The 57,671-nt window shown below is 49.2% G+C and carries 46 protein-coding genes (1 of these 46 running past the window's edge); 33 read left to right on the top strand and 13 right to left on the bottom strand.

The window, feature by feature from the left end:
• The 3 genes in view from Q3O60_RS13315 to Q3O60_RS13305 are tightly spaced (at most 54 nt apart) and all read right to left on the bottom strand, a layout consistent with a single transcriptional unit that may run on beyond the window.
• Positions 1-86: the start of a TrkH family potassium uptake protein gene (locus Q3O60_RS13315; RefSeq protein WP_305894435.1), read on the bottom strand. Its footprint begins 1,366 nt before the window's first position; 86 of the gene's 1,452 nt are visible here — the first part of the coding sequence; its start codon is at positions 84-86; the stop codon falls past the left edge of the window.
• Positions 87-135: 49 nt separating this feature from the next.
• Entirely contained in the window at positions 136-1,458 is a 1,323-nt protein-coding gene (gene pepQ, locus Q3O60_RS13310) for a Xaa-Pro dipeptidase (protein ID WP_305894434.1), read from the bottom strand.
• A gap of 54 nt (positions 1,459-1,512) precedes the next feature.
• On the bottom strand, positions 1,513-3,468 hold the full coding sequence (locus Q3O60_RS13305) for a transglycosylase SLT domain-containing protein (protein ID WP_305894433.1): 1,956 nt from the start codon (positions 3,466-3,468) through the stop codon (positions 1,513-1,515).
• Between the two features lie 196 nt (positions 3,469-3,664).
• On the opposite strand from Q3O60_RS13305, the gene fadB reads away from it, so the two are divergent.
• The 7 genes from fadB (at position 3,665) to Q3O60_RS13270 (ending at position 12,097) form a co-directional block, all read left to right on the top strand.
• A complete protein-coding gene (gene fadB / locus Q3O60_RS13300; protein WP_305894432.1) occupies positions 3,665-5,818 on the top strand; it encodes a fatty acid oxidation complex subunit alpha FadB in 2,154 nt (717 codons plus the stop codon).
• 17 nt (positions 5,819-5,835) lie between these two features.
• Complete coding sequence (gene fadA, locus Q3O60_RS13295) at positions 5,836-6,999, top strand: acetyl-CoA C-acyltransferase FadA (RefSeq protein WP_305894431.1); 1,164 nt, start codon at positions 5,836-5,838, stop codon at positions 6,997-6,999.
• Positions 7,000-7,283: 284 nt separating this feature from the next.
• Positions 7,284-7,529 carry a sulfurtransferase TusA gene (tusA, locus tag Q3O60_RS13290; RefSeq protein WP_305894430.1) on the top strand — a complete coding sequence of 82 codons (246 nt, stop codon included), beginning with the start codon at positions 7,284-7,286 and terminating at the stop codon, positions 7,527-7,529.
• Positions 7,530-7,713: 184 nt separating this feature from the next.
• Positions 7,714-9,291 carry an amidohydrolase family protein gene (locus tag Q3O60_RS13285; protein ID WP_305894429.1) on the top strand — a complete coding sequence of 526 codons (1,578 nt, stop codon included), beginning with the start codon at positions 7,714-7,716 and terminating at the stop codon, positions 9,289-9,291.
• Positions 9,292-9,352: 61 nt separating this feature from the next.
• On the top strand, positions 9,353-10,405 hold the full coding sequence (locus Q3O60_RS13280; RefSeq protein ID WP_305894428.1) for a GGDEF domain-containing protein: 1,053 nt from the start codon (positions 9,353-9,355) through the stop codon (positions 10,403-10,405).
• Positions 10,406-10,532: 127 nt separating this feature from the next.
• Entirely contained in the window at positions 10,533-10,916 is a 384-nt protein-coding gene (locus Q3O60_RS13275) for a BlaI/MecI/CopY family transcriptional regulator (RefSeq protein WP_305894427.1), read from the top strand.
• Positions 10,916-12,097 (top strand): M56 family metallopeptidase, encoded by a 1,182-nt coding sequence (locus Q3O60_RS13270; RefSeq protein WP_305894426.1) that lies wholly within the window; start codon positions 10,916-10,918, stop codon positions 12,095-12,097. The genes Q3O60_RS13275 and Q3O60_RS13270 overlap by 1 nt, the downstream gene beginning before the upstream one ends.
• Before the next feature lie 77 nt (positions 12,098-12,174).
• Here the strand turns inward: Q3O60_RS13270 and glyS are convergent, their stop codons facing one another.
• The 6 genes from glyS to dnaA form a co-directional block, all read right to left on the bottom strand.
• Positions 12,175-14,232 (bottom strand): glycine--tRNA ligase subunit beta, encoded by a 2,058-nt coding sequence (gene glyS, locus Q3O60_RS13265; RefSeq protein ID WP_305894425.1) that lies wholly within the window; start codon positions 14,230-14,232, stop codon positions 12,175-12,177.
• Entirely contained in the window at positions 14,229-15,152 is a 924-nt protein-coding gene (gene glyQ, locus Q3O60_RS13260; RefSeq protein ID WP_305894424.1) for a glycine--tRNA ligase subunit alpha, read from the bottom strand. The genes glyS and glyQ overlap by 4 nt, the downstream gene beginning before the upstream one ends.
• 107 nt (positions 15,153-15,259) lie before the next feature.
• Entirely contained in the window at positions 15,260-17,674 is a 2,415-nt protein-coding gene (gene gyrB / locus Q3O60_RS13255; protein WP_305894423.1) for a DNA topoisomerase (ATP-hydrolyzing) subunit B, read from the bottom strand.
• Positions 17,661-18,761, bottom strand: a complete 1,101-nt coding sequence (gene recF, locus Q3O60_RS13250; RefSeq protein WP_305894422.1) for a DNA replication/repair protein RecF — start codon at positions 18,759-18,761, stop codon at positions 17,661-17,663. The genes gyrB and recF overlap by 14 nt, the downstream gene beginning before the upstream one ends.
• A gap of 9 nt (positions 18,762-18,770) precedes the next feature.
• A complete protein-coding gene (dnaN, locus tag Q3O60_RS13245; protein WP_305894421.1) occupies positions 18,771-19,874 on the bottom strand; it encodes a DNA polymerase III subunit beta in 1,104 nt (367 codons plus the stop codon).
• Between the two features lie 12 nt (positions 19,875-19,886).
• Positions 19,887-21,257, bottom strand: a complete 1,371-nt coding sequence (dnaA, locus tag Q3O60_RS13240) for a chromosomal replication initiator protein DnaA (protein ID WP_305894420.1) — start codon at positions 21,255-21,257, stop codon at positions 19,887-19,889.
• Between the two features lie 462 nt (positions 21,258-21,719).
• On the opposite strand from dnaA, the gene rpmH reads away from it, so the two are divergent.
• The 5 genes from rpmH to mnmE all read left to right on the top strand — a co-directional run bounded on the left by rpmH (position 21,720) and on the right by mnmE (position 25,582).
• Entirely contained in the window at positions 21,720-21,857 is a 138-nt protein-coding gene (gene rpmH, locus Q3O60_RS13235) for a 50S ribosomal protein L34 (RefSeq protein WP_091342706.1), read from the top strand.
• Positions 21,858-21,877: 20 nt separating this feature from the next.
• Positions 21,878-22,234 carry a ribonuclease P protein component gene (gene rnpA / locus Q3O60_RS13230; RefSeq protein WP_305894419.1) on the top strand — a complete coding sequence of 119 codons (357 nt, stop codon included), beginning with the start codon at positions 21,878-21,880 and terminating at the stop codon, positions 22,232-22,234.
• Positions 22,201-22,452 carry a membrane protein insertion efficiency factor YidD gene (gene yidD / locus Q3O60_RS13225; RefSeq protein ID WP_305894418.1) on the top strand — a complete coding sequence of 84 codons (252 nt, stop codon included), beginning with the start codon at positions 22,201-22,203 and terminating at the stop codon, positions 22,450-22,452. The genes rnpA and yidD overlap by 34 nt, the downstream gene beginning before the upstream one ends.
• Positions 22,453-22,455: 3 nt before the next feature.
• Positions 22,456-24,117, top strand: a complete 1,662-nt coding sequence (gene yidC / locus Q3O60_RS13220) for a membrane protein insertase YidC (RefSeq protein ID WP_305894417.1) — start codon at positions 22,456-22,458, stop codon at positions 24,115-24,117.
• Between the two features lie 100 nt (positions 24,118-24,217).
• Positions 24,218-25,582, top strand: a complete 1,365-nt coding sequence (gene mnmE / locus Q3O60_RS13215; protein ID WP_305894416.1) for a tRNA uridine-5-carboxymethylaminomethyl(34) synthesis GTPase MnmE — start codon at positions 24,218-24,220, stop codon at positions 25,580-25,582.
• A gap of 52 nt (positions 25,583-25,634) precedes the next feature.
• Here the strand turns inward: mnmE and Q3O60_RS13210 are convergent, their stop codons facing one another.
• Positions 25,635-26,852 carry a hypothetical protein gene (locus Q3O60_RS13210; RefSeq protein ID WP_305894415.1) on the bottom strand — a complete coding sequence of 406 codons (1,218 nt, stop codon included), beginning with the start codon at positions 26,850-26,852 and terminating at the stop codon, positions 25,635-25,637.
• A 139-nt stretch (positions 26,853-26,991) separates the two neighbouring features.
• Between Q3O60_RS13210 and Q3O60_RS13205 the strand changes: the two genes are divergently transcribed.
• On the top strand, positions 26,992-28,305 hold the full coding sequence (locus Q3O60_RS13205; RefSeq protein ID WP_305894414.1) for a DASH family cryptochrome: 1,314 nt from the start codon (positions 26,992-26,994) through the stop codon (positions 28,303-28,305).
• A 105-nt stretch (positions 28,306-28,410) separates the two neighbouring features.
• Positions 28,411-31,602: a DEAD/DEAH box helicase gene (locus Q3O60_RS13200; RefSeq protein ID WP_305894413.1), complete on the top strand. Its 3,192-nt coding sequence runs from the start codon at positions 28,411-28,413 to the stop codon at positions 31,600-31,602.
• A gap of 52 nt (positions 31,603-31,654) precedes the next feature.
• On the opposite strand, the gene Q3O60_RS13195 is transcribed toward Q3O60_RS13200, so the two are convergent.
• Positions 31,655-33,427 carry a DEAD/DEAH box helicase gene (locus Q3O60_RS13195; protein ID WP_305894412.1) on the bottom strand — a complete coding sequence of 591 codons (1,773 nt, stop codon included), beginning with the start codon at positions 33,425-33,427 and terminating at the stop codon, positions 31,655-31,657.
• A 169-nt stretch (positions 33,428-33,596) separates the two neighbouring features.
• Here Q3O60_RS13195 and mioC point away from each other — a divergent pair, with 169 nt between their 5' ends.
• The 15 genes from mioC to glmU all read left to right on the top strand — a co-directional run bounded on the left by mioC (position 33,597) and on the right by glmU (position 47,230).
• Positions 33,597-34,040: an FMN-binding protein MioC gene (gene mioC / locus Q3O60_RS13190; RefSeq protein WP_305894411.1), complete on the top strand. Its 444-nt coding sequence runs from the start codon at positions 33,597-33,599 to the stop codon at positions 34,038-34,040.
• A gap of 416 nt (positions 34,041-34,456) precedes the next feature.
• Complete coding sequence (mnmG, locus tag Q3O60_RS13185) at positions 34,457-36,346, top strand: tRNA uridine-5-carboxymethylaminomethyl(34) synthesis enzyme MnmG (RefSeq protein ID WP_305894452.1); 1,890 nt, start codon at positions 34,457-34,459, stop codon at positions 36,344-36,346.
• Entirely contained in the window at positions 36,346-36,972 is a 627-nt protein-coding gene (gene rsmG / locus Q3O60_RS13180; RefSeq protein WP_305894410.1) for a 16S rRNA (guanine(527)-N(7))-methyltransferase RsmG, read from the top strand. Before mnmG ends, rsmG begins: the two co-directional genes overlap by 1 nt.
• 23 nt (positions 36,973-36,995) lie before the next feature.
• On the top strand, positions 36,996-37,802 hold the full coding sequence (locus Q3O60_RS13175; RefSeq protein ID WP_305894409.1) for a ParA family protein: 807 nt from the start codon (positions 36,996-36,998) through the stop codon (positions 37,800-37,802).
• A gap of 14 nt (positions 37,803-37,816) precedes the next feature.
• On the top strand, positions 37,817-38,698 hold the full coding sequence (locus tag Q3O60_RS13170) for a ParB/RepB/Spo0J family partition protein (protein ID WP_305894408.1): 882 nt from the start codon (positions 37,817-37,819) through the stop codon (positions 38,696-38,698).
• Between the two features lie 126 nt (positions 38,699-38,824).
• Positions 38,825-39,202 carry an ATP synthase subunit I gene (locus tag Q3O60_RS13165; protein WP_305894407.1) on the top strand — a complete coding sequence of 126 codons (378 nt, stop codon included), beginning with the start codon at positions 38,825-38,827 and terminating at the stop codon, positions 39,200-39,202.
• 15 nt (positions 39,203-39,217) lie between these two features.
• Positions 39,218-40,060 carry a F0F1 ATP synthase subunit A gene (atpB, locus tag Q3O60_RS13160; RefSeq protein ID WP_305894406.1) on the top strand — a complete coding sequence of 281 codons (843 nt, stop codon included), beginning with the start codon at positions 39,218-39,220 and terminating at the stop codon, positions 40,058-40,060.
• A 42-nt stretch (positions 40,061-40,102) separates the two neighbouring features.
• Entirely contained in the window at positions 40,103-40,342 is a 240-nt protein-coding gene (gene atpE / locus Q3O60_RS13155; RefSeq protein ID WP_305894405.1) for a F0F1 ATP synthase subunit C, read from the top strand.
• A 37-nt stretch (positions 40,343-40,379) separates the two neighbouring features.
• The gene (gene atpF / locus Q3O60_RS13150) at positions 40,380-40,850 is read left to right on the top strand and encodes a F0F1 ATP synthase subunit B (protein WP_305894404.1); all 471 of its coding nucleotides are present in this window, start codon (positions 40,380-40,382) and stop codon (positions 40,848-40,850) included.
• Positions 40,851-40,862: 12 nt separating this feature from the next.
• Positions 40,863-41,396, top strand: a complete 534-nt coding sequence (atpH, locus tag Q3O60_RS13145; protein WP_305894403.1) for a F0F1 ATP synthase subunit delta — start codon at positions 40,863-40,865, stop codon at positions 41,394-41,396.
• A 14-nt stretch (positions 41,397-41,410) separates the two neighbouring features.
• Positions 41,411-42,952, top strand: coding sequence for a F0F1 ATP synthase subunit alpha (gene atpA / locus Q3O60_RS13140; protein WP_305894402.1), 1,542 nt, complete (start codon positions 41,411-41,413; stop codon positions 42,950-42,952).
• 55 nt (positions 42,953-43,007) lie between these two features.
• Positions 43,008-43,871 carry a F0F1 ATP synthase subunit gamma gene (atpG, locus tag Q3O60_RS13135; RefSeq protein ID WP_305894401.1) on the top strand — a complete coding sequence of 288 codons (864 nt, stop codon included), beginning with the start codon at positions 43,008-43,010 and terminating at the stop codon, positions 43,869-43,871.
• Between the two features lie 32 nt (positions 43,872-43,903).
• A complete protein-coding gene (gene atpD / locus Q3O60_RS13130; protein ID WP_305894400.1) occupies positions 43,904-45,292 on the top strand; it encodes a F0F1 ATP synthase subunit beta in 1,389 nt (462 codons plus the stop codon).
• Between the two features lie 17 nt (positions 45,293-45,309).
• Complete coding sequence (locus Q3O60_RS13125; protein ID WP_305894399.1) at positions 45,310-45,729, top strand: F0F1 ATP synthase subunit epsilon; 420 nt, start codon at positions 45,310-45,312, stop codon at positions 45,727-45,729.
• Between the two features lie 136 nt (positions 45,730-45,865).
• Positions 45,866-47,230, top strand: a complete 1,365-nt coding sequence (gene glmU / locus Q3O60_RS13120; RefSeq protein ID WP_305894398.1) for a bifunctional UDP-N-acetylglucosamine diphosphorylase/glucosamine-1-phosphate N-acetyltransferase GlmU — start codon at positions 45,866-45,868, stop codon at positions 47,228-47,230.
• A gap of 72 nt (positions 47,231-47,302) precedes the next feature.
• On the opposite strand, the gene Q3O60_RS13115 is transcribed toward glmU, so the two are convergent.
• Complete coding sequence (locus Q3O60_RS13115) at positions 47,303-48,445, bottom strand: dicarboxylate/amino acid:cation symporter (protein ID WP_305894397.1); 1,143 nt, start codon at positions 48,443-48,445, stop codon at positions 47,303-47,305.
• Positions 48,446-48,626: 181 nt separating this feature from the next.
• Between Q3O60_RS13115 and Q3O60_RS13110 the strand changes: the two genes are divergently transcribed.
• Positions 48,627-49,190 (top strand): YceB family lipoprotein, encoded by a 564-nt coding sequence (locus Q3O60_RS13110; protein WP_305894396.1) that lies wholly within the window; start codon positions 48,627-48,629, stop codon positions 49,188-49,190.
• Between the two features lie 3 nt (positions 49,191-49,193).
• On the opposite strand, the gene Q3O60_RS13105 is transcribed toward Q3O60_RS13110, so the two are convergent.
• Positions 49,194-50,876 carry a sulfite reductase subunit alpha gene (locus tag Q3O60_RS13105; RefSeq protein WP_305894395.1) on the bottom strand — a complete coding sequence of 561 codons (1,683 nt, stop codon included), beginning with the start codon at positions 50,874-50,876 and terminating at the stop codon, positions 49,194-49,196.
• A gap of 241 nt (positions 50,877-51,117) precedes the next feature.
• Between Q3O60_RS13105 and Q3O60_RS13100 the strand changes: the two genes are divergently transcribed.
• The 3 genes from Q3O60_RS13100 to glmS are packed head-to-tail and all read left to right on the top strand — an operon-like array spanning position 51,118 to position 57,590.
• The gene (locus Q3O60_RS13100; protein WP_305894394.1) at positions 51,118-54,921 is read left to right on the top strand and encodes an ATP-binding protein; all 3,804 of its coding nucleotides are present in this window, start codon (positions 51,118-51,120) and stop codon (positions 54,919-54,921) included.
• 50 nt (positions 54,922-54,971) lie between these two features.
• On the top strand, positions 54,972-55,745 hold the full coding sequence (locus Q3O60_RS13095) for a DeoR/GlpR family DNA-binding transcription regulator (protein ID WP_305894393.1): 774 nt from the start codon (positions 54,972-54,974) through the stop codon (positions 55,743-55,745).
• A 15-nt stretch (positions 55,746-55,760) separates the two neighbouring features.
• Positions 55,761-57,590 carry a glutamine--fructose-6-phosphate transaminase (isomerizing) gene (gene glmS, locus Q3O60_RS13090; protein ID WP_305894392.1) on the top strand — a complete coding sequence of 610 codons (1,830 nt, stop codon included), beginning with the start codon at positions 55,761-55,763 and terminating at the stop codon, positions 57,588-57,590.
• The last annotated feature ends 81 nt before the right edge of the window (positions 57,591-57,671 follow it).

The raw sequence follows: 57,671 nt of genomic DNA, 5'->3' as shown, positions 1-57,671 counted from the left end.
AGTGACACAAGCGCAGGGGGTAGCATACTGACACTGAATACAGCGACCAGCAGCCCCAAGATGCGGATAATGGAGCGGTATTGCATAAACCTAAGTTACCTCAAACTGACACTATGTCAGAACAGAGCTAGAGGTTTAATCCAGCTGCAATTCCCTGGTCATATTTTCATTGCGATCACGGTGTACAATGACGTTATCTTCAATGCGAATGCCGCCATAGGGTTTGAAAGCATTGATTTTATCCCAGTTTAACTGCTTTTGCAGCGCATCGGGCAAATCGTGCAATAAGCTATCGATAAAGTACAACCCAGGCTCAATGGTAAACACCATCGATGGCTCGATTAAACGGGTACAGCGCAAGAAGGGATGCTCTTCCGGCGGCGACACATGAATGCCACGCTCATCAGCCATAAAGCCGCCGACATCATGCACCTGCAGCCCTAAATGATGACCCAAACCATGCGGAAAGAATGCCTGTGTGATCTTCTGCTCAACCATCGCATCAGGTGAGGCTCGAACAAAATCAAAGTCAGCAAGCGCTTGTGCAATCAACTGGTGAGTCTGAAGATGCAGCTCGGTGTATTTGATACCGGGCTTTAAACCATCCACCATTTGCTGCGTAATCTGATCAATACGGCCAATCAGCTCAGCAAACTCATCATTCCGCGCAAAACTGTAAGTGCGGGTGATATCAGCTGCATAACCATGAAACTCAGCGCCAGCATCAATCAGAAAGCTTCGGTGTTGTTCTGGCTTCTGTCGCTCCAGCGCAGTGTAATGCAAGATTGCGCAGTTTTGGTTCAGAGCAATAATGTTACCATAAGGCACTTCATTTTCAGTCTGTCCTACCGCCGCCAAATAAGCCAGTTGAATATCAAACTCCGTACCGCCAGCATAAAAAGCTTTCTTGGCAGCTAGATGCCCGGAAACCGCCAATTGATTGGCTCGGCGCATGCATTGCAGCTCGTAATCGGTTTTATAAGCACGATGGTAGTGCAGGAAGTTTAGCACCGGTTCAGGGTTAAGCTCAGTAAATCCCAATGCTTGAGCGACTTCAAGATACTCGCCAATATATGCCAAACGGGCTTTGTCATAAGGCAGCAACTGCTCCACCTGATTGGCCTTTTCCAACAGTTGAATATCAAAGTAATCGGCCCAAAAATCAGCGGGCTCATCTGGTACCTTGTGCCAAAAATCTTTTGGCCGGTAAAAAATCAATTTAGGCTTGCTTACTCCATCAAGCTGTAGCCAACAATGCGGATTATCTACCACTGGCAACCAGGCTTTAAAGTGCGGATTGGCTTTAAATGGGTAATCCATATCATCCAGAAATTTGCGCTTAGCCTGACCTGAATGGATCACCAGACCATCCAGATTTTCCCGCTCCAGCAATTGTTGCGTTCGATGCTGTAAGATCTGAATGTGATGAGCATAGAGTGTAGGGTCAATATGGGCCATAACGTCCTTCTTCTATTCTATAGGTATCATGAGTTTACTGAGTATATGATAGCATCATTCGTCCAGCTGCCCAATCTGCATGCTGTGCAGCGGGGCAAATACATCAACGGGGTTGTCCATACGGATATTGTAAATTTGATAATACGCCAACACCGCTTTCACGTACTCGCGGGTTTCTCTAAACGGGATGGTATCGATCCAGATATCAGCTGGCATCGCCCGATCTCTTGGGATCCATTGCCGTACCCGGCTGTATCCTGCATTGTAGGATGCTGTAGCAACGATTAAGTTGCCATCGTTGCGTCGCATCAGATAATTCAGATAATCGGTGCCATAACTGATATTGGTGATCGGGTTGTACAGCTGTCCCAGCTGCACCGGCTGCTTGGCAATGTAGTTAGCCGTATTGGGCATAATTTGCATCAAACCGCGTGCGCCTACAGGGGAGTTGGCATCCACCATAAAGGAGCTTTCTCGTCGCGTAATCGCCATCGCCCAGGCGGTATCCACCTCCGCCTTGCCTGCATACTCTGTCATTTCATCTTTAAAGGCTAATGGAAAACGCAGCTCAATATCATCCCAGAAACCGACATCAGCCAGCGAGAAAATGGAGCGCTCATACCACTGCATCTGCGCAGCCAAACGTGCTGAAGCCATTTTAGTCTGCTCATCGGCTACTCGCTGTAAATGATTCCACTCCCGCCGGGCTTCGGTCATCCGGCCTAATGCTAACCACTCTTGAGCACGATGCACCGTTGGGTGCGAAGCCAACTCGGTGACCTCCAAGTCGGTGACCGGGACCGGCCGGTGCGACAGGCTGGGGGGTAACCCCAAGCGGGATGCAGCCATAAAACCATAGTAATTTCGTTGTTGAGCCAGTTGCCGCCACAATACATCGGCAGAGTCAGTCGCTCCTTGCTGTTCAAGTGAGCGTGCCAACCAGTACTGCCAAGCCGCCGACTGCTGCAGTTCAGCAGGCATGGTTTCAATCATTCGCTGTACCAAAGGCCAGTCTTGCTGATGCAGAGCATGCGCCACCCGCCAGTGAGCCAAAGTATCATCCATGTGTGCCGTTGGTACCTGCTCCATCCACTCGATGGTTCGCTCATCGCCTTTACTGGCCAGCGCAACAGCAAAAGCTCGTATCACCACCTCACGCTGCGATTCAGTAAAATGAGGATCCGTTTCATGCCGCTGCCAGGTCCTTAGTGCCAAATCCGGATCGCGCCAGACCATGCGGCGCAAGCCATACGCCAAAATTTGTCGCTCTCGTTGATCCCGCCCGGGGAAAAAGCTACGTTGTGCCACCACAGCAGGATTACGTCGGGCTCGGATCCATAAGTCGACTAAATACTGTTCACTGCTTGGCAATAGCCCCCGTAAATAGGGTAATAAGCCAGCCTGACCGCCATCAGCAACCTCTCCAACACGCTGCCAAATGACTTCAGGCGTCATTTTGCCTGCATCACGCCAGCGGGCAAATAGCGGGTCACATGCTCTTGGTTGTGACACACCGACCGTCCACAGCTCACGTACTTCAGGCCAAATCCGCTCTGCAGGCTCTTTTTCCAACCGAAAACGAAGTGCATGGCACTGCAACTCAGCATCCTGTGTCGGCCGGTAGTTCGCCAAAAAGAGCTCAGCGGCTTTTCGTTGCGCCAAGTACAACAGCCAACGCTTTCGTAAAGGCCAATCCATTGGCGTGCCCTGATATCGCTGCAAGAACTGTTCGATGCGCTCAGTGGAGTCAAGACGGCCTTCCAGCCAGCGTTGCTCTAGATAGGGTTGCAGAGGGTAATCCGCCAACTCTGTCAGCCATTGCTCCGCCTGTGTGCGATTGGTCGAGCCAATTCGCAATTCGGCGTGCACGAACTGTTCGCGTTGCTCACTCAATAGTAACGCTTGCTGATCTGGGGCATCAGCAGCTATAGCGGTACCGAACCACAAGCCAAGCCCAGCGACCAGACTCCGACATGACCAGTTATGGTAAATTAACCCTGCCTTCAACATGCTTTCAATCCATTTCCTGCCTATAGTTAATGCTCGTAGGTGTTGGTGCAATCAGCCTTGCTAAAAATCAAACACCCGTTTAAAAAATAGTTGAATTTTTCTGCCATCCGCGACACACTGATGGTAACGCTACCTCATCGTACCAGTTAGCGCGTGACCGTACGCACATGACCTAACCATCATAGGGAGACCATGCATGATGTATCAAAGTCCACGCATTACCGTCGAATACATCAAAGACGGCATTGCTCAGTTTACCTTCAATGCTGAAGGCTCCGTCAATAAATTCGACCAACAAACCTTAGCAGATTGTAAGGCAGCATTGGAACAGCTGCATCAGGATAAATCTCTGAAAGGGGTATTGTTTGCCAGCAGCAAAGAGACCTTTATTGTTGGTGCTGATATCACAGAGTTTTTAAGCACCTTTCAACGTCCTGAGCATGAACTGATCCCATGGATTAAGCAAGCCTCTGATATTTTCGATCTGTGTGAAGATTTACCGGTTCCAACCGTAGTGGCCATTAAAGGTTTTGCTTTAGGCGGTGGTTGTGAGTGGACATTAGCTTGTGATTACCGGGTAGCGGATACCACTACCAAGATTGGCTTGCCAGAAGTTAAGTTAGGCCTGATGCCTGGCTTTGGTGGTACTGTCCGTCTACCTCGTATTATCGGCGCTGACAATGCCATGGAGTGGATCACTACCGGCAAAGATCGTAATGCCAGCAAAGCACAGCAAGAAGGTTTGCTTGATGCAGTCACCGCACCAGAGAAACTGGAAACAGTAGCTTTAAGCATGCTGGAAGACGCCATTGCCGGCAAACTGAACTGGCAAGCCAAACGTGTGGTGAAATTACAGCCACTCAAGCTGAATAAAACAGAAGCCACCATGAGCTTTACCACAGCCAAAGGCATGGTATTCGCCACAGCAGGTAAGCATTACCCAGCTCCGATGGTCGCCGTTCAGACCATTGAAGCGGCTGCTCGGCTAGAGCGCGCTGGTGCCATGGCACTAGAAAACCAAAATTTTGCCAAACTGGCAAAAACCGATGCAGCGTCAGCACAGGTCGGCTTGTTCTTAAACGATCAGTTCATTAAAGGCAAAGCAAAGAAAGCGGCGAAAACCGCCACCAAGGCAGTGCGTAAAGCAGCGGTCTTAGGTGCTGGTATTATGGGTGGTGGCATTGCCTATCAATCAGCCAGTCGTGGCGTTCCTGCGGTGATGAAAGACATCAACGAACAAGCACTTGAGCTTGGCATGGGTGAAGCCACCAAGCTGTTGGCGAAGCAGGTTGAGCGCGGCCGGCTGGATGCAGTCGGTATGGCGAAAGTGATTGCCAGCATTACGCCATCACTCAGCTATGAAAGCGTGAAAGACGCCGATATCGTCGTTGAAGCGGTGGTAGAAAACCCGAAAATCAAAGGCGCAGTGCTAAAAGAAACCGAAGCTCTGCTTAGCGATGATGCTATTTTGACATCCAACACCTCAACCATTTCCATTGACTCTCTGGCAGCCAATTTAACCCGGCCACAAAATTTCTGTGGCATGCACTTTTTCAACCCAGTACACCGCATGCCGCTGGTCGAAGTGATCCGCGGCAAAGACACCTCCGACGAAACCGTCGCTGCTGTAGTCGCCTACGCCGCCAAGATGGGTAAATCACCAATTGTCGTCAATGATTGCCCTGGTTTCTTCGTCAACCGGGTGCTATTCCCTTATTTCGCCGGCTTTAGCAAGCTGGTACTGGATGGGGCAGATTTCAGTGCTGTCGACAAAGTAATGGAAAAGCAATTTGGCTGGCCGATGGGCCCAGCTTACCTGCTGGATGTAGTCGGTTTAGATACCGCCTTTCACTGCACCGATGTGATGGCAGACGGCTTCCCGACCCGGATGGCCAAATTGGACAATGACCCGGTTGCTGCCATGTATAAAGCTGATCGCTATGGCCAGAAAAATGGCTTGGGCTTCTATGCCTACAGCAAAGATGCCAAAGGCAAACCGAAAAAAGCAGTCGATGAAGCCAGCCTGACGTTATTGGCTGGCATCAGCAGCGCCAAAGCCGAATTTAGTACCGAAGAAATTATCGCTCGCTGTATGGTACCCATGATCAACGAAACCATTCGTTGTCTGGAAGAGGGCATTATTGGCAGCGCAGCCGAAGCCGATATGGGACTGATTTATGGTCTGGGCTTCCCACCATTCCGTGGTGGGCCGCTGCGCTACGTCGATACCATTGGTCTCGAACAGTTTGTGGCTTTAGCCGATCAATACGCGCATCTGGGTGAGATTTACCAGGTGACTGATAAAACCCGCGCCATGGCCGCTAATGGCCAGCGTTTCTTCCCGGTCTAAGCGCAGGAGTATTTGGTATGAAAAACGCAGTAATCGTAGATTGCATCCGCACCCCGATGGGGCGCTCAAAAAATGGTATTTTCCGTAATGTCCGGGCTGAATCATTGTCAGCACATGTGATGGCCTCGCTACTGGCACGTAATCCTCAACTGGATGCGGCCGACGTCGATGACATCATCTGGGGCTGCGTGCAGCAAACGCTGGAGCAAGGCTTTAACATCGCCCGTAACGCCTCTTTACTGGCCGGTATCCCTCACTCCGTGCCAGCGGCAACCATCAACCGTTTGTGTGGTTCCTCGATGCAGGCGCTGCATGATGCGGTAAAATCAATTCAAACTGGCATGGGTGAGGTGTATCTGATTGGTGGCGTCGAGCACATGGGCCATGTTCCCATGAGTCATGGTGTCGACTTTCACCCCGGCTTATCAACGTCAGTCGCCAAAGCGGCAGGCATGATGGGTTTAACCGCTGAGTTGCTCGGTAAAATGCATGGCATCAGCCGCGAGCAACAAGACCAGTTCGCCGCGCGCTCGCATCGCTTAGCGCACGAGGCAACCTTGGAAGGTCGCTTCAAAAATGAAATCATTCCGACCGAAGGTCACGATGCCGATGGTGCCTTACGAGTCTTTGATACCGACGAAGTGATTCGGCCAGAAACCACTGTCGAAGGCTTGAGCCAGTTGCGTCCAGTGTTTGATCCTGCCAATGGAACCGTGACCGCAGGCAGTTCATCTGCTTTGTCGGATGGGGCATCCGGCATGTTGGTGATGAGTGAAGAAAAGGCCAAAGCATTGGGCTTGCCTATTCGCGCCTATGTTCGAGGCATGGGTGTCGCAGGCTGTGATCCATCGATTATGGGCTACGGACCAGTCCCTGCCAGTAAAAAAGCTTTGAAAATGGCCGGTATTGATATCAACAGCATCGACTTCGCCGAGCTAAACGAAGCTTTTGCCGCTCAAGCCTTACCGGTGATGAAGGATTTAGGCTTAATGGACGTAGCAGAGCAAAAGGTTAACCTGAATGGCGGCGCCATTGCTCTGGGCCATCCTCTGGGTTGTTCTGGCTCACGCATCAGCACCACCTTGCTGAACGTGATGGAAGCTAAAGGCGGAAAATTCGGTCTGGCGACCATGTGCATTGGTTTAGGGCAGGGCATTGCCACCGTGTTTGAGCGGCCTTAAGCTGGCAGCTTTAAGCAGAATCACTTAGAATAAGGGCCGTCTTACGGCCCTTATTTAATGGTATTTCAGGGGCGGTCACTTGCATACTGCAACACCCCCAGTGCTCGCCACAACGTGCTTAGGGGCTACTCCTGCCCCCTAACCGTGCGGTCGGCGTTGCCGGGCGAAGTCGTTCCCGACGACCTCGCCACCCGCATACGCTACGCTTTAGTTTTGTGGCTGTGCCCGCGGGGTTGCAATCTTCGCCAAATACCTATTAACTAAATATGTTCTGTGGAGTAACGATGCAACAGCTTTTTGATAACGCCAGCCAAACCTTAGATGCTATGGGCATGCGCTGCCCCGAGCCGGTGATGATGATCCGGCTGGCTATTCGAAAGATGCACGTTGGTGATACCTTGCTGATTATCGCAGACGACCCTGCTACTACCAGGGATATCCCCAGTTTTTGCCGCTTTATGGATCACCAACTGCTGGCCAGTGATACCAATGAACTGCCGTATCGTTATCTGGTAAAAAAAGGATGTTAAGCCATGATTTGGGCACTAATTAAAGAGTCACCTGCAACTTGAGCATGAGTTTTGATAAATATTGCGATGTGACGTGATGCAAATTAGGCCACGCTGGTCGCAAAAATCTCCGCGTTAACAGCATTCACTGGATTTAACCGCCCAGCCTTGCCACACTGATGAAAAATCAAAAATGAGTGCTGTCATGAATCTTCGTACACCATTGTTCCTGCTTTTTGCCATAAGCGTGTTACTGCTTCCCCTAACCATAGTCGCTAGCGAGCGAACCCCATCAGCACCAGAGCGGGATCAGGGCGATGGTCCCTATCAGCGACTGATTTTACGAGGTGGCACTCTGATCAGTGGCGAAGGTGCGCCAGCAGTTGGTCCTGTTGATATTGTTATTGAGCAGGATCGCATTACTCAGGTCGCCATTGTCGGCTACCCAGATGTCCCGGTGCTGGCAGATCAAAGACCGAAAGCACAAGCTGGCGATCAGGAAATGGATGTCACAGGCATGTACATTCTGCCCGGCTTTGTCGATATGCATGGCCATATTGGTGGTTCGGCCCACGGCATTCCTGCGGAGTATGTGTTTAAGCTCTGGCTGGCGCATGGCATTACCACCGTTCGGGAGCCCGGCAGCTTTAACGGCCTCGACTGGACTTTAAAGCATGTAAAGGCTGCTGAAGAAAATCATATTGTCGCGCCACGCATCATTCCCTATGTTGGCTTTGGTCAAGGATTAGGCCAACCCGTGTTCAGCCCCGATCAAGCTCGCAGTTGGGTCAAAGACATTAAGCAACGTGGAGCCGCTGGCATCAAGTTTTTTGGCGCAACACCGCCCATCATTGCAGCTGCTCTGGATGAAGCTAAGCAGCAACAGCTTGGCACCATGATGCACCACGCTCAACTGAATGTGATGCGTACCAATGTGCTCGATAGCGCTCGCATGGGACTTGATTCGATGGAACATTGGTATGGCTTACCGGAAGCATTGTTTACCGGCCAAACCATTCAAAACTATCCGGCCCATTACAACTACCAGAATGAACAAGACCGATTCGGTGCAGCGGGTGAGCTGTGGAAGCAAGCAGCAGCACCCGGCTCAGATAAATGGAATGAGGTCCGTGATGAGTTGATAGCTCTTGATTTCACAATCAATCCAACACTGACTATTTATGAAGCCAGTCGTGATGCTGCAGCTCAGCGCAACGCAGAATGGCACCAAGAGTACACCTTACCAACGCTACACCGCTTCTTTACCCCTAGTCGTTATGCGCACGGTTCCTATTGGTTTGACTGGACCACCGACCACGAAATCAGTTGGCGGGAAAATTACCGCATCTGGATGCAGTTCCTGAATGATTTTAAAAACCATGGTGGGCGTGTCACCGTTGGATCCGATGCCGGTTACATTTATAAAATTTATGGCTTTGCCTTTGTACAAGAGCTAGAACTGCTGCGTGAAGCAGGCTTTAATCCACTGGAAGTCATTCAGGCAGCCACCTTAAATGGTGCCATTGCACTTGGGCTAGACCATGAAATCGGTAGCATTGTGCCTGGGAAGAAAGCGGACTTACTTATTGTTGCCGAAAATCCTTTAGCCAATTTCAAAGTATTGTATGGTACAGGCCATTATCGCCTGAACGCTGACAATCAAGCCATGCGTACTGAAGGTGTCCGATACACCATCAAAGATGGCATTGTGTATGATGCCCAGCAATTACTTAGCGATGTGCGTCAACTTGTACAACAAGCCAAGCAGGCTGAACACGACTAAGGGGAAATTCCCTCAAGCTATGCTAGCCTTAATGCAATTGGATCTCATGGAGTAATTGCTTTTGCAATCATCACTCAGACTGGATACTGGCAAACACGCCCGGAAAATTGATGCCACCAGACGTATTTATATCCTGTCTTTTGTCAGCTACATCGCTGGTGCTGTGATGGTGCTGTTTGGCTTTATGAGCTGGGATGCAAACGCTTTGTTGTTGCCTACTATTTTGTTCGGTGGTGGTAGTTTATTTTTTGCCAATATACTGTACTTTCAACTGACTAAGCAGCTGGATAGCGCTTGCCAAATTGAAGCCGTATTGGTGGCCATTTTTGTGCTGGCGTTAATTTATCATGGTGGCCATAACAATACGGCCCTGTACTGGGCTTTTCCTTTCCCCGCTATTTTGTTTGGTTTACTCGGTGTCCGTAAAGCCTTACTAAGCAATGCCATTCTGATGGTGTTGCTGATTGTACTGTTGCTCCAGCCTGATGCACTTTTAGCCGACTACAAAGAGGCAGAAGTGAGTCGATTTCTGGTATCCATGCTTATTGTGATTGTCGTTTGCTGGATAAACGATCACTTCCGAGAGCGAAGCCACGAGGCGATGAGTGCGCTGCAAAAAAGTAAAGACATGGAGGCCAATACCGATCCATTAACGCTGCTGGTCAACCGTCGCTATATTGAAGCCAACTTTGCTCAGCAACTGCACAATTACCCTCAGCACTATTTTCCGCTCGGTGTCGTGATGTGTGATATTGATCACTTTAAACTGTTTAATGACCAATACGGCCATGATGTGGGTGATGAGGTGTTAAAGACAGTGGCTGATATTTTTCGTTCTCATCTGCGACCCCAGGATATTGCTTGCCGCAACGGTGGCGAGGAGTTTTTATTGCTATTGCCGCAAACCGACTTAGAACAAAGCAAAAGTGTTGCCGAAAAAATCCGCGCAATTATGGCAAACCAACCCTTCATGTTTGGCTCTATTGAGGCTCCTATAACTGCCAGTTTTGGCGTTACAGTGTGCCAGGAACAAAGTCACTTTCAAGCCGCAATTAAAGCCGCTGACCAGCAGCTCTACCGTGCCAAAGCAGCAGGGCGTAATCAAGTTCATTAAACAACGCTAACTTCACTTTTCATGCTGCAATACTCCTATTTGAAAAAATAATCACTCAAAAAACTTGCGCCACTGAATTACATGTGTAATCTTTAATGTATTACAAATGTAATTCATAGGGGTTTATATGTTGGATATCAGCAATGCTGAGCTTGATGTGATGCAAGTGATTTGGCAACAGGCGCCTTGCACCGCTGCCGACGTGATCAGTCGATTGCAGCAACACAAAGACTGGCATGAAAAAACCGTCAAAACACTGCTCAACCGCTTAGTCAGTAAAGGTGCCTTATCCTATCAAAAACAAGGTCGCGCCTACCTGTATAGCCCCTGTATCGCACAACAGGATTACCAGCAACAGGCCAGTGGTAACTTTATCGATAGACTCTTTGCCGGAAGGGTTGCACCTTTAGTTGCCAGCTTTGCTCGCAAGCATGATGTCAGCGCTGCCGATTTAGCTGAGCTTAAGCAGCTAGTTGCCGACTTAGAGCAAGAACAGCAGGAGGACAACTGATGATGATGTGGCTTTGGCAAAGTAGCTTGTTGCTGGCAGTAATTAGTATGCTGCTATTATTAGCACATCCCATACTATTAAAGCAGCTTGGCCCTCGTAGTTGTTATCTATTGTGGCTGGCGCTTCCTGTCGCAGTAATGCTGCCGCTACTACCTAGCATCAGCTTAGCTAGCGCAGTCAATCCTCCGATAATAGATACTCTATTGATTACTTCAGGTCAGCTTGAACAAAGTATTCAGGCCAGTACCAGCTTGCCTTACCTGTTATGGCTCTGGGGAGCAGGGGTCTTTGCAATGGTGGCATGGTGCCTTGCCAGCCTCTACCAACTTAAACGACTACTACAGCAACAGCGGCATGTCGCAAGCAGCAAGCTCAGCTGCTACATTGATCCGGCCAATCAGGGTCCAGCGATTTTTGGCTTCTTCCGGCCCCACCTGTTGCTGCCAGCAGACTTTCATCACCGCTTTAGCCGGTCACAGCGTCGGCTGATTCTACAACATGAATTGTGTCACTGGCAGCGAGGTGATTTACACGCCAACCTGCTAGCCATTACTTTGCTGTGTTTGTTCTGGTTTCACCCCCTAATATGGCTGGCTTATCGACGCTACCGCGCCGATCAAGAACTGGCCTGTGATGCCGATGTGTTGCAACAACAGCCTCAATCTACTCAGCTTTGTTATGCCAATGCGCTGCTGGCAGCAATGCAGTCTGTTCCTACCCCGTCAGTGCACTACCAACCTTTTTGCCATCATTATGGAGCGAAACAATCGATGAAAGAACGTCTGTTACAACTTAAACAACAACATGGTTTTAGCAAAACCCCCACCTTAATCCTACTTGCCACTTTATTAATTGCTACCTTGTTATGGCAGCGCCCACTGCAAGCAAGCCAATTAGAACCAACCCGAGCTGATGAAGCAAACGTAGCTACACCTATAGTAAGAGTCGAACCACGCTATCCTGTGAAGGCGGCTAAAGAGGGTATAGCTGGCTGGGTCACTCTTGCTTTTAATATCGATGATGATGGAAGTCCTAAAAGTATTCGTGTGGTGGCAGCTCATCCAGATGATATTTTTGAAGCTGAGGCAGTAAGGGCGGTAAGTCGCTGGCGCTATGATCCTAAACACAAAGGAAGTGATATCAGCATACAGCTAAATTTCGAAATGGATGCTATAGAGTAACTCATAATCCATAATTAGCGCTGAAGTTAATAAGCCAGCATCCCTGCTGGCTTTTTTATGATTACAGATTTGTGCTATTAACTTTGCAGCAGCGAAATATCTGCCACCTGCAGGAACAGGGCGCGTAGTTGTTTCAGAAGAGCCTGACGATTCTGCCGCACCGCGATATCATCTGCATTCACCATCACCTGATCAAAGAAGCTGTCGATCACATCTCGCATGGCGGCCAGATGCGCCAGACTTTCGGTGTAGGATGGTGCTGTTGCCTGGTACTGCTGTTCTGCCTGAATCGCCTGGTAAAGCGCTTGTTCAGCCACTTCAGTGAGTAGCTCCGACTTCACGCTATCGGCAATAGCACCGTCAACCTTGGCCAGAATATTAGCAACACGCTTATTGGCTGCAGCTAACGCAGCTGCTGCATCCAGATTACGGAACTCAGCCACGGCTTTGACCCGGCGATCAAAATCAGCTGGGCTGGTAGGCCTGCGAGCCAATACGGCTTGGATCACATCAACCGGGTAGCCTTGCTCCTGATACCAGGCACGGAAGCGGCCCAGCATAAACTCCAACACATCTTCTGACACAGTAGGGCAGCTAAGCTTATCGGAAAAAGTCGCCTGACTTTGGCCAATCAGCTGTACCAGATCCAGTGGCAGTTGCTTTTCGACCATGATACGCAAGGCGCCTATGGCAGCACGGCGCAGAGCAAAAGGATCTTTATCGCCCTTCGGTGCCTGACCAATACCGAAAATACCGACCAAGGTATCCATTTTATCAGCAATAGCAACGGCGCAGCTTTCCAATTGCGCTGGTAAAGCATCGCCAGAGAAGCGAGGCATGTACTGCTCATTAAGCGCTAGAGCAACGGCTTCATTTTCACCATCCAGCCGTGCATAATGCATACCCATGATGCCCTGAACTTCCGGGAACTCACCGACCATATCGGTCATTAAGTCGGTTTTGGATAGCAAGCCAGCACGTGCAGCATCAGCTGTATTCGCACCAATCATGCCCGCAACCGCTTCGGCCAACGTAGAAATACGTACTGACTTTTCAGCCAGTGTACCCAACTGCTTTTGAAACAACACAGTTTCCAGACTGGCTAAGCGATCTGCCAATTTGGTTTTTTGATCGGTGCGAAAGAAAAATTCAGCATCCGCCAGACGCGGCCGTACTACTTTTTCATTGCCGGAAATAATTTGCTGCGGGTCTTTACTGGTAATATTGGTAATAAAAATAAATTGATTCAGCAACTCACCCTGCTTGTTTTGCAGCGGAATGTACTTCTGGTTGTCTTTCATGGTTGAAATCAACGGCTCTGACGGTACTTGCAAAAAGCGCTGTTCAAACTCACCGACCAACACCACCGGCCACTCAACCAAAGACGTGACCTCTTCCAGCAAGTCGTTGTCCATCAATGCCGTTGCCTGCATGTCAGCCGCTGTTTTTGCAACGTGCTCGGCAATATAGTCTTTTCGTTCATTAAAATCTGCCACCACATAGGCATCTTTTAACACGGCAAGGTACTGATCGGCATGATCGATGGCGACTAGATCGGGTGCATGGAAACGATGGCCATAACTGTGGCGGCCAGCTTCACGACCAAGAATAGTGGCAGGCACCACATCATTGCCATACAGCATTATCACCGTATGAACCGGGCGAATAAACTGAGCGTCAGAACTGCCCCAGCGCATAGGCTTCGCGATAGGCAACCTGGCTAAGGCTTGCTGCACCACGTCAGGCAATAAACTGACCGTAGCCGCGCCCTTTTGCAGCTGCTTGTACAGCAACCAGGCGCCCTTATCGGTTTCAAGGTGTTCAGCATCAGCGACATCGATTCCGAGGCCTCTGGCCCATCCCTGCGCTGCTTTACTTGCATTGCCCGCTTCATCGAAGGCGGCACTCAACGCTGGCCCGCGCTTCTCTACCACTTTATCCGCTTGCTGCGCCACCAGTTGGTTGACGCGAACCGCCAAACGACGTGGTGCCGCATACCAGCTCACCTCAGCATGGCTCAGTTCCAACGTAGCCAGCTCGGCGGTCAGCTGCTCTGCAAAGGCGGTTGCTAAGGTTTTTAATGCTTTCGGTGGCAACTCTTCAGTGCCAATTTCTACCAGAAAATCCTGTGTCATGACGATGCCTCCTGCGTGTTTTTCTCTTTGCAAAGAGGGAAGCCCAATTGCTCCCGCGAAGCGTAATAAGCCTCGGCACAAGCTTTGGCCAGGGTACGCACCCGCAAGATATAACGCTGTCGCTCTGTCACAGAGATGGCATGGCGAGCATCCAGCATGTTAAAGGCGTGCGATGCCTTCATTACTTTTTCATAGGCCGGTAGTGGTAACCCCTGCTCGATTAAGTAATGACTCTCTTTCTCACACTGATCAAACAAAGCAAACAACGCCGGGACATCGGCATGTTCAAAATTATAGGTAGATTGTTCAACTTCATTTTGATGGAACACGTCACCGTAACTGACCTTACCCAGCGGACCATCCGCCCAGACCAAATCATAAATGCTATCGACACCCTGAATGTACATGGCCAAACGCTCCAAGCCATAGGTGATTTCACCCGACACAGGTTTGCACTCGAGGCCTCCTACTTGCTGGAAATAGGTAAACTGGGTCACTTCCATACCATTTAGCCAGACTTCCCAGCCTAGGCCCCATGCTCCCAAGGTAGGTGACTCCCAGTTGTCTTCAACGAAGCGGATGTCATGTACCAAGGTATCCAGCCCCAGTTCTCTTAACGAACCGAGATACAGCTCCTGAATGTTATCGGGCGAAGGCTTGAGCAGCACTTGAAACTGATAGTAATGCTGCAAACGATTGGGGTTCTCACCATAGCGGCCATCGGTAGGGCGGCGACAGGGCTGAACATAGGCTACATTAGTGGGCTCTGGTCCTAATGAGCGTAAAAAAGTCATCGGGTGGAAGGTACCCGCCCCCACTTCAAGGTCCAGTGGCTGCACTATGACGCAGCCCTGACGTGCCCAGTAATCCTGCAGAGCCAGTATCAGGCCCTGAAACGTTTGAAGGTCATACTTTTGCATGCGCTTGCATTCCATCTCAATAAAAAAGGGGTCAGGCTATCCTGGCCCCTTATGGGTTCGGTTTTTAACGCGCCATCCACGATCAGATGACAGCCACTGCTACTGGACTAGACATCCAGATTAGCGACTCGAAGCGCGTTCTCTTCAATAAAGGCTCGCCGCGGTTCAACATGGTCGCCCATTAAGGTGGAGAATAACTGGTCGGCACCAATGGCATCTTCAATGGTGACCTGCAGCATACGCCGGGAGTTTGGATCCATGGTGGTTTCCCATAGCTGATCAGGGTTCATTTCACCCAGCCCTTTGTAGCGCTGAATGTAAAGCCCTTTCTTCGACTCACTCATCAACCATTCCAGTGCTTCACGGAAACTTTCTACCGGTTTTACTTTCTCACCCCGACGAACATAGCCACCGTCTTCTATCAGCTCACGGATTTCTTCACCCAAGGCTGCGATGTTGAGATAATCCTTTGACGTGAGGAAGTCATGATGCAGCACATATTCGTAATCAATACCGTGCTGGCGAATGGTGATTTTTGGCATAAATAAATGCCGCTCACGATCTTCAAACACCAGATGGTCATAACTGGTGCCATTACCAACCAAGTCTTGCAGTTGTGTGACTAATTGCTTTACCCAGGCACTGACAAAGTCCTGATCTTTGCACTGCTCAATATTCAGAGTCGGCACATAGATCAACTCGTGCAGCAGCAGGTAAGGGATTTTCCGTGCCAGCCGATCTAAGGTCGACATTACTTTATGATACTGACGAACCAGTTTCTCTAAATGCGCCCCTGTGATGCCTGGTGCTTCTGCGTTCACATGCAGGCTGGCTTCGTTCAATGCCAAGGTCGTGAGGTACTCAATACGAGCTGGTTCGTCTTTCAAATACTGCTCTTGCTTGCCCTTTTTCACCTTGTACAACGGTGGTTGAGCAATATAAACATAACCTTTCTCAATCAACTCTGGCATTTGACGGTAGAAGAATGTCAGTAGTAGCGTTCGAATATGCGAGCCATCGACGTCAGCATCCGTCATCAGAATGATACTGTGATAGCGTATTTTATCTGGGTTGTACTCTTCGCGACCAATGCCGCAACCGAGCGCAGTGATCAAAGTGCCTACTTCTTGCGACGACAGCATTTTGTCAAAACGAGCTTTTTCCACGTTCAGGATTTTACCTTTTAGTGGCAGAATGGCCTGGTTTTTTCGATTCCGACCTTGTTTCGCCGAGCCACCCGCAGAATCACCCTCGACAATATAAAGTTCAGATAACGCAGGATCTTTTTCTTGGCAATCCGCTAACTTACCCGGTAAGCCTGCAATGTCCAGTGCGCCCTTTCGGCGCGTCATTTCCCTTGCTTTACGCGCAGCTTCGCGCGCACGAGCGGCATCAACAATCTTAGTCACAATGGTCTTGGCTTCGTTTGGATGCTCAAGCAAGTATTCATTCAGCTTTTCGTGCATCGCGCTTTCAACCGCAGATTTTACTTCGGAAGAGACCAGTTTATCTTTAGTTTGTGAGCTGAATTTAGGATCCGGTACCTTGACACTGACAACAGCAGTTAAGCCTTCGCGTGCATCATCGCCAGAGGCGGCCACTTTCATTTTCTTGGCATAGCCTTCCTGATCAATATAGGTATTCAATACCCGCGTTAACGCAGAACGGAAACCTGCTAAGTGAGTCCCACCATCCCGTTGTGGAATGTTATTGGTGAAGCAGAAAATATTTTCCTGATAGCTATCATTCCACTGCATAGCCACTTCAACCGAAATGCCATCTTCACGCTCATGGGTAAAGGTAAATGGCTTGGCATGAATAGCCGTTTTGTTTTGATTCAGGTATTGCACAAAGGCCTGAATGCCGCCTTCGTATTTGAAGTGGTCACGCTTATCAGAGCGTTCATCACTAAGGATAATACTGACGCCAGAGTTCAAGAACGATAACTCACGTAGCCGTTTCGCCAAAATATCGTAATGGTAATTGATGTCAGTAAATACGGTAGGGCTTGGCCAGAAGCGCATTTCTGTACCACTTTCTTCTGTTTCGCCAATCACCGCCAATGGCGCAACGGGAACCCCAAGGTGATATTCTTGCGTAAAGACCTGCCCCTTACGACGGATAGTGAGCGCTAACTTGTCAGACAAAGCATTCACTACCGAGACACCGACGCCATGCAAACCGCCTGAGACTTTGTACGAGTTGTCGTCAAACTTACCGCCGGCATGCAACACCGTCATGATTACTTCGGCTGCAGAGACGCCCTCATCATGCATTTCTGTTGGAATACCGCGACCATTATCGCGCACAGAAATAGAGTTATCGCTGCAAATGGTGACCCAGATATCGCTACAATGACCAGCCAAAGCCTCGTCAATGGAGTTATCTACCACCTCGAATACCATGTGGTGTAAACCGGAACCATCGTCCGTATCCCCGATATACATACCAGGGCGTTTGCGAACTGCATCCAGCCCTTTTAATACTTTGATACTCGATGAATCGTAATCATGTTCGGCCATAGTTGTCTGTCCGTGCTGTCAAGTTACCATGTTCCACGTGAAACACTGCCGTAGTATCCGGCGGCATCTGTTGTAAAACTGGATCAGGATCAATTGCTGTAACAAATACCTGAGAGTTAATGGTTTTTAGTAAATGGAACACTTGTTGAATGGAGTCGGCATCCAGTTCAGACGCTAAATCATCAATCAACAAGATGGGCTGCTTATTGCCTTCTCGTCCAATTACATTGCTTTGTGCAATTTTAAGTGCAAATAATAACATCTTTAGCTGCCCACGTGATAACACTTCTTCAGCGGGCTGCTGTTGTACTTTAATTCGTAAATCGGCCTTTTGCGGCCCAAGCTGAGTGAAACCCATTTTCACATCAGAAGCCATATTGTTTTGCAGTAACTCCATCAAAGGCTGGCTGTCAGACCAGCCGGGATAAAACTGCAAACTGACCTCCGAGAGTATCTCATGCTTGGCTACCAGCAACGCAAACTCAGCAGCAAGCTTCACCATATAGCGTTGCCTCAGTTCAGTAATCGCTTCAGCACTTTGGCAAAAATACTGATCCCAATAACTAAATTGCTCTGGGCTGCTGCGCTGCTTTAATAGCGCATTGCGTTGTTTGTTGGCTTTACTGAATAACAACCATTGTTGAAAAAAGGAAGGTTCCACGTGGAACAATCCCATATCAAAAAAGTGTCGTCGCTCTTTTGGCCCACCAAAAAAAATACGAAAGCTATCCGGGGTGATCAGTTGAACCGGCAAATAATGGGCGATGTCCGCTAGGCGGTGAGCGCTATCACCATTAATCCGCAATGAAAGCTCGCCTTGACGACCGCGTTGCATCCCCAAGGTAATGGCTTGCTGCGCCATTTGCAACTTTGCATGCACGGTACACTGAGCAGCATCAAACCGAATCATTCGCGGCAAGCGCGACGTTCGAAACGAGCGGCCATGAGCCAAAAAGTAAATGGCCTCGAGCAAACTGGTTTTGCCACTGCCATTGGCACCACAAATCACATTAAAACCAGGACCAGGTTGCAATTGCTGGCTGACAAAATTGCGGAAGTCTGTGACAGACAACTGACGAATAGACATGCCTTACTGCTACAAACGCATCGGCATAACTACATAAGATGCCTGAGCATTACCTACACCTTCAATCAATACGCTGGAATTGCTATCACTTAGATGCAACAACACTAAGTCGGTATTCAAGCTGTTCAACACGTCCAACAAATAGCCAACATTAAAACCTATTTCCAGCACATCGCCTTGATACTCAACTTCAATCACTTCTTCGGCTTGTTCATGCTCTGGATTGTTGGCGGTAATTTGTAATTCGTTGACTGCCAGATTAAAGCGCACACCTCGGTATTTCTCATTGGATAAAATTGAAGCGCGAGTACAAGCATCTTTCAGCAAAGGACGATGCGCAGTGACCTGCTTGGTACTGTTGCGTGGGATCACCCGGCGATAGTCTGGAAAGCGACCATCGATCAGTTTGCTGCTAAAACTAAAGGCCGCATCTTCCAAGCGAATATGATTATTGCCCAAGCTTAAGGTCAAACTGCCATCATCGTCTGGCAGTAGACGCAACATCTCCAATACCCCTTTACGAGGAATGATAAGCTGCTGCTGAGCGCCCGTGCTTTGAGGCAGCTGCAATTCGCTCATGGCAAGACGATGGCCATCGGTCGCTACGGTGCGAACCGTTTGCTGATCCACCTCAAACAACAAACCATTCAAATAATAGCGCACGTCTTGATTGGCCATTGAAAAGGCGGTTTCTTCAAGCAATCGGCGCAGTTCGGCCCGCGATAACTGCAAACTGACATCGCCTTGCCAACTTTCTAAATTTGGATAATCACTGGCTGGCAGGGTCGTCAGAGTGAATTTTGCCTTGCCACAACTGATAACAAAGTGATCGCCAACCACGGTCAACTCAATAACAGAGCCATCAGGTAAACTGCGACAAATATCCAGCAGCTTGCGGGCAGGGACCGTCACACGGCCATCTTTATGCACCTGAGATACCGCCACACTCGCGACCATTTCGATTTCTAAATCAGTGCCCGTTAATGCCAGCTGCCCTTGCTGCACATCCAACAGCACATTGGATAAAATGGGTAAGGTGTGGCGCCGTTCAATGGCACCAGAGACCATTTGTAGTGGCTTGAGCAGTGTGTCTTTATCAATGCTTAAATGCATAGCAAATCCCTATTATGACGACAAGGTGCGCAGTAAATTTTGAAAGTCTTCTTTTATTTCGTGTGTTTCTTCTTTTAGCGACTCAATCTTGCGGCAGGCATGCAATACCGTAGTGTGGTCACGCCCACCAAAAGCATCACCAATTTCAGGTAAGCTGTGATTGGTCAGCTCTTTGGCGAGCGCCATCGCCATTTGACGAGGCCGGGCGACCGAGCGACTGCGCCGCTTCGACAATAAATCGGCCACGCGGATTTTGTAGTACTCTGCTACGGTTTTCTGAATGTTTTCAATGGTAACCAGCTTATCTTGCAAGGCCAGTAAATCGCGAAGCGCTTCGCGGACAAAATCAATGGTGATGGGGCGGCCGGTAAAGTTGGCATTGGCAATCACCCGATTCAAAGCGCCCTCTAACTCACGCACATTGGAGCGTAACCGCTTGGCAATAAAAAAGGCGACTTCTTCCGGTAGGCGGATCTGGTTTTCCTGCGCTTTTCGCATCAGGATCGCCACGCGGGTTTCCAATTCTGGCGGCTCGATCGCAATAGTCAGACCCCAACCAAAGCGGCTTTTTAGACGATCTTCCACACCATTAATTTCTTTTGGGTAACGATCGCTGGTCAAGATGATTTGCTGGTTGCCTTCGAGCAAGGCATTAAACGTATGAAAGAACTCCTCTTGTGAGCGCTCTTTATTGGCAAAAAATTGAATATCATCGATAAGCAGCGCATCGACCGAGCGGTAGTAACGCTTAAATTCCTCAATAGCGTTATTTTGCAACGCTTTTACCATATCCTGCACAAAGCGCTCAGAATGCATATAGATGACTTTGGCGTTTTCTTTTTGCGCCATAATGCCATTGCCAACCGCGTGCAATAAATGCGTTTTACCTAAACCGGTACCGCCATAAATAAATAAAGGGTTGTAGGCCGTACCTGGATTATCGGCCACCTGACTGGCCGCTGCACGAGCTAACTGGTTGGATTTACCTTCAACAAAGTTTTCAAAGGTGTAACTGGCTTTAATATTCGACTTGACGATGGTTTTTGGCGCTGGTTCTGGTCGACTTTGCTGACGGGTCTGGCTGGGGATCAGATGGGCCTTATTGGCCTCACTGACTTCATGCTCGGCAACCGTTTGTGGCCGACTACCGACATCAAACCGCAGGCGAGGAGCATTATCACCGCAGTAATCCTGAATCAACTCATTGATTCTATTTAAGTATTTCTCGCGAACCCAATCCAATACAAAACGATTTGGTGCATAGAGTGTCAGGGCTTCATCAGAACTGGATGCCTGCAAGGGACGGATCCACATACTAAAATGCTGAGCTGGTAACTCCTGCTGCAAGGTCTGCAAGCAATTTTTCCACACAGATAGGTACACCCTGTCTCCCTGAGCTTTATTATGAGGCTATTGCGCACTGAATTTATGGCTAAGTCTGTATTATGATCCGATCTTATCCACAAGTTCAATATTGACTTTTTATAAAAAAGGCTTTGCTTAGACTATAAAGTCTATCTATTTGATTAGTAGCTATTAAATATTGCGAATTAATCTAAAAAAGTGCAATGGCCCATACCGGTGAACTGATCAGTTCAACGCTGGCTTTCTTGGTATTTGTACACACTTTATTCAGACAAAGCCACCACGCCTGTGGAAAACCATTATTAATTACCAATAGCGTAAAGGATCTGTCGAGATAATCGTCAGGATCGCATTGACTTTGTCAGCCAGACTACGTAAAATTCGCGCTCATTTTTATCAACTGTGTTTTGGTGTATCACTGAGGTAATACTAAAACAGAGCAGTCAACTTTAGTGTTATTTCAAGCGGACGGACAAGTTTATGAGCAAAAGAACATTTCAACCCAGCGTATTAAAACGTAAGCGTGTACATGGTTTCCGTGCTCGCATGGCTACCAAAAATGGTCGTCAGGTCCTGGCACGTCGTCGTGCTAAAGGCCGTAAGCGCTTAGCTGTCTAATTCGACAGTTTAAGTGCTGCGTGCGCAATTTTAAATTCGGCAGGGAGTTACGCCTGTTAACTCCTGGCGAATTTAATCAGGTCTTCCAACAGCCTTTTCGGGCTGGGTCCCCTCTGTTTACTATACTCTGTACCCCTACCGACCGAACTAATCCCCGATTAGGTCTGATCATCGCAAAAAAACGTGTTAAATTAGCCGTGCAACGCAACCGGATCAAACGCTGTATCCGTGAAAGTTTTCGCTTGCAACAACATCGGCTGCCTAATATCGATTTGGTGGTGATGGTAAAAGGGCAAATCAGTGCCACAGAAAATGAAGAGCTGAGAACTCAATTGGAGCGGATATGGAACAAAATTTGTCGCCATTACAACGCTTAGTCCTGACTATGCTGCGTGGCTATCAAACGCTGCTCAGCCCATTGTTTGGACCCAGTTGCCGCTTCCACCCAAGTTGCTCCCATTATGCCGTTGAGGCCATCACTCGATTTGGTGTGCTCAAAGGGTCTTGGTTAGCAGCGAAACGTCTATTAAAATGTCACCCCTTACACTCTGGGGGTCACGATCCCGTTCCTGAAAAGCACAATGAGAAAAGCTAACCTATGGACTCGCAACGTAGTATTTTAATCATCGCGCTCGCTTTCGTCAGTTTTTTGCTGTGGCAACAATGGCACAAAGACTATGGAGAAAAGCCTGTCGCCAGCCAGCCTCAAGCTGAACAACAAGACCGTATCGATTCTGGCGATTTGCAACTGACCTCGGACGAGTTTGGCTCTCAACCGGTCGCTGAGATAACGCCCACAACCACAACGGCTCAGCGGCAGCAACTCATTCAGGTTGAAACCGATGTATTGCAGCTGGAAATTAACACCCGTGGTGGTGATATTGTTGGCCTGAAACTGCCACAGTACGAGCAAACCAAAGACAGTGGCACACCATACGTCATGATGCGCCGTGTGACTGGCTTTGAGTACATTGCCGAATCAGGCTTAATTGGTACCCATGGGCCAGATGATAGCCGCAGTAGCGAAGGCCGTCCGGTGTATCAAAGCAGTCAGTTGAGTTATCGCCTGGCCGATGGTCAGCAAGAACTAATCGTGCCGCTCACCTACGAGCGTGATGGCTTGCTGATTGAAAAGCGCTTTATTTTCCGTCCGGGCCAGTACGATATCGGTTTAGAATATCTGGTGCATAACCAATCGGATGAAGTACGGGTGGTGCAAAACTATCAACACCTGATGCAAAGCATTGAGGGCAAAGACAGTAGCTTCTTTATGCCTATTTATCGCGGCGCTGCCTATGGCAGTCAGGACGATCGCTATAAAAAATACAAGTTTTCAGACATGCAAAAACGCAACCTGTCGATCCCAACGGTAGGTGGCTGGGCTGCCATGCTGGAGCATTACTTTGTCGCGGCCTGGATCCCAGATCAACATCAAAACAATCAAATTTACAGCCGGGAGAATCGTGGCAGAGGCGTAATAGGAACTCTTGGTCCTGTAGTTCAACTGGCGCCAGGTGAACAAACCACCATTGCAGCTACCTTTTATGCTGGCCCCAAAACCCAGGATAACCTGGCGGAGCTAGCCAATGGCCTCGACCTAACGGTTGATTACGGTTTCCTGTTTTTTATATCGCAACCTTTATTCTGGTTACTGACCTTAATTCAGGGTTTTGTGGTTAACTGGGGTGTAGCCATTATCTGCATCACCATCATACTGAAAGGCTTGATGTACCCGCTGACTAAAATTCAGTACGAATCCATGGCGAAGATGCGTAATTTGAAGCCGAAGATTGAGGAGTTGCAGGCTCGCTACAAAGACGACCGGCAGAAACTTGGCCCGGCCATGATGGAGCTGTACCGCAAAGAGAAAGTCAACCCGATGGGCGGCTGCTTACCTTTGTTGCTGCAAATGCCTATTTTCCTGGCATTGTACTGGGTGTTCGTGGAAAGTGTCGAAATACGCCATGCACCCTTTATGCTTTGGATCCAGGACTTGTCGGCACCAGACCCATGGTACATTTTACCGGTGCTGTTTGGTCTGAGCATGTTTATGATGCAAAAGCTGACACCGATGACGGTCACTGACCCAATGCAGCGCAAGCTGATGATGTGGATGCCGGTTGCTTTCTCCGTGTTCTTTATCTGGTTCCCAAGTGGCTTGGTGCTGTACTGGCTGGTCAGCAACCTGATCTCACTGGCACAGATGCTGTATATCTACAAAGGTATGGAAAAGAAAGGCTTGCATAGCAAGAAAGCTTAATCTGACCGCAAAATCAGGGTATGGTGAGCATCATACCCTGACAGTAATACCTTAAGCCTGTTTGCCAACTGCAACAGGCTTTTTCGATTAAGAGGCAATCATGTTTAACACCGATACCATCGCCGCTTTAGCCACCGCTCCCGGCCGGGCCGGCGTCGGTATTATCCGTATCTCCGGCCCGGCTACCCAAACCGTTGCTCAGGCGATACTGCACAAGCTGCCTAAAGCACGCTATGCCGAGTACCTGCCGTTTTTTGACCAGCAGAAACAGGTCTTGGATCAAGGCATTGCTCTGTACTTCCCCGGCCCTAATTCCTTTACCGGCGAAGATGTCCTTGAACTGCAAGGGCATGGAGGCCCGGTATTGCTGGATATGCTGCTACAACAGGTACTTGCCCTGCCCGCTGTGCGCATTGCCCGCCCGGGTGAATTTAGTGAGCGCGCCTTCTTGAACGACAAGTTGGATCTGGCTCAGGCCGAAGCCATTGCTGATTTAATCGATGCCAGCTCTGAACAGGCTGCCCGTTCCGCCATGCATTCACTGCAGGGCGAATTCTCTGCCCGTATTCACGCATTGGTGGAAAAGGTCATTCATCTGCGTATTTATGTTGAAGCAGCCATCGACTTTCCTGATGAAGAAATTGATTTTCTGTCCGATGGTAAGGTGGCAGCAGACTTAGCGGATATCATCAACGATTTAGCCACCATACGCCGTCAGGCCATGCAAGGCAGTATCCTGCGCGAAGGCATGCGGGTGGTTATTGCAGGCCGGCCCAATGCCGGAAAATCCAGTTTGCTGAACGCTTTGGCCGGGCGTGAGGCCGCTATCGTCACAGAGATAGCTGGTACCACTCGTGACGTACTGCGCGAACACATCCATGTCGATGGTATGCCACTGCATATTATCGACACAGCAGGGCTGCGTGAAGCCAACGATCAGGTCGAACAAATAGGTATCGAGCGGGCCTGGCAGGAAATTGAGCAAGCCGACCGCGTGCTCTTTATGGTGGATGGCACCACCACCGATGCCACCGACCCCCATGCCATCTGGCCAGACTTTATCGATCGCTTACCCGCCAAATTAGGCATCACCGTCATTCGCAATAAAGCCGACCTGACCAGTGAACCAATGCAAGCTGACCTTGAAAGCGCCGTACCGGTGTTTCGGTTATCGGCAAAAACGGGTGCTGGCATTGATGCGCTGCGCGAGCACTTAAAACAATGCATGGGTTTTGAAGGCAACACCGAGGGCAGCTTTCTGGCTCGACGCCGCCACTTGGATGCCCTGGAACGGGCCAGCGAGCACTTATCAACGGGGCAAGACCAGCTGCACAGCTACATCGCAGGGGAAATTCTGGCTGAAGAACTACGCCTAACCCAGCAGCATCTGAACGAAATCACCGGTGAGTTTAGCTCCGATGATTTATTGGGGCGGATATTTTCCAGTTTCTGTATCGGGAAATAAATCATGGCCTACATAGTAGCTGATTCAGATAACCGGGTATCAGTATTATCGCTTAAAACGGGATATGTACCTGCACATTGCCCCCACCGAAAGATAAATTGTGCAACTCTATTGTTGGGTTGACCCGGATCACAGCGCCACTTTGTTGATGCAACAAGAACTCCACCATAGGCACTAACTTCGCCATGATGCCACTGAAATCAAGCGGTTCGTCATCATCCGGTCTTTGCCCTTTGATATCGGCATAACTGAGCATTAAAGCAGGTTTCAGGCGGATCCAATCACGCCAGTTCCAGGCAAAGCCGCCATAAAGCATCCACTCATCGCGCTGTTCCAACATCTGTAGCTGGGTAAGCTGAGTCTGATCCTGCTCTCGTAACGTCAGGTAGCGTACACCACCCCAATAATCAATACGTTGCGACTGCCGTGATTGCAACTCCAGGCTGGTATCGGAAAACTGTCGGCGCAGTTGCAGCACCAATGCGTCGCCCTGAAGTTGTTGGCGCAGGCCATAAAGTCCCTGACTTTGTAGCCCGATCTGCCAGTTCGCTGAAACAGGCAGCAACCAACCAATACCTGCAGAGTACTGCTTATCCGTCCATTGCTGCTCCAACTCAGGCTGATGGTACTCCATTTGCCGATTCAGATTGGTAAAGCCGTACAGCTGTTGGCCTGCGGCAAAGGACGTTCCTGCCGCCAGATGCAAGGTTAAGGGTTTACGCTGGTAGAAGCTGCTGTCATAGGTTTTACTGTTGTACATCGCATCGGGAGAAATAACAGTCGCTCGCAGCCATTGATTCGCCCGTGGCCGCCAAACGCCCTCAACCTGAAGATCAATCTGTTCCTTACTGCCTTGTACATCACCCCATACACCCAGCTCCAACCGGCCATCAGCACTAGCGTAGCCGCTGCCAAATAAAGTGCGGTCAAAACGACCATCCAGGTCTTCATCACGACGAAAACGGACGCCGACAAACATCGGCACATCAAATTGAACCCGCTTTTGCAGATGGGACTGAACATAAAACTCACGGCTGCGGGTGCTACCAGCCGTACCATACCAGCCATCATCAGCCCATGTATCTTGCATCCGAACTACCGGCATGGCTTGAAAACTAGAACGGTGCAAAAAGCTTTCTTCATTCAGCATAAAGCTGCGGCCATCCAACCTTTCCAGCCGAAAAGGCTCAGGCCCGGACCATCCATAAGCTTGTACCTGCACAGATACTACCAGCATACTGCTGAGCAGCATTGTTTTCATCACAGCCATATCTATCCTTTCCCGCATGTTTAATCATCTCTGTTACTTAGGTTAGCATAGTGATCATCAGCTCCAAATCAGTTTGGTCTGCTCAACCGTTCTGAGCGTAAAAAAAGCAACGAAGTGATGAAGAAGTGAAGTAGTAACTATGCACAAAGTCGGACTATTTTGGTTTCAGCAGGATTTACGGTTAAGCGATAACTCCGCCTTACTGACCGCCTGTCAGCAATGCACGCAGCTTATTATGGTGTATTGCGCCGAACCGGGTTGGTTTTCACCCGGCCACTATAATAGCAAGCGCATGGGCTCGCAGCGCTGGCGCTTTGTACTGGATAGTGTGCAGGAGCTTCAACAGCAACTGAAACAAGGTGGTCAGCAACTGCTGATCCGTTTTCAATCCCCGGTACAAGCCATCAGTGAGCTGATCAGTCACTATGAAGTCGATGCCATTTATCGTAGCCGTCAACCGGGGTTTTATGAGCAACAACAGTGGCAACAAATCCAGTCTCGCTTTCCTTATCTGCATTATTCGGAGATCGACAGCAACACCTTATTCGAGCAACAACAATTGCCGTTTCCGTTGCACGAACTACCCGCCAGTTTCAGCCAATTTCGCAAACTGGCCGAGCGCTTAAAGGTGCTGCCAGCACAACAGGCACCAACTCATATTCCTGTTAGCCCGGTGAAAGATGCCTTGTGCGCCGACTTACCCGCTTATCCTCACTGGTTACAACCCATAATGTATGGCGGTGAAGCCAGTGGTCAGCAGCATCTTCAGCAGTATTTCAAAGGGAGTTTAGCTAGCCATTACAAAGAAGTACGAAATGAATTGGACGGCTTTACCAACTCAACCAAATTTTCAGCTTGGCTGGCCAGTGGTTGCATCTCACCACGGCAAGTTATCTCGGCGTTAAATGATTACGAAACACAACATGGCCAGAATGACTCCACTTACTGGATTTACTTTGAGTTGCTATGGCGCGAGTACTTCCATTGGTATAGCCACTGCTTTGGCAAGCAATTGTTTTTACGCCATGGCATTAAAACGCAGCACTCCTTACACACCAGTTTTTATCCACAGCGTTTTCGAGCCTGGTGTGCTGGCAATACGCCCTATCCTTTGGTCAATGCCTGCATGCATCAATTGAACGACACCGGATATCTATCAAATCGAGGCAGGCAGATTGTCGCCAGTTGCTTTGTCAACGAGCTGCAACTGGACTGGCGCTATGGTGCTGCCTGGTTTGAGCAACAACTGATCGATTACGATGTAGCAGTGAACTGGGGCAATTGGCAATATCTGGCAGGTGTTGGTGTCGACCCTCGAGGTCAGCGACACTTTGATATAGCCAAACAACAAAGCCGTTATGATGCCGATGGCAGCTTTATCAAACGTTGGAACGGTGGAAAGGCGCATTCGGCGCTGGACTGGGTCGATGCAGCCGATTGGCCCTGTAGCTGAGTACTTTTGAGCAAAACTTTAGTGGCATTTTTATGCAAAGCGCTGGGGTCAAGCGGCTAAAACCGTTACAATACCCGTTTGCGTAAAAATGCTGACAGGAACCGAATGCCAGAGCACACCTCCATTGAGTTTCCACTTTCCGAGCAAGAGCTGATCCTGCGTTATGGCCCGGCGGTGCACCAACGTGCCCTCAGTTATCTGCAGCAAAACAAAGTGTTTCGTGTTGAACACGACGAGAATTTTGCCAAGATAGAAGCTCAGGTTTGGGGCAACTCCTTGATCCCGTACCGGCAAAAAATTCGTCTACAGCGCAATGGCAATGATTGGCAATTGGATGCTCGCTGCAGCTGTCCAGTACGTAGTAACTGCAAACACACTCTGGCGGTCTTGCTAAAAGTCATCCAGCAACAGCAGGAAATGGGTCAGCAGCAACAAGCCAAACTGCATCAATGGTTGCACACACTGCAACAGGCTGATCAACTGGCACCAGATTTTGATTACAAAGATCGAGTGCTGTATATCCTGGAAATGACTAATCAGGGTTTAGCCATGTCGCCTCGTCGGGCCCGCCGCCTGAAAAAAGGTGGCTATGGACAGGGCAGCTTGCTCAGCGAGCATGACTTTCGTCAAGGTTACATTCCTCACTGGGGATGCAGTGAAGATTTTCGTTTACTCAGCCTGATCAGCAGCCAAAACCGCTTTGGCCAACTGTTGTTGAAAGAACAATGGGGCGCGTTGGCGCTAGAGAGCATCCTGCAAAGTGGTCGTTGCTTCTTGCAAAGTGTGCAAGCACCGATTGAGCGTGGCCCCAGCTTACCGCTGCAACTAAACTGGCAACAAGCGAGCGACCAGCGTCAACTTCAAGTGAGCATCGAAGGGCTGGATAAGTGGCAATTGATTGATACCACACCCCCAATGTATCTGGATGCCAAACAGCGGCGTATCGGTCTGATTGAAACTCAGCTTGGCGGTGAACAACTGCAGCATTTACTGCATATGCCTGCAGTACCTGATGATGAATTGGCTCATGTCTGGTTTAGTATGCAACAAGCCTTGGAAAGCACAGCCATACCGGCACCAGATGACATAGAAATAAAGCAGATCCATCAAGATCCGGTTGCCAAACTTATCTTGACCATGCAACCCGATGGCCGTGGAAAATCAGGTCCGGTCGCCAAACTGATATTTGGTTATGGTCCACTTGAGCTCAACCCGGCTCAATCTGAGCAAGACCACATCAGCCATCATTGTCAGGGGCAACAACATTATGCCATTGAGCGCAATCTGGCATTGGAGCAGACTGCTCAACAACAACTAAGTGAGTGCCAACTTTATCCATTGAAACCAAATAGCACAGAACCAGTTCAATGCTTCAGTGTTATCGATGATACACCACAAAGTTGGCTGGGCTTTATCGAGCAAGACATTCCCTGGTTGCAACAACAAGGCTGGCAAGTTCGTCAGAGCCAGAGTTTTGATCTGGGTATCATTGATGCTGACACCGAGTTGGAAGTCACCAGCGATGAACCAGGCTGGTTTAAACTGGATATGACCGTACAGGTCAATCAGGAAGCGGTACCTATCCTGCCCTTGGTGCAACAATGGCTGCATCAGCATGGTGAGCCTGACAGCGAGGCTATACTCTGGCTCCCCCTGCCTGATGGCAAAACCTTGCGTTTATCTGCGGAGCAGCTGCAACCGTTGTTCAGTACTTTGCTCGAATTTATGCAGCAAGGTGATGAGCAAAAAAAACTACGTCTACCCATTCATCGAAGCCAACTGTTGCAGCAATTGCCCGAGCAGCACATCACCTTCACCAGTGCCGATCATATCCGTCATCTGAGTGAAAGGTTGCAAAATTTTAGCGGTATCGAGCCGGTGCCTGCCCCGGAAGGACTACAAGCAGAATTGCGGCCCTACCAGCAACAAGGGTTAAACTGGCTACAGTTTTTACAACATTATGGCTTTGGTGGCATTCTGGCCGATGATATGGGGCTGGGTAAAACCTTGCAAACGCTGGCCTTTTTATTGCACCAAAAACAAATAAAACCCGATGGTTTTTCCGCTATGGTGATCTGCCCAACCAGTCTGATTGGTAACTGGCAACAGGAAACTCAACGCTTCACACCGGCACTCAAGGTGTTAGTGATCCATGGCCAACAGCGGAGTAAAGAACTGGTAGAGCTCGATACCGCCGATCTCATCATCACCACCTACCCATTGGTCGCTCGTGATATGAAGCATTATCAGGCCAGACCGTTCAGTCACATTATTCTGGATGAAGCGCAGCAAATTAAAAACAGTCGCAGTCAAACTACAGCGGCTATTCGTAAACTGCGCGCCAATTTCAAACTCTGCCTTTCAGGTACTCCGCTTGAAAACCATTTGGGTGAACTAAAGTCGCTGTTTGATTTTGCCTTACCGGGCTTGCTTGGCACGGATGCATTTTTTCGTAATCAATTTAAAAAACCGATTGAGCGTGAGCAACAGAGCAGTCGCGCCGTTGAATTACGGCAGCGGGTCGCTCCGTTTATGCTTAGACGAACCAAATCTCAGGTGATGAGCGAGTTGCCAGATAAAGTTGAAATTGAACAATTGCTGGAGCTCGATCAGGATCAACGCCAGCTGTACGATAGCATTCGCCTGAGTATGGAAAGTCGTATTCGCCAGTTGTTTGCTGAAAAAGGCATGGCCAAGAGCCAAATTGAATTTCTCGATGCCTTATTAAAATTACGGCAGGTATGTTGTGATGCAAGGCTAGTGAAACTAGAAAGTGCCCAAAAAGTACAAACCAGTGCGAAATTAATTTGGCTGCAAGAAAATTTGCCAGAAATGATTGAAGAAGGCCGTAAAATTATTCTATTCAGTCAATTCACCAGCATGTTGGCACTGATTGAAGAAGCCATTCAACAACTGGGGATCCCTTACGCTAAATTAACCGGCCAAACCAAAAAACGGCAACAGCAAATTGATGCATTTCAGCAAGGTGATGTGCCACTGTTTCTGGTGAGCTTAAAAGCCGGAGGCACCGGCTTAAATTTAACTGCAGCCGATACCGTCATTCATTACGACCCCTGGTGGAATCCAGCCGTGATGCAACAGGCTACCGATCGGGCCCATCGTATTGGTCAGGACAAGCGAGTGTTTGTGTATAAACTCATTGCAAAAGACACGGTTGAGCAAAAGATCCAAGTGCTGCAACAACAAAAACAAGCCTTAGCTGATACGCTATTTAGTGGTCGGGCAGAAGGAGTCTGGCAAGGCAATGCCGATGAGTTATTGCAGTTATTCAGCTAAAAAAAATCCTGCCGGAAAAGGCAGGATTTTTTAATCATAACCCGTTTTGCTGTTAGCTTGGGCGACGCTTTGGTGCGGCACCAGGGCGTGGGCCCGGACCTTTGCGTTCAGGACGGGCAGCGGCACCTGTCGAACCCGCTTTATCAACGGTAATATTCAGCTTCTGCTTACGAACATAGACCTTCTTCAGGTGCTGAAAAATTTCAGCTGGAATATTAGCCGGTAATTCAACAGTACTAAACTGATCATGCAGCTTAATGTTGCCGATAAACTGACTATCAATATTGGCTTCATTGGCAATAGCACCAACAATATCCCCCGCTCTCACGCCATGCTCTTTGCCCACTTCAATACGATAGGTATTAAAGTCTCCTTGCATTTCACGACGCTGACGAGGCGCACGATCAGGGCGATCTGAGCGGCTTGGTCGCTCAGCGTTATCACGACGTGGACGATCATTACGTTGCTCACGTTCGCGCTTGCCTTGAGGTTCACGGATTTCCGGAAATTGTGAGGCAACATTGAGCGGTTGATCTTTTTGCGCTAAATACAATAAAGCAGCAGCCAATTCTTTATCAGTGCATTCAAGCGACTCTTGCCATTGTCCAATCAGTTCCTGATAAAAGCTAAGATCTTGCGTTTCGTTGGCCTGAGCCAATTCAGCACGGAAGTTTTGAATACGGCGTTGCTCAATGACAGCACCTGTAGGCAATGCCATTTTTTCAATCGGCTGACGCGTTGCATGCTCAATGCTCCGCAACAAACGACGCTCACGTGGTGAGACAAACAAAATCGCTTTACCTTCACGACCTGCACGGCCAGTACGGCCAATACGATGCACATAGGCTTCGCTATCATACGGAATATCGTAGTTAACGACTAAACTAATACGCTCAACATCCAAACCACGAGCAGCTACATCGGTCGCCACTACTACATCCAACTGACCATCTTTGATACGGCGAATGGTTTGCTCACGATGCGTTTGGTTCATATCACCATTCAGGCTCGCCACAGCATAACCACGGGCGCCCAATTTCACAGCTATTTCTTCGGTAGCACTTTTGGTTCGAACAAATACGATACTGGCATCGTAATCTTCACCTTCCAGCAAGCGGGTTAAGGCATCCAGCTTTTGATTATTTTCTAACATAACAAAGCGTTGGCTAATGCGTTCAACCGTACTGGTTTTGGTAACAATTTTTATCTCATGAGCATTGCTTAAATGCTTCTGAGCAATAGCACGAATTTGTGTCGGCATCGTGGCAGAGAACATAGCCACCTGACGGCCTGGCGGTGTCTTATCCATGATCACCTGCACATCATCGATAAAGCCCATACGCAACATCTCATCGGCTTCGTCCAACACAATGGCTTTTAGTTTATCCAGCACCAAGGTACCGCGATCCAAGTGGTCCATAATACGGCCAGGTGTGCCTACTACCACCTGACAACCGCGCTTTAAAGAACGCAATTGATTGCTGTAGCTCTGGCCACCATAGATTGGCAATACATGGAATTGCGGCAAATACTTGGCGTAGGATTGAAAAGCTTCTGCCACCTGAATGGCCAGCTCTCGGGTTGGAGCTAACACCAAAATTTGCGGCTCACGTTGACCAGCATCCAAGCGGGCCAGTAAAGGCAGCGCAAAGGCTGCAGTTTTGCCGGTACCGGTTTGGGCCTGACCCAACAGATCAGCGCCAGACAGTAACTTAGGGATAGATTCCGCCTGAATAGGCGAAGGAGTTTCATACCCCAGTTCTGCAACCGCTTTTAACAACGGTTCTGGTAAATTCAACTCAGCAAATGATGTCACTTCAGACATATACAATAAAACCTCAATACACAAAGGCAGGCAACATTAACGTGCTATTCTGGTTTTTACTTCGCCTGCACTGAGTAAAAACACCAAAAATTTGGCCATGCCCATTGCATGGTCAAATCATCTTCCAATTGTAGTATAGTCAAACATCCAGCAAAAAAAGGAATGAATCATGATCCAAATCCTCGTTGGCAGCCAGATGGGTGCAGCGGAATATGTGGCAGAACAGGTTGCGGAAACAATGGTATTGGGTGGTTATGAAGTTACACTTCAACTGACTCCCGATTTGGATCAAATTGCCAATTCAACGAACTGGTTATTGATCACCTCCACTTATGGCGCAGGGGATCTGCCTGATAATATTCAACCCTTCGCGGATCGATTAGCACAAGATCGGCCAGATCTTACCACAGTTTCATTCGCAGTGATCACTTTAGGTGATTCAAGTTACGATACTTTTTGCCAGGCAGGACGAACCTTCAGCCAATTACTGCAGCAACTGGGCGCAAAACCATTATTAGACTCGCTAGAGATTGATGTCCAAGATGCTGATTTACCAGAAGATCAAGCATTGATCTGGTTACCAGAGTTACTCGCACGCTTACCCCACGACTGATCCAAACGGATCCCACTATACAAGGTTACACACAGCATACGCCTTAAATAAAATTTTTTGTGCATAAAAACATGTATAACTTTAATTAAACCTGTATTTATCCTATGGATGAAATTAAAATCCAAACCGCCTGTGGATAAAAGTACTGGTTATCCACCAGTTAGATCCAAGTGGATCGCGGCTTGATCACAGGATCCGATCTGCCCTAAACGATTGATCTTGCATTTATAAAAGCACTTACTCACCGATATAGCGATCCTTAGTAGTAATAGTAATAAAAGATCTTTAAAAAGATCCTTTTATTAGATCTTCTAAGATCTTTAAAGATCCATGCTGAATTTCTATTTCGTCAACAGCCTAATTCAGGTTACAATATGTGCCCTTTTTGCTTGGTAGCTCACATGATCGAGGCACAGATGCAATACCAAACAACCTATGATGTGATAGTGATCGGCGGTGGTCACGCTGGTACTGAAGCAGCATTGGCAGCAGCTCGAATGGGCATGCAGACTCTGTTGCTGACCCACAACATGGATACTCTGGGCCAAATGTCTTGCAATCCGGCCATTGGAGGTATTGGTAAAGGCCATTTGGTGAAAGAAATTGATGCTCTGGGTGGCGTTATGGCTAGAGCTGCAGATCAAGCTGGGATCCAATTCAGAACGCTGAATGCATCCAAAGGCCCAGCTGTACGGGCAACCAGAGCGCAAGCCGATCGTTTGTTGTACAAAGCCGCGGTTCGGACCACTTTAGAAAATCAACCTAATCTCGTCATTTTTCAGCAAGCCTGTGACGATTTAATCGTCGAACAAGATCAAGTTAAAGGCGTTGTCACCCAAATGGGGCTTCGTTTTATGGCCAAAGCTGTGGTGTTAACCACAGGTACTTTTCTTGGTGGTCAAATCCATATTGGTTTGCAAAACTACAGCGGCGGTAGAGCGGGCGATCCACCATCCATTGCACTAGCCAGACGTTTACGTGAATTGCCCTTTCGGGTTGATCGCTTAAAAACGGGTACTCCACCCCGTATTGATGCCAGAAGCCTTGATTTTTCAGTGATGCAGCCGCAACCTGGTGATACACCACTGCCGGTATTTTCCTACATGGGGTCAGTGGCCGATCATCCGCGCCAGATCCCGTGTTACATCACTTACACCAATAGTAAAACACACGATGTGATTCGTGGGGGACTGGATCGTTCACCGATGTATTCCGGCGTTATTGAAGGCATAGGTCCACGCTACTGCCCATCAATTGAAGATAAGATCATGCGTTTTGCCGACAAGGATCAACATCAGATCTTTGTTGAGCCTGAAGGGTTAACCACTCACGAAGTCTACCCGAACGGTATTTCAACCAGTTTGCCTTTTGATGTCCAGCTTGAGTTGGTTCGTTCGATAAAAGGATTTGAAAACGCACACATTACCCGGCCCGGTTATGCCATTGAATACGATTTCTTTGATCCACGAGATTTAAAGCAATCGTTAGAAACTAAATTTATTTCAGGCTTGTTTTTTGCCGGCCAGATCAATGGCACTACCGGTTACGAAGAAGCTGGTGCACAAGGCTTGTTGGCTGGGTTAAATGCAGCCTTGCAAGTGCAGGAAAAATCGGCCTGGACCCCGGGCCGTGCCCAGGCTTATTTGGGCGTATTGGTCGACGATTTAACCACGCTAGGGACGAAAGAACCCTACCGCATGTTCACCAGTAGAGCCGAATACCGTTTAATGCTGCGTGAAGACAATGCCGATGCCCGTTTAACCAGTCCGGGTCGGGAGCTAGGTCTGGTTTGCGATAAGCGCTGGGCGCTGTTTAATCAGAAAATGGAGCAAATTGAGCAGGAGCGTCAGCGTTTACGCAACCAGTGGATCCATCCGCAGCATCCTGCTTGCCAAGCGATCAATCGTTTACTAAAAACGCCTTTGAGTCGAGAAGCCAACTTAGAAGAACTGATCCGTCGACCAGAGATTAATTATGCAGATTTGGTCGCTATCGATGGTTTAGCTGCTGCTTCAATTGCCCCCGCTGCTGCTGAGCAAGTGGAAATCCAAATCAAGTACCAAGGCTACATTGAGCGGCAGCAAGATGAAATCGACAAGCAAAAACGTCATGAACTAACCTGCTTACCCGCTCAGTTTGATTATCAGTCTGTTAAGGGGTTATCCAACGAAGTCATCGCCAAGCTCAATGACAGTCAGCCAGAAACCGTTGGTCAGGCGTCTCGTATTTCTGGCATTACTCCAGCGGCCATCTCATTGCTGTTGGTGTATTTGAAAAAACAAGGTTTACTCAGGAAGTCGGCCTAATGCTGCAGGCTGAATTAAGCCGTTTGCTGGCGAAAACCGAGTTAACGGTCACGGCGAAGCAACAACAGCTACTGCTGGCGTATGTCGAGCTGCTGCACAAATGGAATGGCGCCTACAATCTAACTTCAGTGCGAGAGCCTAAAGCGATGATTGGCCGCCATCTGCTGGATAGTCTGGTGGTGGCACCCTACTTGAATGGCAATCAGGTGATCGATGTTGGCACTGGTCCTGGTTTACCCGGAGTACCATTGGCCATTTATTATCCGGATAAACATTTTGTGTTGCTGGACAGTCTGGGTAAGCGCATCCGCTTTTTAAATCAAGTGAAACGTCAGCTGAATTTAACCAACATTGAGCCGGTACAATGTCGGGTGGAAGATCATCAGGTCGCTCAAGGTTATGACGCAGTCATCAGTCGCGCTTTTGCTAATATGACCGATATGGTGCAGTGGTGTCGGCATCTGCCTTCACCAACAGGGCGCTTTCTGGCAATGAAAGGAGCCGCTGTGCAAGAAGAAATTGCAGCTTTGCCGGATTTTGTTAGAGTAACGGCTGTACATGCACTGCAGGTGCCCGGGCAGAATGCCGAACGTCATCTGGTCGAACTGGAAAAAATAATAGCTTAACTCAAGCATAGAAAGGGGTTGGTGTGGGAAAAGTCATCGCAATTGCTAACCAGAAAGGTGGGGTCGGAAAAACCACTACCGCGGTGAATCTGGCTGCGTCCATGGCCGCCACCAAACGCAAAGTTTTATTGATCGATCTGGATCCACAAGGCAACGCGACCATGGGTAGTGGCGTCGATAAGTACGAACTTCCGGCAACAGCTTATGAATTGCTCATCGACGAAAAGCCACTCGATCAAGTGGTCGTTAAACAAACCAGTGGCGGTTACCATTTAGTTGCAGCCAACTCGGATGTCACCGCAGCCGAAGTTCGGTTAATGGATGTGTTTGCCCGCGAGCTTCGTTTGCGAAATGCCTTAAAAAATTGGCGCAATAGCTACGATTATATTTTTATCGATTGTCCCCCCTCGCTTAACATGCTGACCGTCAATGCTATGGCTGCAGCTGATTCTGTGTTGGTGCCGATGCAATGCGAATACTATGCTTTGGAAGGGCTGACAGCTCTGATGGACACCATTCGTCAATTGGCATCTGTGGTCAATGCCGATTTAAAAATTGAAGGCATCTTGCGAACCATGTACGATCCACGCAACCGGTTGGCGACTGATGTATCAGAGCAATTGAAACAACACTTTGGCGATAAAGTCTATCGCACCGTGATCCCGAGGAATGTGCGTCTGGCCGAAGCGCCTAGCTTTGGTTCGCCAGTGATGTATTACGATAAGAGTTCAACCGGGGCCAAAGCCTATTTAGCACTGGCAGGTGAATTATTACGACGTGCCGATCATAAGCCTGCTGCTGGTGTTTCAGGGGCAACTGCAGAATCATAAGGAAGTTTGTCGTCATGGTGGTAAAAAAACGAGGATTAGGTCGTGGTCTGGATGCACTTCTGACAGCAAGTCAGCCTGACGATGCAGCGCCAGCGAAAATGCCAGAAAGTGAGCTGCAAAAGCTGGCTATCGAATTTTTACAACCAGGTAAATACCAGCCTCGTAAAGACATGTCCCAGCAAGCACTCGAAGATTTGGCGCTGTCGATCCGGGCTCAGGGTGTTATTCAACCAATCGTTGTACGTAAAGTTGCCAGTGATAAGTATGAAATAATCGCGGGTGAACGACGTTGGCGTGCGGCCCAGCTCGCCCAGCTCGATCAAGTCCCTTGTATTATTCGGGATGTACCTGATGAAGCCGCCGTCGCCATTGCGCTGATTGAAAATATTCAGCGTGAAGATCTGAATGCAATGGAAGAAGCGGTGGCGCTTGAGCGTCTGTTGACAGAGTTTGAATTGACTCATCAGCAAGTGGCTGATGCGGTTGGTAAATCCAGAACCAGCATCACCAACTTGCTGCGGTTAAATTTGCTGAATGATGATGTCAAAGTGCTGCTGGAGCATGGCGATATTGATATGGGCCATGCCCGGGCTTTATTGGCTCTAGACGATGAGTTGCAATCTGAAGCTGCTCGGCAAGTGGCGGCAAAACAATTAACGGTGCGCGAAACCGAAAGTCTGGTGCGTCGCTTACAACAACCACCGGTTGAAAAACAAAACAGCCGGAAAGATCCGGATGTGGTGTCACTGGAACAGCGTTTAAGCGAGCACTTAGCTGCGCCGGTGCAGATTGATTACAATCGCAAGGGCAAAGGTAAAATGGTGATAGCGTATTCCAGCTTGGATGAGCTGGAGCAAATACTCAGTAAAATTCAGCTGGAAGCCTTAACAGATTAAGTGTGCAGCCTTTGTCACTTTAGTCGGTAAAACGCCGCTTTTGGTTGCAAATTAAGGCGAGATAAGTATACTTACGCAGGTTTTTTACCCCCTGAAACCGACACAGTGACTAATGATGGAGTCAGGATGCAACCAACAGCACGTCAGGTACGGATTTCGGCCTATAAGTTGGTTGGTTTTCAGGCTTTAATTGCAGCCTTAATGGCACTGATTTTTTTTCTTATGCAGGGGAATGAGGCGGCGTACTCCGCTTTGCAAGGTGGGCTGATAGCTGCTTTGCCAAATTTAGTATTTGCATTTTTAGCTTTTCGTTACCTGACGGAAGGCAGTGCAGATCAGGCCCGCACTTCTTTTATGCGTGGTCATGCGCTAAAAATTTTGCTGACGATTGGTTTATTTATCGGGGTGATGCGACAGGATGATGTGGTGGCCTCTGCACTACTCACCAGCTACATTGTTACCCTGTTAGCGCAATGGTCGGCCGTTTTTTTCTTTAAACATTGATAATTAGGATGAAACATGGCTGATAGTAATATTTCAGTCCAGAGTTACATTAATCACCACTTAAACGATCTCACCATAGGAGAAGGCTTTTGGGCCGTAAACCTTGGTGGTCTAGGTTGGTCATTAATTCTGGGCTCACTCTTCATCATTTCCTTTGCTTGGGTTGGCCGCAGGGCCACTACCGGGGTACCTGGCAAATTCCAGTGTCTGGTAGAGATGATTATCGAGTTCGTTGACACCTCGGTAAAAGAAGCTTTCCACGTCAAAGATAAGCTAATTGCCCCTATAGCCCTGACTATCTTTATGTGGATTTTCCTGATGAACCTGATGAAGCTGGTACCCGTGGATTGGTTCCCCATGGTTACTGGCCTGGCAGGTATGGCATTTAACAGTGGTGCAATCCCAGAGTATGCGGCAGATTACGGCTTTATCGAGCGGGTTATGGCTCACCCGTGGAGTTACTTGAGTATCGCACCAACCACCGATTTGAACATAACCATGGGCATGTCGCTTGGGGTCTTTATTCTGATCCTTGGCTACTCCATTTACTACAAAGGTTTGGGTGGTTTTGCTAAAGAGCTATCATTTACCCCATTCAATCACTGGGCTTTGGTGCCGTTTAACCTGGTATTGGAGCTGGTAACCTTGCTGGCTAAGCCATTATCACTGGGACTTCGTTTGTTCGGTAACCTGTATGCAGGTGAAGTTATCTTTATCCTGATTGCGCTGGTTGGTATCGCACAGTTGCCATTGCATTTTGCCTGGGCCGCGTTCCATATTCTGGTTATTTTATTGCAAGCTTTTATTTTTATGATGTTGACCATTGTTTATTTGAGCATGGCAGCAGAGAAACACTAATTTTTACTTTTAACCTTAACTTTTGAAAACTGGAGAAACTAAATGAGTATTGAAATTGCAACTTTATTCGCTGTAGCCATCATTCTGTCTACGGCAGCATTGGCAACCGCTATCTCTTTCGCCTTAATGGGTGGTAAGTTCCTTGAAGCAAGTGCGCGTCAGCCTGAAATGGCACCACAGCTGCAAACTAAAATGTTTATCCTTGCAGGTCTGATCGATGCTATCTCCATGATCGGTGTTGGTGTGGCTCTGTTGTTGTTGTTCGCTAACCCGTTTGCTTAAGAGTCCCCCGATAACCAACTTTTAAAGGAGGCTCGTTGTGGATATTAACGCAACCCTTATAGGTCAGTCGATTGCAATGGCTGTCTTCGTGTGGTTCACATTGAAGTTCGTGTGGCCACCGATTAACGCCGCGATTGAAGAGCGTCAGAAGAAAATTGCTGAAGGTTTAGCTCATACTGACCGGGCAGAGAAAGATCTGCACATTGCTCAGGACAAAGCTAAAGACTTTTTGCGTGAAGCCAAAGAACAGGCGGCTGGTATCATCGAGCAAGCGCGTAAGCGTGAAGCCAAGATGATTGACGAAGCGACCACTAAAGCCAACGAAGAGCGGGATCATATCCTGACTCAAGGTCGTGCTGAAGTGGAAGCCGAGCGTAGCCGCTTGCGTGAAGATCTGCGTAAGCAGGTTGCCGCTCTGGCGGTCGCTGGTGCTGAACGCATTTTGCAACGCGAAATTGATGACGCTGCGCATAGCGACATTCTGGAAAAACTGGTTCAGGAATTGTAACGGGAGCGAGCCATGTCTGAATTGACGAATATTGCTCGTCCTTACGCGAAAGCAGCTTTTGATTTTGCGCTGGAGCACAATGCACTAAGCGGTTGGCAACAGATGCTGGCTTTTGCTGCTGAAGTAGCAAAAGATGAGCAGATGAATGTGTTTCTGCGTAGCAACAGCACTGCAGATACTCAAGCAAACTTGTTTAATCAGGTCTGTGGCGAACAGTTTGATCAGCCGGTACAGAATTTGATCAAGTTGATGGCTGAAAACCAGCGTTTATTGGCATTGCCTGAAGTATTTGTCCAGTTTTCTGAATTGAAAGATGATCACGAACGCGAAATTAGCGTTGATGTCATCGCGGCAACTGAATTGAATGCTGCTCAGCAAGAAAAATTGGCCGCTGCGTTATCTAAGCGTCTGGCGCGTAAAGTGAAATTGAACTGTAGCGTTGATCCAAATGTGGTCGGCGGTATGTTAATGAAAGCAGGTGACATGGTCATCGATGGTTCGATCCGTGGCAAGTTGGATCGCCTGATCACCACGCTGCAGTCCTAATTGGGGAATAGAGTATGCAACTGAATTCCACTGAAATATCCGAACTGATCAAACAGCGTATTGCTCAGTTCGATGTGGTCAGTGAAGCTCGCAACGAAGGTACCATTGTTCAGGTAACTGACGGTATCATTCGGATCAATGGTCTTGCTGATTGTATGCAAGGTGAGATGATCGAGCTTCCTGGCAATCGTTATGCGATTGCGCTGAACTTAGAGCGCAACTCGGTTGGTGCTGTAGTCATGGGTCCTTATGCGGACTTAACCGAAGGCACTAAAGTTAAAAGCACAGGTCGTATTTTAGAAGTTCCTGTTGGTGAAGCCTTGTTGGGCCGTGTGGTCAACACCTTAGGTGAGCCAATTGATGGTAAAGGCAGCATTGAAGCTGCTGGCTTTGAGCCGGTAGAGAAAATAGCGCCAGGTGTTATCGAGCGTCAATCGGTCGATCAGCCTCTGCAGACTGGTTATAAATCAGTTGATGCGATGATCCCGATTGGTCGTGGTCAACGTGAATTGTTGATTGGTGACCGTCAGACTGGTAAAACAGCACTGGCGATCGATGCCATCATCAACCAGAAAGGCTCTGGTGTAAAATGTATTTACGTGGCAGTTGGTCAGAAAAACTCTACCATCGCTAACGTGGTTCGTAAACTGGAAGAACATGGCGCACTAGCCCACACTATTGTGGTCGTTGCTTCTGCTTCTGAGGCTGCAGCATTGCAGTTCCTGGCTCCATATGCTGGTTGTACCATGGGTGAATACTTCCGTGATCGCGGCGAAGACGCACTGATTGTATACGATGATTTGTCGAAGCAAGCTGTTGCTTATCGTCAAATTTCGTTGCTGTTACGCCGTCCGCCAGGCCGTGAAGCCTACCCGGGTGATGTGTTCTATTTGCACTCCCGTCTGCTGGAACGCGCATCACGCGTAAATGCTGACTATGTCGAAAAGCTGACCAATGGAGAAGTCAAAGGCAAAACAGGTTCCTTGACGGCTCTGCCAATCATTGAAACTCAGGCTGGTGACGTTTCTGCTTTCGTACCTACCAACGTGATTTCGATCACCGATGGTCAGATCTTCCTTGAAACCGACTTGTTCAATGCCGGTATTCGCCCTGCGGTCAATGCCGGTATTTCGGTATCGCGGGTAGGTGGCGCAGCTCAGACTAAAGCCATTAAAAAGCTAGGTGGTGGTATTCGTCTGGCCTTGGCTCAGTACACCGAGCTAGCGGCTTTCGCTCAGTTTGCTTCTGATTTGGATGATGCGACCCGTGCACAGCTTGAGCATGGTCAAAAAGTCACCGAGTTGATGAAGCAGTTGCAGTACGCGCCAATGAGCGTGGCTGAGATGACGCTGTCTATTTTTGCCATTGAAAAAGGCTTCATGAAAGACGTAGCAACCGACAAAATTGGCGATTTCGAATCTTCATTATTGTCTTATGCTACCTCTGAGCATGCCGAGCTGATGGCAGAACTCAACAAAACCGGTAACTACAACGACGAGATCGAAGCAGGTTTGAAAAACGTGGTTGAGACATTTAAGTCCACGCAAACTTGGTAATCAGACGTGGGTGGCAGCTGCCACCCTTCGTCGTTGAATAAACGGAGACAACGTCATGGCCGGTGGTAAAGAGATAAAAAGCAAGATTGGGAGTATTAACAATACTCGCAAGATCACCAGCGCTATGGAAAAGGTTGCGGTTAGCAAAATGCGCCGAGCGCAGGAGCGAGTCGCTGCATCCCGCCCATACGCTGAAGGTATGCGCAAAGTGATCGGGAACATGGCCGGAGGTAATCTGGATTATCGCCACCCTTATATGGTGGAACGTGAAACAGGTACCGTCGGCTACATCATTATCTCAACCGATCGTGGACTTTGTGGTGGCCTGAACAGCAACGAATTTAAACGTGTGGTTCAGGAACTGAAAGACTGGAAAGACAAAGGGGTTTCTTCTGAGTTTGCTTTAATCGGCAATAAGGCAACCGCTTTCTTCCGTCGTTTTGGTGGCAAAGTATTGGCACAGCAACCTGGTGTAGGTGAACAACCTAAGCTCGCGGATATTATTGGTTCCGTGCAGGTGATGCTGAAAGCTTATTTGGAAGGTCGTATTGATCGCCTCTATCTGGTGTATAACCAGTTTGTCAACACGATGAAACAAGAGCCTACGATTGAGCAACTGTTGCCTTTGCCAACCCACGATGCGCCCAAGCGTAAATACAAGTGGGATTACATTTACGAGCCGAAGCCAGAGCCGATTATCGACATGCTAATGGATCGGTATATTGAGTCGCTGGTGTATCAAGGTGCGGTGGAAAATGCCGCCTGTGAACACGCTGCCCGTATGGTCGCAATGAAGGCGGCTACTGACAATGCTGGTAACCTGATGGATGAGCTGAAGTTGGTCTACAACAAAGCCCGTCAGGCCGCCATCACTCAAGAACTGAGTGAGATTGTCTCTGGTGCAGCTGCGGTTGGTTAAGTGAACAGTTTTGAGAAATTTGAGGAAACAACATGAGTCAAGGTAAGGTCGTCCAAATTATTGGCGCCGTTGTGGATATCGATTTTCCACAAGAAGCGGTACCTGGTATCTATGACGCGTTGAACGTGACTGACGGTGATCTGTCTGGTCTGGTGCTGGAAGTTCAGCAGCAGCTGGGTGGCGGAACTGTTCGTACCATCGCTATGGGTACCACCGATGGTCTGCGCCGTGGTGCAGCTGTCAGCAATACTGGTAAAGCCATTCAGGTTCCAGTGGGTAAAGCTACTCTGGGCCGTATTATGAACGTTTTGGGTGAGCCAATCGATGAAGCTGGCCCTATTGGTGAAGAAGAGCGTTGGTCCATCCACCGTGAAGCGCCAAGCTATGAAGAACAAGCGACGTCGAATGCTTTGTTAGAAACCGGTATTAAGGTTATCGACTTAATCTGTCCTTTCGCCAAAGGTGGTAAGGTCGGCTTGTTCGGTGGTGCTGGTGTAGGTAAAACCGTTAACATGATGGAGCTGATCCGGAACATCGCGATCGAGCACAGCGGTTACTCGGTGTTTGCTGGTGTAGGTGAGCGTACTCGTGAGGGTAACGATTTCTACCACGAGATGAACGATTCCAACGTACTGGATAAAGTATCGCTGGTATACGGTCAGATGAACGAACCACCAGGTAACCGTTTACGTGTTGCTCTGACTGGTTTAACCATGGCCGAAAAATTCCGTGATGAAGGCCGTGACGTACTGTTCTTCGTGGATAACATCTATCGTTATACACTAGCTGGTACCGAAGTATCCGCTTTGTTGGGCCGGATGCCATCAGCGGTAGGTTATCAGCCAACTTTGGCCGAAGAGATGGGTGTACTGCAAGAGCGTATCACATCCACTAAAACGGGTTCTATCACGTCTATTCAAGCGGTATACGTACCTGCCGATGACTTGACCGATCCGTCACCAGCCACGACGTTCTCGCACTTGGATGCAACGGTAGTACTGAGCCGTAACATCGCTTCTTTGGGTATTTACCCAGCGATTGATCCACTGGACTCTACCTCTCGTCAGTTGGATCCATTGGTGATTGGTAAAGAGCATTACGATGTAGCTCGTGGGGTGCAAACTGTTCTGCAGCGTTACAAAGAGCTGAAAGACATCATTGCTATCCTGGGTATGGATGAGCTGTCCGACGAAGATAAAACTTCGGTCTACCGGGCGCGTAAAATTCAACGCTTCCTGTCTCAACCATTCTTCGTAGCTGAAGTCTTCACTGGTTCACCAGGTAAGTACGTTTCGCTAAAAGACACGATTCGTGGCTTTAAAGGCATTCTGGACGGTGAGTTCGATCACATGCCAGAGCAGGCTTTCTACATGGTTGGTTCCATTGAAGAAGCCATCGAGAAAGCGAAGAAGCTGAAGTAATCAGCTGAGGAGGCAAGATGGCGATGACAGTGCAACTGGATGTAGTCAGCGCAGAAGAGAAAATTTTCTCTGGCTTGGTTGAGTCCATTCAGGTGACCGGCAGTGATGGCGAGCTGGGTATTTTACCCTTTCATACGCCTTTTCTGACCACAATGAAGCCAGGCATGGTTCGCGTCGTCAAGCAATTTGGTGAAGAACACTTCATCTATGTTGCTGGCGGTGTGCTGGAAGTGCAGCCTGATTGCATTACCGTGTTGGCCGATGTAGCTATACGAGCTGAAGATCTGGACGAGCAAGCGGCTTTGGACGCAGAACAAAGCGCCAAAGAAGCGATGAAGCACGCCAGCGCCGATTTCGACTATGCCGAAGCGGCGGCTCAACTAGCGGAAGCCATTGCCCAGCTGCAATTGATCCGCAAGTTGCGTAAAGCCAAATAAGCAGGCCTTGTGCCTTACCAAAAAAGCCACCTTCGGGTGGCTTTTTTATTATCTGAATTTTGCTGCGGTCACCACCCTACCATCTGCCGCTGGTTCAGGTAGAATAATGCCATTGCAATGAAAAGGATGATTGGTGATGGCATTAAACGTAGTGATATTAGCGGCCGGTAAAGGCACACGGATGAAATCAGATTTACCGAAGGTACTGCATAAAGTGGCCGAGCGGCCGATGGTGCAGCATGTGATTGATACTGCTCGTGCTTTAGGTGCAGCCAAACCGCAACTGGTGTATGGCTATGGTGCCGAGGCTTTACAAGCTGCTTTAGGCGACCAGCCACTGCACTGGGTACTGCAGGCCGAGCAGCTGGGCACCGGCCATGCCGTGGCGCAGGCTGTGCCAAATATCAGTGATGACGATACCGTGCTGGTGCTGTATGGCGATGTGCCTTTAACTCGCCTAGAAACGCTTGAGCAACTATTGGCAGCAAAACCAGCCGATGGGCTGGCTATTTTGACGGTTACCCTGCCCAATCCAACCGGTTATGGCCGTATCGAGCGAAAAAGTGGCAAAGTAGTCGGTATTGTGGAGCAAAAAGATGCTTCGCCAGAGCAATTGCTAATTACTGAAGTGAACAGCGGCATTATGGCCTTGCCTGGTAAGCAATTGAAAAGCTGGCTTGGCCGCTTATCCAACAGCAATGCTCAGGGCGAGTATTACTTAACGGATGTGATTGCCATGGCGCACGCTGAGGGGGTCGAGATTGCAACCGCGCAGCCACAGAATCCGATGGAAGTGGAAGGCGCCAACAACAGAGTACAACTGGCGGCGCTGGAACGAGCTTATCAGCAGCGCAAAGCAGAAGAGCTGATGCTGGCTGGTGCCAACTTGCGCGATCCAGCGCGTATTGATGTGCGTGGTAGCGTGGAAGTAGGCAATGATGTGATGATCGATATCAATGTCATTTTTGAAGGCAAAGTGGTGCTGGGCAAAGGCGTGACCATAGGTGCCAACTGCATTTTAAAAGACTGCACTATCGGCGATAACACCGAGATTAAGCCTAACTCGATGATTGAAAAGGCAACGGTGGGCGCGGATTGCTCAGTAGGTCCTTATGCCCGTCTGCGGCCGGACTCGGTGATGCTGGACGACAGCCATGTCGGTAATTTCGTCGAAATGAAAAAAACCACCCTCGGCAAAGGCTCCAAAGCCAACCATCTGACTTACCTCGGCGATGCCGTCATCGGCGAGAAAGTGAATGTCGGTGCCGGTACCATTACCTGCAACTACGATGGCGCCAATAAGTTTGTTACCACCATCAAAGACGGTGCTTTTATCGGCTCCAACAGCGCACTGGTAGCACCGGTTACTGTGGGTGTTAACGCCACCATCGCAGCCGGTACCGTACTGACCCGCGATGCCGGCGATGGCGAACTGGTGGTGGCCCGTGCCAAGCAGCGGCATATTGATGGTTGGCAACGGCCGGTGAAGAAAAACAAATAAACGAACAAGAATTTAAACAATAAAGCCCGGTAACCTAATGGTATCCGGGCTTTTTTTATTCCTTCAATAAGCCTAACTCGCTTTATCCACCAACACAGCAATAGCACCATCGCCGGTCACATTACAGGCGGTACCAAAGCTATCCTGAGCCATGTAAAGCGCGATCATCAATGCAATGGCGGCTTCACCAAAGCCCAGCATCGAGGCCAGTAAGCCCACCGCCGACATCACAGCGCCACCTGGCACGCCTGGTGCGGCCAGCATCACAATGCCCAGCATCAGAATAAAGGGCAGCATGGTCAAAAACGACGGTATGGCCAGACCGTCTTGCATCACCATCACAGCTACGGCACAAGCCACGATGGTAATGGTAGAGCCGGCTAGATGCGTGGTGGCGCAGAGCGGCACCGTAAAGTTGGCAATGTCTTCTTTCACCCCATTGTTTTTTGTGGCTTGCAGCGATACCGGTATAGTCGCGGCGCTCGACATGGTACCCAAGGCGGTGAAGTAAGCGGGTAGCATGTTTTTCACCAGTGCAAATGGTGAGCGGCCTGCTTTGACGGCGGCCAGAGTAAATAAGCAGAAAATCCACACCCAGTGCAGAGTGATGGAAAGCAGCAACACCACACCAAAGGTTTTCAGGGTACCGAAAACGGTGCCAGCTACTGCCATTTCGGCAAAAACACCGGCAATGTAAAACGGCAACAGCGGGATAATGACTTTGGTCAGAAGCAGCTGGATCACGTCGCGGCCCTGATCAGACAGCTGTTTTAGTTGCTGTGCTTGCTTCGCCGCAATACCTAAGCCAAAAATAAAGGCCAGTGCCAGCGCCGTCATCACATTAAATACCGGAGGGATCTGCAGCTCGATAAAGGGGCTAAGTACGGCACCTACTTCTGTACTAGCTTGCCCTGAAGCAGAGCCTGCCAGCATTGGTACCAGTAATGCAGCGATAAAAAATGCCAGGGTACCTGCCAGGATAGTGGAGAGATAAGCGGTGCCCAAAGTGCGGCCCAGCAGCTTGCCGGAATTTTGCGGTAAGCTGGCAATACCACTGGTGATAAAGAATAAAATCAGTAGCGGAATGGTAAAAAACAGCAGCTGGGCAAAGAGTGCTTTAAAGGTGATCAGCAGTTGGGTCAGCACTGTTGGAGCATAGAGTCCCAGCAGCATGCCGATCACAATGCCGGCAATCAGTTTCAGGATCAGTAGCATAGTATTTCTCGTTATTTTTGAAGACCTAAATTGTCCTGCAGAGCATATCACAAGGTTATGATTTGTGCTTCCTGGCTAGTGAGTTCTCATGGGTGACAGCTGAAACTTAAATAAATCAGCTTACAAGTGAAGGTGCAACCATTACACTGTTGTTCAGGCTTATCAGCAAGGAGAAAACAGAATGGCATTATTACGAATGATCGTCGCGGGTATGGGGCTTATGTTACTGGCAGGCTGTGCTCAGGTCAGTCAGCTGGCCAGCTACAGTGTGACCGAACAACAATTGCAGCAGTTGATGCTTCGTCAGCTCGACCAGCTGCAGCAGCAAACTCGCTTGGCTGGTATGCCGGTTACACTGGCGGTAGAGGATATGCAAGTACTGATTGGCCCCGATAACAGCGACAGCGTACGTCTGGGAACCAAAGCCAGTGCGGTTTTTTCAGCCTTTGGCCTGCACTATCCAGCCAGTCTGGCCTTGCAAATTGAAGCTTCACCCTATTATGACTCGAATGAGCAGGCCGTTTATTTGCGAAATTTACGCTTACTGGATTCCAGCATTGATGCTGCTGGTTATCGCGGTAACCTGGCACCGCTCAGTACTGAGGTGTTGCAGTTGGTGAATGTTTGGCTGCAAGATCAGCCGGTGTACCGGCTGGATGACAGCGACCCGACTCAGCGTTTATTGATGCAGATGCCGCTGAATATGGCAGTACAGCAAGGACGCATCCGTTTTAGCCCGCGCTAAGAGCTAATACAGATCGCGCCGGTAACGGCCCTGTAGCTGCAGGGCCTGTAGCTGCTCAGTACCTAGTTCAGCGTGCAGCAATTGATCAACCTCTTGCCCCATACCATGCAAACTACCGCAAATATAAATAGCAGCACCCTGCTCCAGCCAGCCTTTTAATTCCTCTATGCGCTGAGCCAGCTGATGCTGTACATAGCGTATCTTGCTGTCATCGCGGGAAAACACCCGATCCAGCTCCGGTAAAAAACCCAGCTGCTGCCACAGCTGAAGATCTTTGGCAAAGAAATTGTCGACCGCCTGCTGGCGCTCACCCACTACCAGCCAGTTGCGTTGATGCCCTCGTTTAACCCGTTCAGCCAGTAAACCACGGATGCCCGCAATGCCCGTGCCATTGCAGATAAAGATGATCGGCCGGTCATCATCAGGTAAATAAAAGTTTGGGTGTGAACGAATACGGAGTTGGATGGGTTGACCTTCTAAGGCATAACTGGTCAGCCAGCCGGAGCCAAGCCCAAGGCCATGCTCTGTTTTCACCTGCCTGACCAGCAAGGTTAACTGGCCTTCATCAGGAATGCTGGCAATGGAATAGCTTCGAAGTGGCAATAAGGGTTGCTGGTGCAGCCATGGCTCTAAGGGGGTTTCAACGCCTGGCCCGTGCTCGGGCAATTCAATTTGAGCCAGTGCCCGGCATAAGGGAATGAGTTCGTCGTAAAACCGGACCTGCTGACAACCAAAGAGCTGATGCTCGGTCAACCAAAGCGCTATTGAACAACGGCTATGCTCTGGCTGAACATCGACGATGTCTCCTGGCTGCCAGTGCATGTTTTCCAGTCGGGGTAGTTTCAACACAAAGCATGGCTTGCCCTGACTGCCGGGGTTGACGCAGTGGCGGCTTTGCAGCGGAGCCTTGCACCAGGGTTGTTGGTTTTCTGGTTTATCCTGAACGGCGGCCCCCAGCGTTTGCAGTAGCTGTTGCCATTGCTGCCAAGGACAGCTGTCACGCTTGCCTTGATCCCAGGGAAGCAGTGGCTGGATAGCTGAAGCCCGTTGTTGCGTTAACCATTCATGGAGCCAGTGGCCAAAAGCGCAAAAGTGCTGATAGCTGCGATCGCCAAGGGCCAGCACGGCAAATTTTAGTTTGGATAAATCAGGCTGTTGCAGCAAAGCCTGACGCATAAAGTGCTGGCCATTATCTGGCGCTTCGCCTTCGCCATGGGTACTGATAATAAAAAGTGCTTGCTCAAAGTTGTGCAGTGGCGTCTCAGCCAATGCATTGAGTGGCAGCATTTGCACACTTTTGCCAGCTGCTTGCAGTTGTTTTGCGCTTTGCCGCGCCAGGTGCTCGGCAGTACCGGATTGACTGGCATAACCCACCAGCCAGAGTGCTTGTTGTAAGGAGTCAGCAAGCGGTTTTTTCTGAACCCACAGCCTGACGAAGTGCACAATAATCTGCCAGGTTAACAGTAATAATTGCGTGCTTAAGCACCACAGCAGCATAAAGTGCAGACTAAAATGAACGGGGAGCAGCCAAAGTAACGTCAGTAGAGTGATAAAGGCCAGCAAGCACAATTGTTCCCACCAGGTAGCGGAAAAACGCTTGGGCGATGCTTTGGTTGGTATGTTTGACAGAGCAAGTCCAATCAGCACGGCAGCCATCGCGAGTAAGAGTTCATCCAGATAAGGCATAACCAGCACCTAAGATATGAAAAAAGGGGGCAGCAATTGCTGCCCCAAAATGCAGGACAAGTTAACAACGACCAGGAAAAAACGCTGTGAAGCGTACGCCAGTTCCCTGACGCAAAAAATAATAACAAACCTTGAATTCAAATGCAAACAATTATCATTACAGTTTTATTATCGGACAGAGTTTGAATTTGTTAATATCAGCTGCAATACTCAGATGACTGCTGACTTTAATGAGATGAGCATGGCGTTTTCATCTGGATTTTCCTTCGTCATGAAGCTGTTTTTTATATGGTTCTGTTTGTGCTTTGTTATCAAAGCTGATGCTGCCCCGAAGGTGTTCAGTCACTTTATCCATTTTAACGAGCAGTATGAACTATCTGCCATGGCGACATCGGTGGTGCAAGATCAACGCGGTATTTTCTGGTTGGGCACCCAGCAAGGCTTGTTTCGGTTTGATGGTGGTGAGATTACACACTTTAAAGCAGTTATTGCAGATCCAACTGCGCTATCCGCCGATTGGATCACTAGCCTTCTGGTTTCGGCTGACGATACCCTGTGGATTGGTACTCGCTATGGCGGAGTGAATCGTTTTGATCCTCGTACAGAGACATTTCAGCGGATCCGCTTGCTTGATGATGCACAGGAATCACCAGCGGAAATTTCCGCCATGTTTCAGGATTCATCACAGCGAATATGGGTTGCAAGCTATGGAGCCGGGCTATTTTATTGGGATCCAGAGCAGCAAAAAATGATTGCTCAGGAGATTCCTGCGGAGATCAATGGCGTCAGTACCACTTACATTAATGATGTGTGGGTGAGCCCTGAGCAGCAGATATGGCTTGCAGTTGGAGATGCACCACTTCGAACCAAAGGTGCAAATACAGGCGGGCTGGTCCATTGGGATATTCAACAGCAGCAAGGTGAAGTTTGGAGCCAGAAAAACTCGGATTTGCCAGTGGACTCCATGACCCGGATTCAGGTTGGTGGTGATGGCACTCTATGGGCGACCAGCTTTGGAGGTGGCCTTTGGTATCTGGAAAGTCAGCAGTTAAAGCTGGCTGACGGACCAGTGGCCATGCAGCAAAGTTTGCTCACAGATGCTCGCTTTGATCCGGCCGGTAACCTTTGGGTGGCCAGTTATGATCGAGGGTTATGGTATCGCGATGCTGCCAGCCTGCAGTGGCAGCACTTTGATTATCAACCTGAAGTCCGGTTTGGTTTGCGCAGTCAGGCCATCACGGAACTGTTGTTTGACCAACAAAACACCCTTTGGGTCGTCAGCCAGACAGGCTTTAGCACACTCAACCACTTTGCTCAAAAAATACGTAATTTACCTTATGGTAGTGGTGCAAGCCATTTACTTGCTGCTCCTAATGTATTTGGAATTCATGTGCCTCGTTCTGAGGACGTGTGGCTTGCGAACCGTGAGGCTGGCGTTGTGCACTTTAATCCAAAAACAGGAGAGCTAAGGCGCTTTCCCATACCAGAGAGCATTGCTGCCAGTCTCAGTCGTACGGTTCTCGCAGAGCATGAGATTATTTGGGTAGGGACTGACCGGGGGGTATATCAACTTGATCCTGAACACCATCGTTGGATCTTAGTGCCCCTGCCGCATTTTGGTGATGCACAGCCCAATGTAGCGGTGTTGTATACGGATCATAGCGATCGGCTTTGGGTGGGCTCCAGAGGAGACGGACTTTATTTATTTGATGCAGATCGTCGTCTGCAGCATCACTTTTACCCCTCAGCAGAGCATGATGTGCTGCCTTTTGACACGGTGAATAGTATTCTTCAGGCGCAGGATGGGGCCATGTGGATTGGCTCTACTGACCGGGGATTGGTCCGTGGTGACGCTCTCTTGCAGCAACAGCAGCACTGGCGTCAGTTTGAAGGTGGCGATCATGGTTTGCTGTTTAATGGCATTCAGCTGATCTACGAGCAACACGGAGATATCTGGGTGCGCGCGGGTAATCAGGATCATCGTTGGCTCGACCAGCCGCATCCGCCTTACTTCAAATCCTACCAGGAGGAAGCGGATGTCGACAGTGCTTTTATAGCTGCTGATGAGTTCAGAATGCTTTATCGCCAGCATTGGCTGAGTGATAGTCAAAGTATTCTGCCGCTGGGGCTGTTGCATGGTATGCAAGACTCTACCTGGATTGGCTCATGGGAACTGCATGAAGGGATCTTATATCGTGGCGGTGGTCAGGGGATGGATTACTTTCGATTAGCCGATTTGCCGCAAAAGCACAGGATCCCCAACGTAAATTTGACTCGTTTTAGTTTATTCAACCAAACCATTCGTGCCGGGCAACGCGATTTTTTTCCTGTATCGCTGGCTTACCTTGATGAGTTGGTACTGAGTTACGAGCAGGATATGTTTAGTATTCGTTTTGCAGCACCGTCTTTGTCACAACAGGAGTTGCACTACAAGTACCGGCTGGATGGCTTTGATCGCGATTGGATCCAGACAGGGTTCGACGAGCGGGTGGCAACTTATACCAGGCTGCCGCCGGGACAATATGAATTTCAGGTTGCAGTGCGTCTGGTTGGTGGTGAATGGCAGCCAGCACAAACACTGGCCATCCACGTGTTACCCCCCTGGTGGATGACCTGGTGGTTTCGCAGTTTCCTGCTGGCGTTACTGGTGTTCAGTATTTGGGGATTGTTGCACTATAAAATTCGCTCCGAACGGGTCATGCGACTGCAACTGCAACGGCAGGTGTCTAAACGTACCCACGAATTAAAAGAAAAACACGATGCCTTGCAGGCCTCTAATCAGGACTTGATGTTGCTGCAGCAAATGGGTCGTGAAATAACAGCCTCACTCGATTTGGATCAGGTGCTATCACGATGTCATCAAATGCTAAGTGAGCTGATGGATGTGCATGTGATGGTGATTGGCCTACAGCGTCCGTCAAAAAAGGAGATCGAGTTTGTGTTCTGGTTGGAGAACAACCAAAGCAACCCTGCCTTCTCGATCGCATCAGACGACCCAACCATTTTGGCCGCCTTGTGTTTTCAACGTAAACAGGAAATCTACGTTAACCAGCGCAGTGATTTTTTAAACTACTTTGCCACGATCCCCCAGCCACTGCGAGGGGAGCCGATGCAGTCGGTACTGTATATTCCTTTACTGGTTAATCAGCAGGCAGTCGGCGTTTTTTCGGTGCAAAGCCCTAAAGCCGGAGCTTTTACCGAATCGCAGCTGGACCTACTAAGAACCTTAGCCAATACCATTGCCATTGCTGTGGTCAATGCCGACACCTTTACCCGTTTACAACAAACGCAGCAGCAATTGGTAACGCAAGAAAAAATGGCCTCACTCGGTGGCCTGGTTGCGGGAGTAGCGCACGAGATTAATACCCCGCTGGGTATTTGTGTCACGGCCACCAGCCACTTGAAGGCAGAGTATGAACAAGTTCAGCAATCCGTCATCAATAAAGAGCTACGACAATCCCAATTTGATCGCTTTTTACAGCACTTGGCTGAAGGCTTAAAAATTCTTGAGGTGAATACTGAGCGGGCAGCGGCTTTGGTGCAAAGTTTTAAACAAGTCTCGGTCGATCAATCCAGTGATAGCTTGCGTGATATTGATGTGGCGTTGTATTTGCAAGATGTGATGCTGTCTTTGCAGCCGCAATTGAGAAAACAACGCTGTCAGTTTGTTATGGAGTGCGCTGAATCCATCCAGTGGACCACCGATGCTGGTGCATTGGCACAAATTGTAACGAACCTGGTGATGAACAGCTTAAAACATGCTTTCGCCACTACCGCTGAACCACAGATTTATCTAAACATAGCGGTGGTTGGTAAAGAATTGCACCTAAGCTATCGGGATAATGGCTGTGGCATGGCGGAGCAAGATCTGAAACGGTTGTTCGAGCCTTTTTATACCACCAAGCGTGCTTTGGGTGGCACCGGGCTGGGGGCGCACATTGTTTATAATCTTGTCACGGTGCGGCTGAAAGGGCAGATCAGCGTGAGTAGCGAACACGATCAGGGGCTACACTATCAGATCATCATGCCAATGGATGCTTGCTAAAATCTTTCTTTTCGTTAAAATATCTTTCAAATCGAAACTTATGGTGCTGAATGAACAAACGCAATACCCAACAACGACGTCATCTGATCATGTCGGAATTGCAGCAGCATGGTGAAGTATCGGTAGATAGCCTGGCCGAGCGCTTTTTAACGTCTGAGGTCACCATCCGTAAAGATCTGACGGTGCTGGAAGAAGCGGGTTTATTGCTGCGGCGCTATGGCGGCGCTGTGTTGGTGCCACAAGATTTTGTCACCGATTCCAGCCTGGAACCGGTTTCAAAGCGAAAGCTTGCTATTGCGAAAGCGGCCGCCACCTTAATTAAAGATCATTATCGCATCATCATTGATAGCGGTCGCACCACGGCCGCTTTATTACCTGAATTAGCCAAAAAACAGGGATTGGTGGTGATGACCAACTCGCTCGCCGTCGCCAATGCATTGCGTGAGCTGGAAAACGAGCCCACCTTGTTGATGACCGGTGGCAGTTGGGATTCACAGTCAGAATCCTTTCAAGGGCAATTGGCCGAGCAAGTGCTCAGAGCCTACGACTTTGACCAATTGTTTATAGGCGCCGATGGTCTGGATTTAGAGCGAGGTACCACCACCTACAACGAGCTGTATAGCCTGAGCCGGGTGATGGCTGAGGTCTCGCGGGAAGTGATCGTGATGGTCGAGTCCGATAAACTCGGGCGAAAAATACACAACTTAGAACTGCCATGGCAGCTGATTAAGGTGCTGGTTACCGATACTGGCTTGTCAGCAGCTGAGGCAGAAAAAATTGAACAATTTGGCGTTAGCGTGATCCGCGCCGACGTCGAGCATTAATCAAAGGGAGTTACTATGTGTGGAATAGTGGGCGCTGTAGCGCAAAGGGATGTCGCTGATATTTTATTGGAAGGTTTACGTCGTTTAGAGTATCGCGGCTACGACTCGGCCGGGGTTGCGGTATTGAGCCCCAGCGGTGAATTGCAGCGTTGCCGCCGGCTTGGCAAGGTCAAAGAGCTGTTGGATGCTGTTGCTGCTGAACCCTTGCCAGGCGGCACCGGTATTGCCCATACCCGCTGGGCCACGCATGGTGAGCCAAGCGAGCGCAATGCCCACCCACATGTCTCCAGCCGCATTACCGTGGTCCATAATGGCATTATTGAGAACCACCAGCCGCTGCGACAGCAACTGCAGCAGCAAGGCTATCAATTCAGCTCCGATACCGATACTGAAGTGATTGCTCACCTGGTCGAGCAGGAGCTAATTAAAACCGATTGTTTGTTGGCCGCAGTACAACAAGCGGTCGCGCAACTGCATGGCGCCTACGGCACCGTATTAATGGATAGCCAGGACCCAAGCCGTGTCGTGGTAGCGCGTTCTGGCAGCCCACTGGTGATTGGCCTTGGTATTGGCGAAAACTTTATTGCCTCCGATCAACTGGCGTTGTTGCCGGTAACACGCCGCTTTATCTTTTTAGAAGAAGGCGACGTGGCCGAAATCACCCGCCACAGCGTGGCGATTTTTGATAAAGACGGTCAGGCGGTCGAGCGAGAAGTTCACGAGTCCAATGTCAGCTACGATGCCGGTGATAAAGGCCAGTATCGTCACTTTATGCTCAAAGAAATCTACGAGCAGCCGCATGCTGTCAGCAATACACTGGAAGGCCGCTTAAGTGCCGATTCCGTGTTGGATGAAACCTTCGGCCATGGTGCCAGCGACTTGTTCAAGCAAGTGCAGCATGTGCAAATCGTCGCCTGTGGTACCAGCTATCATTCCGCCATGGTAGCCCGTTATTGGCTGGAAGCTATGGCCGGTGTGTCGTGTAATGTTGAAATTGCCTCTGAGTTCCGTTACCGCAAATCCTTTGTGCAGCCAAACAGCCTGGTGGTGACCATTTCGCAATCCGGTGAAACGGCCGATACACTGGCGGCATTGCGCTTGGCCAAAGAGCTGGGCTACTTAGGCAGCTTAACCATCTGCAACGTGGCTGGTTCCTCGCTGGTGCGTGAATCCGATCTGGCCTTTATGACCCGGGCCGGTGCCGAAATCGGCGTCGCCTCCACCAAAGCTTTTACCACTCAACTGGTGGGCTTAGCCATGCTGACACTGGCGATTGGTAAGCACCATGGTATGGATGCAGTCACCCAGCAACAGCTGGTGCAGGCGCTCAACCAACTACCTGCTATTTTAGAGCAGAGCCTGAGCCTGGCCGATCAGATTGAAGCTTTAGCAGAAGAGTTCGCCGACAAACAGCATGCATTGTTCTTAGGACGGGGCGATCAGTACCCCATCGCCATGGAAGGGGCGCTCAAACTAAAAGAAATCTCCTACATTCACGCCGAAGCCTACGCTGCCGGCGAGCTGAAACACGGCCCGCTGGCGTTAATCGACGCCGATATGCCGATCATCGTAGTGGCACCAAACAACGAATTGCTGGAAAAGCTGAAATCCAACGTCGAAGAAGTACGCGCCCGTGGCGGTATCCTGTACGTCTTCGCCGATTCGGATGCCAACTTCCAGTCCGACGACACCATGCGGGTCATCAATGTACCGCACAGCCACCCCTGGCTGGCCCCTATCCTGTACACCGTACCGCTGCAACTGCTCAGCTACTACGTCGCCATCATCAAAGGCACCGATGTCGACCAGCCACGTAATTTGGCGAAGTCAGTTACGGTGGAATAACCCTATACAGCTGCCACGGTTAATGTGAGAGAGTAATAAAGATTCATACTAATATATGATTAAAAGGCCAGCATTTTTGCT

This window comes from Alkalimonas collagenimarina (assembly GCF_030717845.1).
Taxonomy (GTDB): Bacteria; Pseudomonadota; Gammaproteobacteria; order Enterobacterales; family Alteromonadaceae; genus Alkalimonas; species Alkalimonas collagenimarina.
This window is presented reverse-complemented; position numbering and strand designations above follow the sequence as displayed.

What these genes read in the sequence shown, in the direction of transcription:
- Q3O60_RS13100 (WP_305894394.1), top strand. Translation starts at nt 51,118, where the DNA reads ATGGCGTTTTCATCTGGATTTTCCTTCGTCATGAAGCTGTTTTTTATA.
- mnmE (WP_305894416.1), top strand. Translation starts at nt 24,218, where the DNA reads ATGTTTAACACCGATACCATCGCCGCTTTAGCCACCGCTCCCGGCCGG.
- tusA (WP_305894430.1), top strand. Translation starts at nt 7,284, where the DNA reads ATGCAACAGCTTTTTGATAACGCCAGCCAAACCTTAGATGCTATGGGC.
- Q3O60_RS13285 (WP_305894429.1), top strand. Translation starts at nt 7,714, where the DNA reads ATGAATCTTCGTACACCATTGTTCCTGCTTTTTGCCATAAGCGTGTTA.
- dnaN (WP_305894421.1), bottom strand. Translation starts at nt 19,874, where the DNA reads ATGCATTTAAGCATTGATAAAGACACACTGCTCAAGCCACTACAAATG.
- glyQ (WP_305894424.1), bottom strand. Translation starts at nt 15,152, where the DNA reads ATGCAAAAGTATGACCTTCAAACGTTTCAGGGCCTGATACTGGCTCTG.
- Q3O60_RS13205 (WP_305894414.1), top strand. Translation starts at nt 26,992, where the DNA reads ATGCACAAAGTCGGACTATTTTGGTTTCAGCAGGATTTACGGTTAAGC.
- glmU (WP_305894398.1), top strand. Translation starts at nt 45,866, where the DNA reads ATGGCATTAAACGTAGTGATATTAGCGGCCGGTAAAGGCACACGGATG.
- Q3O60_RS13200 (WP_305894413.1), top strand. Translation starts at nt 28,411, where the DNA reads ATGCCAGAGCACACCTCCATTGAGTTTCCACTTTCCGAGCAAGAGCTG.
- atpE (WP_305894405.1), top strand. Translation starts at nt 40,103, where the DNA reads ATGAGTATTGAAATTGCAACTTTATTCGCTGTAGCCATCATTCTGTCT.
- fadB (WP_305894432.1), top strand. Translation starts at nt 3,665, where the DNA reads ATGATGTATCAAAGTCCACGCATTACCGTCGAATACATCAAAGACGGC.
- atpH (WP_305894403.1), top strand. Translation starts at nt 40,863, where the DNA reads ATGTCTGAATTGACGAATATTGCTCGTCCTTACGCGAAAGCAGCTTTT.
- fadA (WP_305894431.1), top strand. Translation starts at nt 5,836, where the DNA reads ATGAAAAACGCAGTAATCGTAGATTGCATCCGCACCCCGATGGGGCGC.
- gyrB (WP_305894423.1), bottom strand. Translation starts at nt 17,674, where the DNA reads ATGGCCGAACATGATTACGATTCATCGAGTATCAAAGTATTAAAAGGG.
- atpB (WP_305894406.1), top strand. Translation starts at nt 39,218, where the DNA reads ATGGCTGATAGTAATATTTCAGTCCAGAGTTACATTAATCACCACTTA.
- Q3O60_RS13165 (WP_305894407.1), top strand. Translation starts at nt 38,825, where the DNA reads ATGCAACCAACAGCACGTCAGGTACGGATTTCGGCCTATAAGTTGGTT.
- recF (WP_305894422.1), bottom strand. Translation starts at nt 18,761, where the DNA reads ATGTCTATTCGTCAGTTGTCTGTCACAGACTTCCGCAATTTTGTCAGC.
- rsmG (WP_305894410.1), top strand. Translation starts at nt 36,346, where the DNA reads ATGCTGCAGGCTGAATTAAGCCGTTTGCTGGCGAAAACCGAGTTAACG.
- atpA (WP_305894402.1), top strand. Translation starts at nt 41,411, where the DNA reads ATGCAACTGAATTCCACTGAAATATCCGAACTGATCAAACAGCGTATT.
- Q3O60_RS13195 (WP_305894412.1), bottom strand. Translation starts at nt 33,427, where the DNA reads ATGTCTGAAGTGACATCATTTGCTGAGTTGAATTTACCAGAACCGTTG.
- rpmH (WP_091342706.1), top strand. Translation starts at nt 21,720, where the DNA reads ATGAGCAAAAGAACATTTCAACCCAGCGTATTAAAACGTAAGCGTGTA.
- atpD (WP_305894400.1), top strand. Translation starts at nt 43,904, where the DNA reads ATGAGTCAAGGTAAGGTCGTCCAAATTATTGGCGCCGTTGTGGATATC.
- Q3O60_RS13105 (WP_305894395.1), bottom strand. Translation starts at nt 50,876, where the DNA reads ATGCCTTATCTGGATGAACTCTTACTCGCGATGGCTGCCGTGCTGATT.
- Q3O60_RS13110 (WP_305894396.1), top strand. Translation starts at nt 48,627, where the DNA reads ATGGCATTATTACGAATGATCGTCGCGGGTATGGGGCTTATGTTACTG.
- Q3O60_RS13095 (WP_305894393.1), top strand. Translation starts at nt 54,972, where the DNA reads ATGAACAAACGCAATACCCAACAACGACGTCATCTGATCATGTCGGAA.
- Q3O60_RS13210 (WP_305894415.1), bottom strand. Translation starts at nt 26,852, where the DNA reads ATGGCTGTGATGAAAACAATGCTGCTCAGCAGTATGCTGGTAGTATCT.
- Q3O60_RS13275 (WP_305894427.1), top strand. Translation starts at nt 10,533, where the DNA reads ATGTTGGATATCAGCAATGCTGAGCTTGATGTGATGCAAGTGATTTGG.
- atpG (WP_305894401.1), top strand. Translation starts at nt 43,008, where the DNA reads ATGGCCGGTGGTAAAGAGATAAAAAGCAAGATTGGGAGTATTAACAAT.
- Q3O60_RS13170 (WP_305894408.1), top strand. Translation starts at nt 37,817, where the DNA reads ATGGTGGTAAAAAAACGAGGATTAGGTCGTGGTCTGGATGCACTTCTG.
- glmS (WP_305894392.1), top strand. Translation starts at nt 55,761, where the DNA reads ATGTGTGGAATAGTGGGCGCTGTAGCGCAAAGGGATGTCGCTGATATT.
- Q3O60_RS13115 (WP_305894397.1), bottom strand. Translation starts at nt 48,445, where the DNA reads ATGCTACTGATCCTGAAACTGATTGCCGGCATTGTGATCGGCATGCTG.
- mnmG (WP_305894452.1), top strand. Translation starts at nt 34,457, where the DNA reads ATGCAATACCAAACAACCTATGATGTGATAGTGATCGGCGGTGGTCAC.
- pepQ (WP_305894434.1), bottom strand. Translation starts at nt 1,458, where the DNA reads ATGGCCCATATTGACCCTACACTCTATGCTCATCACATTCAGATCTTA.
- mioC (WP_305894411.1), top strand. Translation starts at nt 33,597, where the DNA reads ATGATCCAAATCCTCGTTGGCAGCCAGATGGGTGCAGCGGAATATGTG.
- Q3O60_RS13125 (WP_305894399.1), top strand. Translation starts at nt 45,310, where the DNA reads ATGGCGATGACAGTGCAACTGGATGTAGTCAGCGCAGAAGAGAAAATT.
- yidD (WP_305894418.1), top strand. Translation starts at nt 22,201, where the DNA reads ATGGAACAAAATTTGTCGCCATTACAACGCTTAGTCCTGACTATGCTG.
- Q3O60_RS13305 (WP_305894433.1), bottom strand. Translation starts at nt 3,468, where the DNA reads ATGTTGAAGGCAGGGTTAATTTACCATAACTGGTCATGTCGGAGTCTG.
- Q3O60_RS13270 (WP_305894426.1), top strand. Translation starts at nt 10,916, where the DNA reads ATGATGATGTGGCTTTGGCAAAGTAGCTTGTTGCTGGCAGTAATTAGT.
- glyS (WP_305894425.1), bottom strand. Translation starts at nt 14,232, where the DNA reads ATGACACAGGATTTTCTGGTAGAAATTGGCACTGAAGAGTTGCCACCG.
- yidC (WP_305894417.1), top strand. Translation starts at nt 22,456, where the DNA reads ATGGACTCGCAACGTAGTATTTTAATCATCGCGCTCGCTTTCGTCAGT.